This is a genomic window from Cytophagaceae bacterium, from assembly GCA_016722655.1.
Taxonomy (GTDB): domain Bacteria; phylum Bacteroidota; class Bacteroidia; order Cytophagales; family Spirosomataceae; genus Leadbetterella.
The window spans coordinates 807400-865070 of the sequence record JADKIR010000005.1 but is presented as its reverse complement, the minus strand read 5'-3'; the positions used below and the strand labels follow the sequence as shown (position 1 = coordinate 865070).

Sequence of the window (57671 nt, the reverse complement as noted above, 5' to 3'; positions counted from 1 at the left end):
GTATATTGGCAGAAATTTCATACTGAAACCACCATAAAATGCCAATTGCAATTATGGCTACAATCCAAAATATGGTTTTGTCAGATTTTCCCATTTAAAAATTTTCTTGCTATTTCGCAATCCAACTCGATTTGTCCTATCAAATCCTTTATATTTTCAAATTTCTTTTCATCCCTGATAAATTCCAAAATCTCAACTTTCAGATTTTCACCATAAATATCGTCAGAAAAATCAAAAATATGAACTTCCATTGAGGTCCCGGTTCCATCCACAGTCGGTCGATTTCCGATATTCATAATACCTCCATAAGTCTTGTTTCGTAGTTGCACTTTAGTGATATAAACACCATTTTTAGGAACCAGTTTATAGTTTTTTTGAAGAGCTACATTTGCTGTCGGAAATCCTATAGTTCGACCCAATTGCCGCCCTTTAATAATATGCCCTGAAAAGGAATAAGGTCGTCCCAGAAGTTCATTGGCGGCTTTTATCTTTCCTTCCAATACTGCCCGACGAATCTTGGTACTACTTATGGTAATATTTTCTATTTCTTGTCTTGAAATCTCCGTTACTTCAATTTTATATCGGTCAGAATGTTTTTTTAGATAGTCAATGCCACCTTCGCGATTTTTACCAAACCTGTGGTCATAGCCAATAACCATGGCTTTGGTTCCCAAACCTTTGACCAATATTTCATCGATATATTTATCAGAACTCAACTCCGAAAACTCCCTTGTAAATGGTAAAACCACAACATGGTCGATTCCGAGTGAACCCAGGAATTCAATTTTCTCATCGATTGTGGTCAGCAACTTGAGGTTATTGTCATGGGGAGAAATTATAAGTCTTGGATGTGGCCAAAAGGTCAATAAAACGGTTTCTCCGCCCAATTCCCTGGCCTTCTCTATAAGTTTTTTGATAATTAACTGATGTCCCAGATGTACACCATCAAATGTGCCTGTAGTAACTATGCTGTTACCATTGTGTTGAAAATCAGAGAGTTTGTAGTAAATTTTCATTCGAAAGCTTAAGTTTTTTTACCATTTCTTCTACGCTTTCAGCGTTTGAAACATTGAATTCTCCGATTTTTGTTCTTCTCAATTCTGACAGGTAAGCACCAGATTGCAGTGCCAGTCCAAAATCTCTGGCAAGACTTCTTATATAAGTTCCTTTTGAGCATACTACCCTGAATTTTATTAAAGGAAAAGAATCAGAGTTTATTTCAAATTCAGTGATTTCCACTTCTCTGGCCTTTAGTTCTATTTCTTTGCCTAATCTGGCTGATTCATAGGCACGTTTCCCATTTACTTTTATAGCCGAAAAAACAGGAGGTATTTGAGAAATTTTCCCTAAAAATGAGATCCTTGCCTGCTCTATCATTTCTTTTGTTATGTGATCGATGGGGTGGGTATGATCTACTTCTGTTTCAAGGTCAAAAGAAGGTGTAGTTTTTCCAATGGTAAATTCCCCTGTATATTCCTTGACCTGAGCCTGATAAGTTTCAATTTCTTTGGTTTTTTTTCCGGTGCAGAGGATCAAAAGTCCTGTAGCTAATGGATCTAGTGTGCCTGCATGACCAACTTTTTTGAATTTTCCGGCATATCTTATTTTATTAACCACATCAAATGAAGTCCAAGTGAGAGGTTTGTCGATTAATAAAACGCTGTCATTGAAAGGGTTATCCATTAAATCACTTTTAAGTCAACACCTGCAGCCAGTAATCCCAGCAACAAAACTCCTATTACTATTCTATATATTCCGAAAACCTTGAAGCCGTGTTTTTGTAGAAATCCAATGAAAAATTTAATAGCAATTATGGCAACAACAAATCCTACCAAGTTACCAATCAACAATAGTTTTACTTCTTCAGCATTAAAATTCAAAGTGCCTTTCATAAAGCCTTTTCCCAATTTTAGCACTGAGGCACCAAACATAGTGGGCACCGCAAGAAAAAAAGAAAATTCAGCGGCAGATTTTCGGCTTAAACCCTGAAACATACCACCAATGATAGTGGCAGCAGAGCGTGAAACTCCGGGAATCATGGAAATACATTGAAAAAGCCCAATCATGAAGCTATCTTTGAGAGTACTGTCTTCCTTTTGTGGTTTTTTCTCGAAATAACTATCAATAAAAATTAAAATTACGCCACCTACCAACAAACTGATAGCCACAACCCAAACGTTTTCGAGTAAGGAATCAATGAAATCGTCTAATAATAAGCCCAATACCGCAGCAGGAATAAAAGCAACGATTAGTTTTTTATAAAATTCTAAACTCTGAAAAAAACGTTTCCAGTAAAGTGCAATTACAGCCAATATGGCTCCAAATTGTATGTTGACTTCAAATATTTTAGTAAAGGGATGCTCAGCAATTCCAAGAAATGCCGAACCAATAATCATGTGCCCGGTAGAGCTTACAGGCAAATATTCTGTTAAGCCCTCAATGATGGCTAATATAATTGCTTGAAAAATTGTCATAATTATTTTTTAAGAATCGCGTAAAGTTCGACCATAAAACCTGCAAAAGCTACTAATGGTCCAAGCGTGATACCTAAAAATCCAAAGCCAAATTCTGTTTTGTCAAGGGTCATGATTATGAATCCGGCAATAATTAATGCAACACCGGCCAACATGAAAACATAATTTCCTTTTTGAAATGGAAGCGAAGAAGTATCCTGATTTTCGGTGTTTTCTTTTTCTTTATTTGATTTCATAAAAACTTAAATTTAAAATTATTAATAAAGTTTATCCAGATCCAATTTATGGTATCTGATTATTGACTGATAGGTACTTAGGAGCCCAATGATAGGCCCTAAAATCAAAAGTACAAAAAATAAACCAAGCATTGCCCTATCATTTTGAATCAAAGCAAGACCATCTATTTGAGATGTAGCCAGGTTTTTTGTTAAAAATATTAAAATTATACTAATTACTGAGGCTATAACTCCTTGAATTATTCCTTTTATCAAAAACGGTTTCTGTATAAAAAAGTCAGTTGCTCCAACCAATTGCATTGTTCTGATTATAAATCGCTGACTATACAGTGCTAGTTTTATAGTATTATTTATCAATAAGATAGTTGCCACAAAAAATATGAATACTATCAAGGCTAGAATTTTATAAATTTTATTGACATTGGTTATGATGCCTTTCAGAAAGTCTTTTGCATATTCTACTTCAAACACACCAGTAAGTTTTTCAATTTCAGTTTTGATATTTTTGAGTTGTAGCTCACTGATATTCTCCTCTTTAAGTCTGATTGTGAAAGAATCCCGGAACGGATTTTCTCCCAAAACGGCTTTATAGTCTTCTTTGGTGTCTTTGTAAAATATCTCAGCAGCTTTTTCTTTCGAAATAAGCTGAACCTGAGCCTCTCCGTTTTTAATTTCGGCTATGCCCATGGCCTCAATTTTATGTTTTAAAGCTATTATTTGAGTGAAATCCAGGTCTTTTTCGAGATAAGTCTGAACTTCAATATTTTGTTTTACGTACTTAATCAATTCCTTTGAAGACAGGGCAATCCAACCACTGAAACCTATCAGAAAGAGGGCTACGGTGAGACTTATCGTTATAAGAATCCCGGGGTAACTGCCTAGATTTCGGTTAAATACCATTAATTTATATTAAGTTTCACAAAGTTAATTATTAATTTTTGCTAAGGAAGGCTCTGTTGGCAATTTTAAGGAATTTTAAATCTTATTCACCTCTTTTTTGCTTCTTCTTTTAGTGCATTCCACTCTGCCACTAATTCAGGCATGCTTTGCTCTATGATCTCTTCTACAGTTGAAGTTATATATTCGAGGCTATGAGAATCATCAAAATATATAGGTTTTTTAAACTTTACACTTAATTGAGTATTCCGTTTTTTATATTTAAGACCGGTTTTGTTAAAGGCCCTTCTGAAACCATTGATTACCACAGGCACTACGATAGGTTTATTGGCCAAAATAATATGTGCAGTACCTTTTCTGATAGGTGCGTATGGGCTGGTAGTACCTTGTGGAAAACTCACCACCCAGCCATATTTTAGTCCCTGGGATACTGAATCTCCGGCAGATTTATCGACGTCCCGTTTTACATTATGACCGTCGGCACGCCAGCTTCTATCAACCAAAATAGCACCTGCCAGGCTAAAAAGCTTTGGAATAAGGCCTGATTTCATAGTTTCTCTGGCAGCAACATAAAAAATTCTAGCTCGTGGCGAAAACAGGTAAATTGGAATCAGTTTTTTTCCAAAACCCCATTTTACATTACAAAAAATATGATAAAATGTGATTACGTCGGCAAAATAAGTTTGGTGATTTGAGATAAAAAAAACGTTTTGACTTGGCAGATCTTTCAGATATTCTGTGCCTTCAATTTTTAGCTGATTGGCAACTGCTATTCTGTAATAAGTAGGCCAACCGGCAACAAACACCACTATTCTTTTTAAAACCATCCAGTTGCCAAATGGGTCTTTTTGGAATAAACCGAAAATATCCAGATACGACAATGCCCTCAAATATGGGTTGGAGGTTTCCACCGGTACGGGCATAAAGTTTTTTATAATCTTAAACATTTTTGGTTAATTCGTAATCCAGTTTATATTGGTAATGGCTAGTTTATAAAAATCAGTTTCTTTTATCAATCTCGTCTCTGATTTTTGCGGCTCTTTCGTATTCTTCGTTTTTAATAGCCTCATCCAGCATTTTTTTGAGGTCTTCTAAGGAGTTAGAATATAATTCCTTAGATGATTTCACTTTGATGTTTTTGGGTTTGGTTTCCGCAGCATCATTTGAGATTTCATCAGAACTGATTCCCGCTTCCTTCATTACATTTTCATAAGTATATATAGGGGCGTTGAATCGCAGGGCAATTGCAATAGCATCTGATGGCCTGGAATCAATGTTTTTTTGACGAATGCCGTCAGTACAAATAATTTTCGAGAAAAACACACCTTCCGAAATCTCTGATATCTGAATTTCTTCAATCGAAAAATCAAAGGATTTGGAGAAAGATTTAAATAAATCATGGGTTAAAGGTCGTGTAGGCATTATCTTCTCCATTTCAATCGCAATGGCCTGAGCTTCAAACATTCCGATAATTATGGGCAAGCGTCTGTCTCCATTGGCTTCATTGAGTATCAAAGTAAATGACCCCGCCTGCAATTGGCTGGGTGAGAGGTCTAATATTTCAAGTTTTATCTTATCCACGGTGCAAATATAAGGACAAACCTCATTGAGTGTGTAATCGATGGCACACATCAATTTAAAAGTAGGCCGGAATATGGGTTATTTTAATTCGAAATTAATGAAGTTTTTGTCTAAAATCAAGAAATTTGTTCGTGATTACTATAATTGGAGCTTTACCAGGTAAATTATTTAAAAAAATAGTTTTCGATACCCATTCCAAATAATGCAAAATCATATTTTACCGGATCTACAGGATCCAATAATTTCAAATTTTCTGTAATTTCTTCTGCCATATGCCAGTCGGGTTTTGGTCTGTCTGTAAGTCCCAGAATTCTGGCAGTTTTTTCAACATGTACATCACAAGGTATTATTAATTGTGTAGTTTTCAGGTTTTTCCAAATTCCAAAATCAACACCTTTCCTGTCTTTTCTAATCATCCATCTTAGAAACATATTGAGCCTTTTACATGCCGAATGATTGGCTGGAGTAGAAATGTGCTTGGTGGTTCGTTGCGGATAATCAGAGGAAGAGAAGAAATATTCTTTAAATCGCACCAGATTTATTCTGACATTTTTTTTATGAATATTTTCAATCATAAATGCATATTCCAGGCTTTCAAATTTTGAATAGTGGTTTTTGAAAAACTCTATAAAATACAGCAGGTCTGTGAAGTTAAAGGTACGATGAACAAAGTTTTGGAGCTGTTTTAGGTCTGATTCTGAATGGTTTAACACAAAATCATGCGGTGAAAAATCCATTGCCTGCATCAGGTCATTGCATTTATTGATAATGGTTTTCCTTTGTCCCCATGCCAGAGTTGCCGCAAAGAATCCTGCAATTTCGATATCCTGAGTTTTTGAAAATTGGTGGGGAATTGAGATTGGGTCGTTTTCAATAAAATTGGGCTGATTATACTGAAGATATTTTTCATTCAGCAAATCTATGGTTTCCTGAGAAAACATTCCCGTTGTTTTCATTATTTCGAAGAGTAATACTCTATTGAAGCCCTGATTTTTGAATCTTTTGGTCTTAATTTATAATAAGCAAATGGGGAAAGTTTTATCATAATTTCCTGATCAGCACCTACCTTCTTCAGATTACCGATTACCCTGGCAGTAATTGAATTTCCGTTGGCTTCATTGGTGATTGTAATGAGTGTCCCAACTGGTGCTGTACGGTGCATAACAAGATTTTTATTTGTACGGTTTCCTGTACTTATTACCTCAGCCACCCCAACTTCATTATGTTTTTTACCAACCGGTTTTATTACCAAAGCTTCCTTTTTACTTTCTTCTTCCAGTTTTTTACCAATTTTTTCGATTTCGGTTTTATCAATCAAAAGTTTTTGTCCGATTTTTATCAGGTTGTCACTAATATCATTGGCTTCAACAAGGTAACTTATGTCCAGGTCGTATTCTTTTGCCAAGGAGAAAATTGTATCACCGGTTTTTACGACATGATATTTTTGATTTTTGGTTTTTTCTGAGGCTTTTGTAGGTTTTTGAGAATTTTTATAGGCTTCAACACTCACATGTTTTCCGTTTTTTAACATCGGAAAAACCAACTCTTGCCCAACTTTTATTGTAGAATTTGCTTTTAAAGCACTATTTAATTCAAAAACCTCTGCAGTTTTTGCATTGTATTTGTTGATTAACGAATACAAGGTTTCACCTTCAGCTACTTTATGTTTGATGAAAACCAGATTATGTCTAAACTCTGTGGCTGGTAAGCCGGAGTTTTGCGAATATCCTGAAAATGAACAGTTAAAAATACTTGATAAAAGAGTGAATAGGAATATTTTCTTCATGTAAAGCACATTATTTCTTTACAAAAGTAGGATTTATTTTTAATTTGTCTTTAAAAAAACTAAAAAACCTACTTTTAAAACTTTAGCTTAATTTTGTAAAAAATAACAACAAATTGAGAATATTGGGTGTAATACCTGCCAGGTACGCTTCTACCAGATTTCCGGGAAAATTACTTAAAGAAATAGGGGGGAAGTCAATCATCAGGATGGTTTATGAGCAGTGCCTAAAGACCAAAAGTCTTAATCGGGTCGTAGTTGCGACAGACAATGAATTGGTTTTTGACCATGTGCAAAGTTTTGGTGGTGAGGTGATTATGACATTAGAGTCACATCAAAGTGGAACAGACCGCTGTGCCGAGGTGGCCAAAAAACTTCATGGTAATACTGATTTTGATTTTCTGGTAAACATTCAGGGAGATGAGCCCTTGATTGATCCGGAAACTATTGATTCCCTTTGCTCTCAACTTGATATTGACACTCAGATACTTACGGCCTATAAAACCATAAAAACACTTGATGAATTATTAAATCCTAATTTGGTTAAGGTGGTTTTAGGAGAAAAAAATCAGGCATTATATTTCAGTAGGTCACCAATTCCTCATATTAGAGGTGTTGAAATTGATCATTGGCTAGTCAGGAATGACTTTTATCAGCATATTGGATTATATGTTTTCAGTGTGGAAGTTTTGGAAAAAATTGTAAGGTTTCCAGTGTCAAAATTAGAAAATCTGGAAAAATTGGAACAATTGAGATGGCTTAGTAATGGATTCAATATCAAAGCTGTAGAAGTTGAATCTGACAGTATTGGAATCGATACTCCGGAAGATTTCGAGGCACTGAGGCAATTTTTACAAGGTAAATGACGTATCCCATTAATAGGGTATAAAAAATAATTAAGAAAAAGCAATGCAAAGATTCACCATTTTATGGGCCGACGACGAAATAGACTTACTTAAACCATATATAGTTTTTCTCGAAAATAAAGGTTACGATGTTACACCTGTACCTAGTGGTGCAGATGCAATAGATCTGGTCGAAAAAAACAATTATGATCTCATTTTTTTGGATGAAATGATGGCCGGAATGACCGGATTGGATACTTTGGTACAAATCAAAAAAATCAAAGCCCATATACCTGTGGTGATGATTACCAAGTCAGAAGAAGAGCGGATAATGGAAGAGGCAATAGGCTCAAAAATAGCCGATTATCTTATTAAACCCATCAATCCGAATCAGATTCTGCTTTCCATAAAAAAATTGCTCGATAATAAAAGGTTGGTTTCTGAAAAAACCAATTCCAGCTACATGCAGGACTTCAGGCAGATATCGATGCAATACAACGATGACCTGGACTTTAATGAGTGGGTAGAAATATATAAAAAACTTGTTTTCTGGGAGTTGGAAATTGACCGTTCGGTTGATAAATCGATGGAAGAAGTTTTTTTGATGCAAAAATCTGAAGCCAATATCAGATTTTGCGAATTTGTGGAAGATAATTATGAAGGCTGGATGACCGATCCTAAAGTCAAAAAACCTGTTTTTTCATTTAATCTTTTAAAACAAAAGGTTTTCCCTTTGATAAAACCTCAATCACCTCTGTTCTTTATTCTGATTGATAATTTCAGATTGGATCAATGGAAAATCATGGAAGAAATCATCAATGATCTGTTTGTGGTGGAAGAAGAAGATACATACTTTTCGATATTACCAACTGCAACTTCTTATGCCAGAAATGCGATATTCTCAGGTTTGTCGCCTTTGGAAATGTCAAAACAGCATGCCGATCTTTGGGTTAACGATGAAGGCGACAATGAAGATGGCTTAAATAAAAATGAAGAAGAATTTTTGAGGAGACAACTGAAAAGAAATAATCTCAATCATAAATTTTCTTATCATAAAATACTGACTAATAATCAGGCTAAATCTCTCGTGGATGGTTTTAGCAATTTATTAAAAGACGATTTGATTGTGGTGGTGTATAATTTCATAGATATGCTTTCTCATGCCCGCACCGATATGGCCGTGATTAAAGAACTAGCACCTGATGAAGCGGCTTACAGGTCGATTACCCGTTCATGGTTGTTACATTCACCATTACTCGATTTTTTGAAATTAATTGCATCAAAAAATGGACGTGTGGTAATTACTACTGACCATGGAATGGTAAAAGTGAAAAATGCCAAACGTATAGTTGGAGATCGGAATGTAAATACTAATTTAAGGTATAAACAAGGCAAGAACCTTAATCTTGATGATAAACGTGATGGAATTATTGAAGTTAGAAGACCTGAAAACTTCAAATTGCCCAGTCCAAATGTTTCCACATCGTATTTTTTTACAACTAACGATTACTTTTTTGCCTATCCCAATAATTTCAATCATTATGTGAGTCATTATCGGGATACTTTTCAGCATGGTGGAGTATCTTTGGAAGAAATGATAATACCTTTTGCAGTTTTGAAAGCGAAATAGACTTATGAAACTACGGTATTTTGTATTGATTTTTTTTAGCATTTCCGCATTTGGACAGGCGGATCCTGAGGATTTTATTGACAGAGATATACTGGAAATAGGTTTGATTGTAGATGTTCCGACAGGATTGCACCGGGAAAAATTAAAATCAAATTATATTTCAACCAATGCTCCGGGAATGACATTTGCCTACATGGTTAATCCCGGTTTCAAAAAAGACAAGCTTAGTAGTATTTTTCTGGGTGGAGAATTTGGATTTGTGGGTTCAAAACAGTCAGATTTTTCAAATCCACCGCCAGATGGTGATTTTTTTATGAATCATCGTACAGTTTGGCTACAGTTTAAAGGACGTTATTTACCTGTGATTGTTCCACAAAAATATTTCCCTCATATTGATTTTTCGGTAGGTCCGGTCATGTATTTTTCAAATATGGTTGAAAACCTCGGAGAAGACGAACTCGATAAGTTTTACAATTATAAAGACACAGCCATTAATGCCAAAATTGAAGCCGGAATGCAATTTAATTTGAGAAAAGATCGTAAACCCTATACGTTTTTTGGTATTTCGTTAGGTTTTTCAGCATCAAATCCGGTAAAAATGTTAAATAGAAATAAAGTGGGCTTTGATTCTGACTTTAATGTAATTGAAGCAGTTAACTCTCACAATCCGAGAGGATTATATTTAAGGGCTACTTTTTCTAGTTATCGCTGAGATCTTTGATTTGACCACCGTCACAGAATAAAGTTCTTTTTGGAAATCTCTCAATCAGGTCAAGTTCATGTGTAGCCATGAGCACCGCAGTTTTGGAAACCTGATTTATTTTCATGAATAATTTCAAAATTTCCACTGATTTTTCCGGATCAAGATTACCAGTTGGCTCATCTGCAAGAAGAATAGCAGGGTGATTTAATAAAGCCCGTGCAATGGCAATTCTTTGTTGTTCGCCACCTGATAGTTGATGCGGCATTTTATTTAAAACCTCGGGAAGACCTACCATTTCCAAAACTTCAACAATCCTTTCATTGATTTTGGCTTTTTCCTCCCAGCCCATTGCCTCCATGAAAAAACGCAAATTCTGTTGAATATTTCTGTCGGGAAGCAATTGGAAATCCTGAAAAATTATCCCGATTTTTCTCCTTAAAAATGGTATTTCTTTATACTTAATTTTCTCTAGTTCGTAACCGGCAACTACTCCCTGGCCTTTTTCGAGAAACAAGTCGGCATAAAGTGTTTTTAATAATGAACTCTTTCCACTTCCGGTTTTTCCGATTAAAAATACAAACTCACCCTGCTTAATTTCAAAGTTTACATCTGAAAGTATGAGGTTGTCTTTTTGAAAAATGTATGCATTTTTAAGTGAAATTACAGAATCCATTTTTTATGATTTAAAATTTAAAAATAAACCACGAACCCAAAATTAAGAAATTGATTTTGAAATCTTCAATCTTAATATTTTTGAATTCGTGGCCAATCAGAATACCGGGGTATTCTTCGAATTATTTATTAACTTTGGCGTGATCAGCAAGGAATTTTGCCAGGCCAAGGTCTGTCAATGGGTGATTAAGCAATGCCAAAATTGCTGAAAGCGGCCCTGTCATTACATCAGCACCGATTTTAGCACAATTCAAAATGTGCATTGGGTGTCTAATAGATGCCGCCAAAATCTGGGTTTGGTAACCATAATTATCATAGATAGTCCTGATTTCCTCGATCAAAACCAAACCGTCAGTGCTGATATCGTCAAGTCTTCCTAAAAATGGCGATACGTAAGTTGCACCGGCTTTAGCTGCTAAAAGTGCTTGTCCGGCAGAGAATACCAAAGTACAGTTGGTACGGATACCTCTTTCAGAGAAATACTTAATGGCTTTGATACCGTCTTTGATCATCGGGATTTTAACCACAATCTGATCATCGATTTTCACAAGTTCTTCTCCTTCTCTGATCATACCTTCGTAGTCAGTCGAGATTACTTCAGCACTCACATCACCATCTACGATGTCACAGATTGCTTTGTAATGTTTTTTTACGTTTTCTTCACCTCCAATGCCTTCTTTGGCCATTAATGAGGGATTGGTAGTAACACCATCTAAAATACCCAGGTCCTGAGCCTCTTTGATTTCCGAAAGGCTCGCTGTGTCTATAAAAAATTTCATGTTATATATATTGATTGAAAAAAATGAAGCAAAAAAAATGGCAAATTCACCGCTACAACCGCCTACCCTTGCTACCTTCCGGTCCTGGGGGATTCAGCAGGAGCTGGTAATTTGCCGTCACAAAAGTAGCAATTTTATTATTAGAACCCAATATTTGTTGGGAAAAGTTTTTCCCCAAAAAAAAGAAAAGGATGTATGAGCATTGGATATTTAAACATTTAGGACATAATATTTTTAGCATTATTTAAGAGATGAAAGGATAAGACGTAATTTTGGGAACAATTAAATTTTATGAGATACATTTACTATTTGGTTTTTGCACTGTTTGCCTATTTTGTAGTGGTACAATACAATGACCCGGATCCATTGGTTTGGATGGCGGCTTATTCGTTTCCAATTTATTTGGTTTACCAAAATATGAAAGGCAAAATATCTGGAAAAACTCTGGTTTTGGTAGCAATTCCTTATATTTTTTGGGCCATAAATCAGTTCCCTCCAGCATGGGAAGGATTATTGCTTAATGAGATGGGGATGAAAACAATCAATATTGAGCTTGGAAGGGAATCTTTGGGATTAGGAATTACAGCATTGATTTTGTTACTTTTATCTCTTCGGAAAATTGAAAAATAACTACCCTGAGATATTATTAGAAATTGTAAAATCTGCTTTTTTAGAAAAAGAAGAAAGCAGAATTTTGGAATTATTAATAAAAGAAAATAACCCGGATTTACTAAATAAGCAGATAATATTCAATGGCTTAAGGCCGGCGGCTTCGTTCGCATTTAAAAAGGCAAAAGTTTCAGAAAGTGATTTTGAGTATTTAAATAAATATAATGATTTTGCTCAAAGGCAAGCTTTTCTGAACTTGGGATACACGCAATTGATTAAAGGATTATTTAGGGATTTTCAGAATTTAGGTATAAGAGTGATTCCTTATAAGGGAATTTTGTTTTCTAATACCATTTTTGACAATAAGGTCATTAGGGAATCCGGTGATATGGATTTACTGGTTTATCCTGAAGATGCAGGGAAGGCTTTGGAATATTTTTTTTCAAATGATTATGAATTTGATTTGTTTAACGATGAATTTAAATTTAGTGATAAAGATGAAATTATAACAGCAATTCTTGCATCAAAAGGAAAGTATGAACAGGCGTTTAATAAAAATGGTTTACATATAGATTTACACTGGGGGCTCAATTATGGATTTATGCCTTACAAGGTTGATTATCTGAGTTTTTTTGAAAATTTTACTGAAAAGTCAAATCAGGTTTTATCGGTAATTCCTTCTGTAGAAACCATTTTTTGGATGATTATTCTGCACCATGGAGGCAAAGAAATCTGGGTTAAACAGAAACATTTGATAGACCTCATGGCGTTTTTGAGGAAATATTCTGAAGAGCTGGACTGGGAAAAACAAATCAATCTTGCCAAAGAATATAAACTCTACAAAATCTTAATCACGGGATTTTACCTGATAAAAAAATTATATGATTTTCCTGTACCTGAAATTATTGAAAAGCATTTCCATATAATTAATCTAAACCAAATCGACCGGATTTTGGATTATCATTGTTATTCAAAAAATTGGAATACGCTTTTCGCCCGATTGAGGTATGAAAAAGTATTGATTAATAATCAGGATGAAGGATTTAGTATTAGAAAATATGTTTTTGAAATATATAAAGAATATTCAATTCCCAATCCACTGGAGCATGGAAGATTTATTTCTTTTCCTAAAAAATACAGATTTTTGAATTTTATAAGCAAAATTATTACTTACGGAATAAAAAAAATGTTCTGATTTATGGCTGAAATTACCTTTGATTATAAAAGTCAGATACCGCTTTTGCCCAACGAGCCGGGCATCTATAAGTATTTTGATGAAGAAAATCAAATAATTTATGTTGGGAAAGCCAAAAACCTGAAAAACAGGATCAGTAGCTATTTTTATAATTTCGATAGAACGGACAGAAAAACCCGTCGTCTGGTACTTACCATCAGAAAACTTGAATATACCGTTGTTCCAACCGAATGGGATGCTCTGTTACTAGAAAACACCCTGATCAAAGAGCATCAGCCCAAGTTCAACATTTTACTTCGTGACGATAAAACTTACCCTTATGTATGTGTCACCAATGAGCGGTTTCCGAGAGTCATTAAGACCAGAAGGATCGAAGACCGAAGTCTGGGTAAAATGTACGGTCCTTATGTCAATGCCAAGGCAATGTATGCCTTGCTCGATATGTTTACTAATCTATACACCATACGTACCTGCAAGTATAGTTTAAGTCAGGAAAACGTTGATAATAAGAAATATAAGGTTTGTCTTGAGTACCATATCGGCAATTGTAAAGGCCCCTGTGATGGCCTGCAGTCTGAGGAAGACTACATGAAGGAAATTGAACTGGTGCACAATATTCTGAAAGGAAATGTAAGCCCGGCGAAAAAGTATTTTCATGAAAAAATGTTGGAATCGGCTGAAAAAATGGCTTTTGAAGATGCCCATAAATTCAAATTAAAACTTGAATTCCTGGAAGATTATCAATCCAAAAGCACTGTGGTTAGTCCAAATATTCACGATGCTGATGTGTTTTCGATACAATCTGACGACAAAGCAGCCTATATCAACTATCTGAAAGTTGTTAACGGAACGATTATCAGAACTCAAACGCTGGAAGTTAAAAAGCCAATAGAAGAGTCGGAATCTGATATTTTGGCACTTGTGATTTTTGATTTAAGAAAAAAATACGAATCTGAAGCCAAAGAAATCATTACAAATATTGACCTGGAAGTTGACCTGAAAGTTCAGGTTACGATTCCTCAGATTGGTGATAAGAAAAAATTGATGGAGATGTCCTTGCGAAATGTGATGTATTATCGTCATGAAAAAGCTGAGCGTGAGGCAATTGAAGCAAGTGGTGCTACCAATAAAAGAGATAGAGTTTTGATAAAACTAAAACAAGACCTTAATCTGAAAACTCTGCCACGAAGGATAGAATGCTTTGATAATTCAAATATTCAGGGTACAAATCCCGTATCGGCTATGGTATGTTTTATCAACGGGCAACCTTCCACACGCGACTATCGTCATTTTATTCCGAAAACCGTAGTAGGTCCCGATGACTTTGCGACCATGAATGAGGTGGTGGGCCGCAGATATGCCAGATTATTGGAAGAAAAAGCTGAGATGCCCGATCTCATTGTAATCGATGGTGGAAAAGGTCAGCTTTCTGCCGCTTGTGATGCATTAAAATCATTGGGACTCTATGGACAGATTCCTATTATCGGAATTGCAAAAAGACTGGAAGAAATCTATTTTCCAGAGGATACTTTGCCAGTTTACATTGATAAAAAGTCGGAGTCCCTTAAATTGATTCAACGAGCCCGTGACGAGGCCCACCGATTTGGAATAACACATCATCGCAACCGAAGGAGTAAAAATTTCCTGATTAGTAGTTTGGAGTCAGCACAGGGCATAGGAAAAACCACTGCCACCAAAGTACTTAACCATTTTAAAAGTATTGGCAATATCAAAAAAGCTACTGACGAGGAATTAATTGAGGTTTTGGGTAAAGACAAAGCCCGCAGAATCAAAGAATTTCTCGAAAAAGAAAGCTGATTAACCGGCAATGGAGACTCCGATGAGTTTTCCAATTCCAAATGTGATGGCAGCCGCTGCCAATCCAAAGGCTACTTGCCTGAGTCCTGACCTCCAAAAACTTTTTCCTGTAAAAAGAGTAATCACCCCACCAATCAGAAATAAACCAATGGCACTTAATATTGAGCTGAAAATGATAGCGTCTCTTCCTCCAAGCCAAAAATAGGGGATGACCGGTAAAATAGCCCCCACGGCAAACATCAAAAAAGATGAAACCGCTGCTTCCATTGCTGAGCCTTCTAATTCTTCTGTATTGAGCCCCAACTCTTCTTTTACTAAAATTTTATGGGCTTTGTCTTTATCCTGCATGGCCTCAAAAGCCATTTTTGATGCTTCTTCTTCAGAAAAACCTTTTGCAAGATAGATTAACTCAAGTTCTTTTTGCTCTCCTTTGGGGTTATGTTCCAGTTCAGCCATTTCCAGCTCCATTTGGTTTTCATACAGTTCCTGCGAGCTCTTTACCGAAATCCATTCTCCCAAAGCCATAGATAAAGCTCCGGCCAATAAACCGGCAAGTCCAGTCAAAAGAACCTCACTTTGCCCATTAGTGGCACCGGCAATCCCCATCACAAGACTAAAATTTGAAACAAGGCCATCATTTCCGCCTAATACTGCCGCTCTCAAAGCATTTCCTCCAATGGATCGGTGTTGTTTTTCATATTTTGAAAATTCCGATGCCGACACATCAGCTTTTTTCTCCAAAATATTATTGAGGATATTTACATGAGAGGTGTCAGAAATTGAATTGGGTAAATTCAGGTCTTTCCGAGCTTTTAAGATTGTCTTTGTAAGCCTTTTTTCTGTATCTAAAAGAATACCCAGTATAAAATCTTTACCGGCAAATTTACTGATATTAACAATTGTTTTTGCCCTGAACGAGGGTTTTGGCATTTTGCTTAAATCCAGATCGTTGGATTTTAAAAATGCCACCGCATGACTATTTTCAATCTCGCTCATTTGCGAGAAAATTTTTGCAACAGCAGGATTTTCTTCCAGTTTTGACAAAACAGAATAAAGAAAACTGGCATCTACTTCGGTCTGGATATTATCTAATTTTACCATTTTGCTTTTAAATATTCTTCAAATGTATTTTGAAATGTTTATTAATTCAATGTTTGAAATCAATTTGAGTCTTATTAGTTTTTAGACTTTTTAAAAAAAAGAAAATCAGCATTTAGAATATTTGGAAAAATTCATACTTTAGTAAATAATTAAAATATACTACTTAATTTGAAAATTTAAGATGTCTTCCGGGCGGATACTCTTCATTTCTCTGTGTTTTTTTCAGATTTCTGTATTTTCTCAGGAAAACAGAAACTTGTATGTTCTTGATAGCCTGAGAGATGTATATGGTATTTCGAAAGTTGATAGTTCGGTAAATGACACGGTAAATGCACTTGATTTTGCATTAAAATATGAGTTTGGAAATGAACCGAAATGTTTGACTTTTCAAGCCATTTCTCCCCAAATTGATAGCAGCAATGCTAAGTCATGGGTTTCAAGTTTTTTGGCTGGTTATACTAATTTATCTACACTGGAGCCTCAAAATGATTTTTACAAAAATTCATTCAAATATCCGTTTTGTGAAAAAGAATTGGCAGAATTCCGGAATTTTTTCAAATGGATAAAAAAATATAATAAAGGTGATTTTGTTTGGGTAAATATTCCTTCTCAGGAATTATATGTTTTTCAGGATTCAAAATTCAAATTTAAAATGAATGTGATTGTGGGGACTTATAAAAATCAGACACCCATTTTTGCCGATTATATTGACAATTTCTCCTTATTTCCCTATTGGTACCCCACTCAAAATATAGTTTTTGACGAAATTATCCCAAAAACTATTGCTGATATTGGTTTTTTGGAACGAAATTTTTATGAGGTTTTGGATAAAAAAGGTAAGGTGGTAGATCCTTTTACCCTGGAATGGGATACCTTCAAAAGAGATAAATTTCCCTATAGAATCAGGCAGGCAACCGGATGTTTTAATTCTCTTGGCCTGATAAAATTTAACTTGAAGAATCCTTTCAGTGTTTACATGCATGATACCCAACACACCCAAACCAGCCGAGGACTTTTTAAGAAATCTAAAAGATATTATTCGCATGGTTGTATCAGAATGGAAAAACCCAGGGAGTTTCTTAATTACTTGTCGCCTGCCAAACCTGTTGACCCCAACTTTATGATTGATTGCCCTACAGACAAGAAACCGATTACAATTCCTTTGAAAGAAAAAATGCCGGTTTTTGTGATGTATTTTACTGATTATATCAATGAAAAAGGGCAATTAATTTCGAAGCCTGATTTTTATAAACTGCTGCATTAAAGGATTTTGGAAAAAATATTAAAATTATTTTGGAGCTTTACGTAAAGAATAATATTTTTGTACGTATAAAATATTGAACAAGAAATGGATACTAAAATCACATTAAGTTTTGACCAGAATATTATAGAAAAGGCCAAAGATTTTGCCGCATCTCAAGGCATGAGTCTGAGCAGGCTTACTGAGTTTTTATACGAGAAAATCACTTCAGCACCCAAGTCATATGCCTCGCTGGAAGATATTCCAATAGCCGATTTTATCAGTTTGGTCGCTGAAGAGCAGGCTACTTATAAAACCGCAGCCAAAAGCTCAAAGTCTCTGAAAAAAGAATATTACGAATCCAGAAAATGAGATTATTTTTGGATGCCAACATATTGGTTTCGGTTCTAAACCATGAGATGCCGGTTTTTAGTTATAGTTCAAGGGTATTGAGTTTACCTTCTTTCAGATCTAATTATCAGCTTTTACTTCGCCAATTTGTCTGGCTATTGCTTATTATTTCGCAGAAAAAAAATGTGGAAACAAGCGGGCAATTGAGAAAATGCAGATTTTGTCAGGTCATTTAGGAATAACCAATATCGGTCAAAAAGAAGTAATTGCAGTTAATACAAACATAAAAGTTAAAGATTATGAAGACGGCCTGCAATATTATGCCGCTTTGCACGCCGGATGTGAGGCGATAATTACCGAAAATATCAACGACTTTTACTTTTCTGATTTACCAGTTTATACTTCTAAGGAGTTTATTTTGAATATTTTATGATTAAAATAAACTATGTCAAAAACTTACTTTTTCCATAATTTGTAAGGTTTGTCAATGTCAGTTTTAAAAGGTAAAAATACTTTTTTACCTGATCCGGCAGATTCATATGCAGCCATTATCACTTCCAATACAGCCTTTCCATCATGACCTGTTACGAGCGGTTCTTTATCATTTTTTACACAATCCACAAAATGTTCAAACTCCTGCGGGAATCCATAATTCCAGATTTCCTCGTACATGGTATAACTCCAGCCAACGGTATTTCCTGCTTTTTCAACGGCATAGCCTACACCTTTTGTACTGTAAGTCTGAATGGAATTACCCTGAAGCACATCGGCGTAAGCAACGCCTTCCGAGCCATGGATTTCTGCCCGATCGTCCATGCCACCAAGTTTTGTCCAGCTTTCTTCGGCCATAGCCGTAACGCCGTTTTCAAACTCTAAAATCAAAATTGAGTTATCGTCACCGATGGTTTTGTCAGTATGTACACTGGTGCTCATCTGAGCGTAAACTGATTTAATAGGATTGTTTTTATTGAGCCATCTGAAAAATTGGATTGCATGACAGCCCATGTCCATCATTACGCCACCACCAGACCTTTCCACATCCCAAAAATGGTCAGCATGAGGCCCATCATGCTTTTCTGATTGCTTTAATAGGACAGGTTTGCCCAATGCACCTTCGTCTAAAAGCTGTTTCATTCGCACATATTTTGGAGTAAAGCATAGCTCCTCGGCATACATAAGTTTAACATTTGCGTTTTCACAGGCAGCAATCATCCTGTCGGCTTCTTCCAGATTCAGGCAAAAGGGTTTTTCCACCACAATGTGTTTTCCGGCCAATGCTATTTTTTCTGTGATTTCACAATGCAAATAATTCGGAGCACCTATCACCACCAAATCTATTTCTGGCATGGCCAGCATTTTATCCAAATCGGTGAAATAGTTAGGAATTTTATGATTTTCGGCGAAAGTTTTAACATGTTCAAGTGTGGGCGACATCACAGCCACGATTTCTGCATCTGCTACTTTATTTATCGCCTCGGCATGAATAGTTGAGATAAATTGCGAGCCAATTAATCCAATTTTTACTTTTCCTTCAATCATTTTTCAGAATTATTTTGAGCTTGAATTTAGTAAATAAATTTTATTAAATATTGAAAAAGCCACATTTTAAATATAGGTATTTATTGAAATAGCTGTAAATCAATTGTTTGAATTTGTGTCTGAAAAAGAGGATAAGCTTCAATAATTTTCAGGCAAAATATTTATTCAAATCAAATTTTTAAAAGAAAAAAACACTTTATCTACCTGCGAGTTAAAGTAAAGCCCGTCCCCAAAAACCAGTAATTGTACAGATTTCGGAATTGGCCATAAGGAAACTGTCCATAATACCCATGAATCATAAAAGCAACCCGATAATTTGACAATGGCGATGGGTAATAACTCCATCCCAACTGCATATTTATTGAAGGCACGTATCGCTGATGCGGAAGATCTAAATGTTGGTAATAATGCTCTGATTCATAGTTTGCCCATGCTGGTCGGGGAAGCAAGCTGCCATTTTCCTGGTATTTGTATAAAAAATTGGTTCTTTCTACATAGGAATTCAATGGCCGGAAACGCAAATCAGCTGAAATTACAAGTGGAATTCGGGTTGATGACACTGGACTATCAAACAATCGCATTTCGTATTGAAGGTAGGGCTCAAAAAGGCTCCATTTTGCTCTGGAATCAATAATTTTGATATCCGGCAACGTGCCATAAAGGGTATTATTTGCACTGCTTGCATAAACTGGTGGGCTATCTTGTCCATCTACTTCCGTTCCTTTGATTCCCGGGGCAAGATTCCCGGCGGTATTCCAGAATCCATGACCGATATCCCAGTTGGTGGGGAACAAAACCATCGTCCCTAATTTAAATGAATGATTGTTTTCTTGTCTATTGGCAATGTCGTTGATTACAATGCCGATTTCGCTGTATTCATAGCTGCTGTGCATGCGGGCAATGGGAGATTCGGTTTTGTTGAAATAGTCCACATATTCGCCTCCTACATGGGTGCATTCATGCATGAAAGGCTTGAAGTCAATCAGGAAATTTTTCAAAAATCCTTTTTTGACGTTTTTGATGGTATTAAACGAAAAACCGAAATTATAATCAAAGTTAACGATAGGGAAAGTAAACCCTTCAGAAAAACTGAGTGTGGTAACCATACTGGCGGGAATGTAAAACGACCATCCCCATTTTTTTTGGTTTTTAATCCATTTCGAATAAATAGGTGCCATCGAGCCTAATTTCAACTCCAATAAGACTTTTGGACTGGCAGATAGTTCTTTGTAAGGATTGATAGGTGTTTCATTTTCATTCATTATTGAGTAAGCCAAGCGGTTGGGAACCATGCCGATGTCAATGGTACCATCGTCATAATGATGCATGTCGGTTAAAAATGGCTTACCGTAATAAGTTGGGATAAATAAGCCCGATTCTTTTCCTTCCACCACCGGTCGGGTAAGTGTTTTCAGTGAATCCTGAGCCGTGACTGTGAAATAAGAAAATAGGCTTGTAAGGGAAGCAATAGCAAGGTTAAAGAAGGTTTTCATTTTTAGGATAAATAAAAAAATAACAAACTATTTTAGACTGAAAATCAGAAAAATGCAGATGATTTTTAGTTGTTAGTTTACCCAAAATGAGGCAAATATTTAGGAGATTTCATTGCTTGTATTTTTCTTCTAATTTAGAAAGAAATGTGGTAGAGAGAAAAGAATTGTGAGCTTTTTTAATTTATTAAAGGAATACTTTAGAGTAAAGCATAATCAATTAGGATTTTATTTGCTAAATTATCTGTGTTATAAATTATTTTGAAGATAGTAACTTGCTTCTTTATTTCGGAATAATCACACTAGTGAGTAATAAACTAAGGTAATTGAAGGAATTGATATTGTTTAATAATATACTTTTTTCATTTATTTATAATTAACGTCCCTAATTTTAGCTTCTCCTATATCTTGGAGCAACTTCTAAGAGTTTTTTTGGAGTTCTTTAAGGAAGATAGGGTTAATTTTTTTTTAAAAAAAATAGTTAGTTGTCTTTTAATTGCTTGAATTGAATTTCTAACTTAAAGAGATATGGAATTCTTAGTGAATGAAATGAAAGTCTTCATTTATATTGAGGAGGACTTGCTAGATTTAATTTTGTTGTAAATTATAATAATCCTTAAAGTTTTTTATTATATTTTATTAAGAGTGGTATAAATATTAATCCTAAAAGAAAAAACGTTGAAATAAACATATTTAAATATAAAATTGTACTGTTTGAAATTTCAATATTTGACAAATAGTTAATATTAACTATTGCTAAGTATGGTCTTAGGAAATAATTTTGATTATTATATGAAATTCCTTCCATGAGAATTGGATTCTCAGACATCGGTTCTGTAATTTGATTTCCACTATATCTAGAAGAATGAAGTACAATTGCAGTACGTTCTGACGAACTATTTCTATTATTTGAGTCATAATAAACTCCATTATCTTCATTGTATTTTTTTATTCTATCTTCATTAGATAAATGTTCTTGCCATGAATCAACAGATATTTTTGAGGTAATTATTGAAATAATCAAAGTTAGAAGTATCCAATAATTGAATATTTTTTAACATTCATTTTTCAGGATTTTTATTGAAAGAATAAAATGCAAAAATAAGAGTCAAAATGAATGCAATCGAAATAATTTCATTATTATTTCTTGCAAAATCAATAAACTCTGAACCAATTACTTTAATAATATTTAACAATATTACCAGAAGGAAAAACACTATTATTATTCCAATTATTGAAAAGTTTCCTTTATTGTTTGCCATAATTATTTACATTTTTACGTCTTAACAAATTATTTAAATTTTTAGATTTAATTGGTTAGCGAATTCAATAAATTCATTTTTTTAGGACTTAACAAGCCCAAAATATAACTTTCCTACTTGCAATATAATGATATTCAGAGCCGACGGCTGTGATCTAGACAATAATTTTCTAGCAAATTAATATTCAACAAAGTTTGGTTTTGAAGGAGATTTAGATTCAACTATTACTTCTAATTCTACCAATTATCCATCAACTGAATAATCTAAAAAAAACTTATCTTTTCCATAACTGATTCATCAACCGGCAGATCATTGGATTTGATATTCAGGATATCTGTTTATGTATCATTCATAATTTTCACTTATTATTTTGAAATTTTTATAATTGATAAATATTGATGTATTATTAATTTGAAGTAAGATGATTTCGTCTTTAAATTTTATCTTATTGAGATTTTAGATATTTAGCATTTCTTCACCTAAATTTTCATAATCATCAAATTTGTAAATCATTTTGGATTCAATTAATAATTGATTTATATCACTAATTATTAAATTTGTTTTCAAGATTTCGCCTCCAATCCCAACTTGGTCTTCTATTCTTTTTTGATGATCTTCTTCCTTTTGACTAATCATAAGTTGAACAAAACCATTATCTATATTTTCTTGAGTTAAAAAAAATGTCTCAATATTTTCTACCTCTGGTTTGATAAGTAGTCCTTCTTGGATTTCATTCCAAACAAAAATACCATCTATGTTTATTTCAAGTTTGAAACCTTTAATAATCTTTTCTTTAACACTAAATCCTATTAAATAGATTTTTCCAAAAAGTTTTAGGTTGTAATTTTCTTTCAAAAAAGTTTTAAAATATTTTAATTCTATATTTTTTATTGAGTCAACATCCATTCCAATAAATGATTCTGATAAGAATTTGAAATAAGCTAAACCCAATTGAAGACTTCCAGTTACAGCAAAAACAGATTTAAATTGAGGAAGGACAAATACCTTATTGGTGTAAAGTTTTGGTTTAAGTTTCTTATCTCCTTTTTTTAACGGATTTGTTGCTAAGGTATCTGAATAAACTATAGCATTCTTTTTTGTTAAAAAAATATTTATTGCTGTCATCTAGAATTCAATTAATATTTTCGAATTTATTAAAAAAAAATCAAAAAGAGAATTCCAATAACTAATAAACTTTCGAATCCCAAAAAAAAATCCCCGGCCTCTCAGCCAGGGATTCTCCACAAAACATAAGCAAGAAATCTTATTTTCCGGCTTGCTCTGCAATGATATTCAGTGCCGCACCGGCTTTGAACCAGCCGATTTGGGCATCATTGTAAGTATGATTAACGGTGATTTCGTCTTTGCTGCCATCGGTATGGTTGGCCACAACAGTCAACGGTTTGCCCGGAGCAAATGAAGTCAAACCTACGATATCAAAGCTGTCATCTTCTTTGATTTTATCATAATCTGCCGGATTGGCAAATGTCAAAGCCAACATACCTTGTTTTTTGAGGTTGGTTTCGTGAATACGAGCAAACGATTTTACCAATATAGCTCTCACACCCAAATGACGTGGCTCCATGGCTGCATGCTCTCTTGATGAGCCTTCACCGTAGTTTTCGTCACCGATTACGATAGAGCCAATGCCAGCGGCTTTATATGCACGTTGTACAGCTGGTACTTCACCGTATTCGCCGGTCAACTGGTTTTTAACTTTGTTGGTAGCTTCGTTGGCGAAGTTTACGGCACCTATCAATAGGTTATTGGAGATGTTGTCAAGGTGACCGCGGTATTTTAACCATGGACCGGCCATAGAGATATGGTCAGTGGTACATTTTCCTTTGGCTTTAATCAGAAGCTTCAGGCCTTTAAGGTCGCTACCTTCCCATTTGGCAAACGGTGCCAATAGTTGCAGTCTGTCAGACTTTACGCTCACTTTAACCTTAACATTTTTACCGCTACGTGCAGGTTTTTGATATCCTGCATCCAATACATCGAAGCCCATTGGTGGCAATTCGATTCCCAATGGAGGATCCAATCTTACCTGCTCGCCTTTTTCGTTGGTCAGGGTATCTTTGGCAGGATTGAATGTCAAATCTCCGGCAATAGCAAATGCAGTCACGATTTCAGGTGAAGCCACAAACGCATGGGTATTGGGGTTACCGTCGGCTCTTTTGGCGAAATTACGGTTAAACGACGTGATGATTGAGTTTCTTTCGCCTTTCTCTGCACCATGACGAGCCCACTGGCCTATACAAGGACCACAAGCGTTAGCCAATACTACACCGCCAATTTTTCCAAAAGTAGCTAAAAGACCGTCTCTCTCAGCTGTAAATCTTACCAATTCAGAACCCGGAGTAATGGTATATTCAGCTTTGGCTTTGATATTTTTCTCTGCTGCCTGATTGGCAACAGAAGCTGCCCTGGTCATATCCTCGTAAGAAGAGTTGGTACAAGAGCCTATCAAGCCTACATCCAGTTTCGCCGGCCAGTTGTTTTTCTTAACAGCAGCAGCAAATTTTGAAAGTGGCCATGCCAAATCCGGAGTAAAAGGACCATTGATTCTTGGCTCCAGTTTAGAAAGGTTGATTTCGATTACCTGATCGTAGTATTTTTCAGGATTATCGATACAATCCTGGTCAGGACGAAGATATTCTTTGATTCTTCCTGCAGCTATCGCAACATTTCTTCTTCCGGTAGCAATCAGGTATTTTCCTATTTTTTTATCAAATCCAAAAACTGAAGTGGTAGCTCCAATCTCAGCACCCATGTTACAGATGGTACCTTTTCCGGTGGCCGAAAGTTTGTCGGCACCTGTTCCGAAGTATTCTACAATAGCACCAGTTCCACCTTTTACTGTAAGGCGACCGGCCACTTCAAGAATAACGTCTTTGGCAGAAGCCCATCCTTTCAATGATCCAGTAAGTTTTACACCTATTAGCTTTGGCATTTTTAGCTCCCAAGGTAAGCCGGCCATTACGTCGCAAGCATCAGCTCCACCAACCCCGATAGCGATCATACCCAATCCACCTGCATTAGGCGTGTGAGAGTCGGTACCGATCATCATTCCACCCGGAAATGAATAGTTTTCCAGAACAACCTGGTGAATGATACCAGCACCGGGTTTCCAGAAACCGATACCATATTTATTAGATACTGACGAAAGGAAGTCGTAAACTTCTTTATTGGTCTCATTGGCAATCTTCAAATCCTCAGTAGCACCCACTTTGGCCTGAATCAGGTGATCGCAGTGAACGGTTGAGGGTACAGCAACTTTTTCACGCTGAGCCTGCATAAACTGCAAAAGGGCCATCTGAGCGGTGGCGTCCTGCATGGCTACACGGTCCGGAGCAAAGTCAACGTAGTCTTTACCCCGTTCATAAGGCTTGGTAGGAAGGTTGTCCCAAAGGTGAACATATAAAATCTTTTCAGCCAAAGTCATTGGTCTTCCTAAAAGCTTCTTAGCGGCTTCCACTCTTTCAGGAAACTTGGCGTAAGTCGCTTTTATCATGTCCAAATCAAATACTTTCATCAGTTTAATATTTTATTTTTTTAATTCTATTTTCCAAAAGTACGAATTGATTTTATATTTCAAAATAGGATTATTTTTATTTTTTTTAATTATCATGAAATTTTAATGATTCAAATTTATTAAAGTATTGAATAATAAGTTTTTATATATTATTTCAAGTTAAATTTTTTATAAAAATATTTTTTTAAAAATAGGAAAAACTTCGAGTTTGGTATGTTTTTTTTCAAATTAGATTTTTGAAATCCTTAATATAATATAAATATTTCAAGAAATGGTGTTTTGTTGTGTTTGCTTATTTATATCTATATTTTGATTTTTTGATAGAAAAAACCCTTAAATACATGGCTAAAAAAAGCATTTTTGAGTCTTATGTTTAAAAAAAGTTTCGGTTTAAAATTATAATATACTTATTTTGCCCCAAATTTCACATTTAGGTTTCTGTACATTTATATATTAAGTATGTCAAAAAATCTGGTAATAGTAGAGTCTCCAGCCAAAGCAAAAACAATTGAAGGGTATTTAGGAAGCGATTTTATCGTAAAGTCGAGCTTTGGTCATATCAGAGATCTTCCGGAAAAAGAGTTGGGGGTTGATGTCGAAAATCAGTTTGCACCCAATTATCAGATTTCTTCTGACAAGGTAAAAGTGGTTAATGAACTCAAGAATCTTGCAAAAGGTAAGGAAGTTTGGCTCGCGACTGATGATGACCGCGAAGGAGAGGCCATCTCCTGGCACCTGAAAGAAGCTCTGAATCTTGGCGATGATACCAAAAGGATAGTTTTCAGAGAAATTACCAAAAATGCAATAAATAAGGCTATTGAGACTCCTCGCCATATTGATATTGACCTGGTTAACGCACAGCAGGCACGCCGTATTCTGGATCGTTTGGTGGGTTTTCAGCTTTCGCCGGTACTTTGGAAAAAAATCAAAGCCGGTGACAGAAAAAACCTTTCAGCGGGTCGTGTTCAGTCAGTTACAGTGAGGATTGTGGTAGAAAGGGAAAGAGAAATTGAGAGTTTTCAATCCAAATCATCTTTTAAGGTTGTAGCACAGTTTTTAGTAGAAAAAAATAAAGTCCTTACCGCTGAATTAGGCAAAAATTTTGAAACTGAAGGTGAAGCTCAGAAGTTTTTGCAGGATTGTGTGCCGGCTATTTACAAAATCAATGGATTGGAAGTTAAGCCTACCACTAAAAGTCCGGCACCGCCATTTACAACTTCAACTTTGCAGCAGGAGGCTTCAAGAAAACTTGGTTTTTCGGTATTGCAAACCATGACTTTGGCACAGAAACTATACGAATCGGGTAAAATCTCCTACATGCGTACTGACTCTACCAATCTGTCGCAGGAAGCCATCGATAATGCCAAATCTCAGATTATTAATGCTTATGGTGAGAAATTCTCTAAGCCCAGAGTTTTCAAAACCAAAGATAAATCGGCTCAGGAAGCTCACGAGGCCATCAGACCTACTGATTTTTCAGTATCTGAAACCGGGAATGACCGCAATGAAAAAAGGCTTTATGATTTGATATGGAAAAGGGCGATTGCCTCCCAGATGTCCGAAGCCCTGATTGAAAGGACAATCGCCAAAATCGGGATTTCTACCAGACCAGAGGAACTTACCGCAACAGGTGAAGTCATTAAATTTGAAGGATTCCTTAAAGTGTATTTGGAATCGACTGATGACGAAGATGAAGAAAACAAAGATATGTTGCCGCCATTGTCAGTAGGGCAGGAGCTGGCACTGAAACAGTTGAAAGCCACAGAACGGTTTTCCCGTCCACCGGCAAGATATACCGAAGCTTCACTGGTGAAGAAACTTGAAGAATTGGGTATTGGTCGTCCTTCCACTTATGCTCCTACTATTTCTACGGTAATAAAAAGAGAGTATATCATTAAAGAAGATCGACCAGGTTTCCAAAGGGAATTTAAAGATTACTTATTGAAAGACGGTGAGATTTCAAGCACTGTGGGCACTGAAAACTTTGGTGCTGAAAAAGCTAAATTATTTCCTACTAACCTGGGAATAATAGTAAATGATTATCTGGTCGAAAACTTCGAAGATGTACTCAACTATAAATTTACTGCCAAAGTAGAGAATGAATTTGACGACGTAGCCGAAGGGAAAGTTTCCTGGCAAAAGATGATCGAGAATTTTTATAAAGAATTCCATCATAAAATAGAAGAAGCTACCGGTGAAAATGGAGCCAAAGCTGCCGGATCTTTTGAACTAGGCGTTGACCCGGATTCCGGAAAGAAAATATTTGCAAAAATCGGAAGATTTGGTCCATATATTCAGGTCGGTGAGGCCACAGATGAAGACAAACCGACTTTTGTTTCTATCAAAAAAGGAACGCTGATTTCCAATATCACTTTCGAAGAGGCTCTGGCGATTTTACAAGGGCCAAAATTACCTTTGGAATTAGGTTTACATGAGGGAAATGCGATTGTGGTGAATGAAGGCCGCTATGGTCCTTACGTGTTGTACAATGGCAAATATATCAATCTGGAGAAAGGAGAAGATCCTTTGACTGTAACCAAAGAAAGAGCAATAGAGATTATTACGGCTCGTCAAAACGGAACGGACAACTCTCTTCCCCGCGATATGGCTGATTATGACGGTCAGCCGGTGGTAATCAACAAGGGAAGGTTTGGACCATATATCAAACATGGCCCAACCTATTACAACATAGGTAAGACTGATGATCCTCTTACGATTGATGACAAGCGAGTAGCTGAGATTATCGCCGAACAAAAGGAGGCCGCTGCCAAGAAAATCATAAAAGAATTTCCCGAAAATGATAAAGTGAAGGTATTGAACGGGCGTTACGGGCCTTATATTCAGGTGGGTAAACGGAATGTAAAGATTCCAAAAGGTACCGAGCCTGCCAGTCTTACACTTGAAGAATGTTTGAAACTGGCAGAAAGTTAAAATTAAACGGCACCTCAAAAGGGTGCTTTTTTTTATGAAAAAGAAATTAGTTGTACTTACAGGTGCAGGTATCAGTGCCGAAAGTGGCCTGAAAACCTTCCGTGATATGGGTGGTTTATGGGAAAACTATGCCATTGAAGAAGTCGCCACCCCCGAAGGCTGGAAAAAGAATCCGCAATTGGTGCTCGATTTTTATAATGAAAGAAGAAAACAGGCATATTTGGCAGAGCCAAATCATGCTCATCTCGTTCTTGCTGATCTGGAAAAGGATTTTGATGTTATTATTATCACGCAAAATGTTGATAATCTGCATGAAAAGGCTGGTTCAAAAAATGTGGTGCATCTGCATGGAGAGCTTTCAAAAGTCAGAAGTGTGAAAAATCCTGATCTGATTTATGAAGTTGAAAATAAGGCAATTAATCTGGGGGATTTGGCAGAAGATGGCGGTCAGTTGAGACCACATATTGTGTGGTTTGGTGAAATGGTCCCAATGATAGACCCGGCGGCAGATATTTGTCTTAATGCTGATATTTTCGTGGTCATTGGCACAAGTTTGCAGGTATATCCAGCTGCCGGATTGGTGGGTTATGTAGGAATTGAAGTGCCAAAATATGTCATAGACCCTTCTTTGCCAGGTTATTCTTTTAGCACCAAAAATGTAGAATTTATTCAGAAAACTGCGGTGGAGGGAATCGATATTTTATTGGAAAGAATAAAAAAAATAATCTCATAATTCCTTCATTTTTAATAATTTGCATAAAAAAAGAGCCCCGTTTTGGAGCTCTTTTTGCATAAAATAAGAAAATCTTATTAAGCGTTCAATGTACCTCTCAATGCACGAGGGATTGCCACGTTTGCTACCGGATTTGCTTCAGGATCCAAAATAGTAAGTCCCGGAAGCTCCAGAGATTTAACTTTGATAGATTTTCCTAAATCAAGATCAGTAACATCAAGGTTTACCAAATCAGGAATATCCTTAGCTGGTCCTTTTACTTTAATAGTCGGCAAAGTCTGTACCAATTTACCCCCTTTTTTTGCACCTATTGCTGTACCGGTCAATCTGATCGGAATAGAAATAGTGATAATCTTTTCAGGAGTGATTTCAAGTAAATCAACGTGTACCAGAAGGTCGTTAACAGGGTGAAACTGCTTGTCTTGAAGAATGGCAGTGTACTCTTTTCCTTCGATAGTCAATTTGATTTCAAACGCATCAGGCGTAAAGATAAGTGGTCTGAACAAATAAGCCGGTGCATAAAATGACACTTGCTCTGCTCCGCCATACAGAATACCCGGAACCATGCCTTGTGCACGCAACTCCTGAGCAGCCTGACGACCGAGATTCGCTCTTTTAAACCCTACAATCTCAGTTACTTTCATAATTAAAATGTAATTTGATGTTGATAATTTATAAATAATGAACTAATAGATCCATTGTCTCTGATTCTTCCGATGGCATGAGCAAAAAGCTCAGCTACCGAAATAACTTTTATTTTCGGATTATCCATTTTTAAAGGAATAGAATCCGATACTATCACCTCTGTAAAAACCGAATTGGTGATATTTTCATGTGCTTTGTGCGACATCACCGCATGAGTCGCTACTGCTCTAACCGATTTCGCACCTTTTTCCATAATCAGTTCGGCGGCTTTACAAATAGTACCACCGGTATCGATCATGTCGTCAACCAAAACCACATTGGCATCTTTTACGTCACCAATAAGCTGCATTCCAGCAATCTCGTTTGCTTTTTTTCTTTGCTTATCACAAATCACAATATCAGCTTCGAAAAAACTTGCAAACTTTCTAACTCTTGACACACCACCCACATCAGGGGAAGCAAAAATCAGGTTTTCAATATTTTTAGTCTTCAGGTATGGCACAAATACCGACGTTCCTTCAAGGTGATCAACCGGAATGTCAAAAAATCCCTGAATCTGACCTGCATGCAAATCAAGCGTCATGATTCTGTCTGCCCCGGCTGCCCGCAACATATTGGCTACCAATTTTGCACCAATTGCAACTCTTGGACGATCTTTTCTGTCTTGCCTGGCATAACCATAATAAGGAATAACCGCAACCACATAGTGAGCTGAGGCTCTTCTTGCTGCGTCTATCATCAGGAGTAATTCCATCAGATTGTCGGCATTAGGAAATGTGGCCTGACATAGAAATAAATCACAACCCCTGACCGATTCGTCAAAATTGACCGAGCTTTCGCTGTCTGCAAATCGCGTACAAAAAAATATACTTTTCACCTATTTTTTTTCAAATATTGGATTTAAATTGCGTCAGAATCTATAAAAATTACTAAAATGCAATTGTCTTTAGTGGACGAAGTTCCAGAATTCTCTAAAAAATATTTCCTAGATGTGTATGCCGAGGCTTTATATGATTTGAAGTCTGACAAAATGAAATTAAAGACTATCAACGGCCAACAAGTACCCGAAAACCTCAAAGTAAGTATCCCAAGCCGATTTATTAAGAATTTTCCCGAAGGAACAATTTACAAAGTGGATACTAAGTTAGTCAATAAAAGGGGCAAAAAGCCTTATTTTATTGCGGTAAAAGGAAAGGAAGTTGAAAGGGCGATTGAATATTTTGATTATAATCTAAAAGTTCAGTACGGTTTCGACTATACTTTCAGGAAATAATTTTTACAAAAAAAGACTTAAATGCCTTTGTTCGGGCATTTCTTCAAAATACTGGGAAAATCGGTTTCCAGAGGGTAGTTTTCCTATTTCTATATTATCAATTTCAGATTTTATTTTTTTGTAAACATGCGAAAAGGGCGTTATTTCGCCATATAAATAGGTCTTTTGGTTACCGTGCCTTAATAATTCGATATACTTTCTTTTGATTTCATTACTTAAAAACGGCATTTTTTTTATCGAAAAATTTCCATCAGAAATTATTATTAAATCAAACCATTTGTCATTTAATATCAATAAATTACTATTTGAGAGAAAGCCTTTTTTTGTAAGAGTTTCTGCCAAATGGGCCAATTTGGGCTTAATATTTATAGTTTTATTTTGATAGGTTTCAGAAAGGAATGTGAAAATATTCTCGGAAATCCCGAATACAAAATGGCTATCGCCAATTTCAATGGCTTCCGCCCTGATTTCAGATTCGATAATTTGCGGAAAAACTGCTTTTAAATAATCGATAGCGGGAATATGGGAATCAAAAAAGATATTTTCAATTTTCACAAAAAGAGGTGTGTCGATTAAAAAGGTAATTGAATTCCAGAAATTGGCCTTCAAAAATTGATGAGAATTGAAAATTTTACTTATATCGATTATTGAGTTATCAAAAGTTGAATAATTTCCAAGGAAGTAATCTTCAAACCAAAAGAATATTCCGTTTTTTTTGTTTTTTAGTGCAATTTTCAAGCGGCTATCCTGCCATTCAACAACCAAATCGTACTGGTCAATCAGTTCTGAATCAAAGCGGTCATCGGTTATTTTGAAAATTGGCTCCATTTAACAAATTTAGGAAAGAAATATGGCTTGCGAAATCATTGAATGAATTATATCCCTCAAAAATATTAATTCTGTGGGAATGTTTTATTTGCCGGTAGTCTTCAATGCTTTTCCAGTCAATTCCGGTTAAAATATTGAGTTCCGGGTCATGTCCGAGGGTGGGTTCCTGTTCTTCACTAAATACTTGAAAGTAAAATTCAATAGCGTGTAAGGCTCCAATTTTGGCTTCATTAATATATAGAATATTTCCTATATTAATTTTAAGATTTACTTCTTCTCTGAATTCCCTTATTAAAGCTTCTTTTATATCTTCATTTTCATCAACACCACCACCAGGCAGGCTCCAGAAAATATTTTCTTCATTCAGGCCCGAATGGTTTATCATAAGTATCTGGTCATTTTTTAATAATATTCCGCAGACCCTGATTCTGTTTTTTTTTCCATAAATCTTTTCAACAATTTCCGAAGCCATAAATCTTGCTGCTTAACTTGGTTTTATTTCCTTTTTATAGGCTTTCCCGTATTTTTTTGCTTTTCTTTTTCTATGTTACGTTTTTTGTTTACTTTTTTGTTTTTCTCAGATTTTTCATGAAATGCCACCCCGTCTATTTTTTGAGTTTTGGTTTTTATAAATTTGACGGGCTGGTACTCTTTTTCAAAATCAAATAATTGATCTGAGATTTCAAGAAATTTTGGCAATTCAACTTTTGAAATCTTATAATTCAGGAGCTCTTCAATTTTTTCAAGCGTGGTATTTTCTTTTTCTGTTAATAGACTAATTGCTTTTCCGTTTTGACTGGCCCGGCCAGTGCGTCCAATCCTATGGATGTAATCTTCGGGTTGGTCGGTAAGGTCCATATTTACTACATGGCTTATCATCGGGATATCCAGGCCACGTGAACCTATGTCAGTAGCAATAAGTGTACGGGTTTCGCCTTCAGAAAATTTGGAAATGGCATTAAATCTATAGTTTTGAGATTTATTGGAATGAATTATATCCACGCTTTCGATTCCTCTGATTTGCAGCTCAGCTAAAAGTATGTCGGCTTTGCCTTTTTCCGAAACGAAAATCAGATTTTTGGTCATTTCAGGGTCATTGCTCAACAAAACCTCCAGCAGATTAATCTTTGATTCGAAATTAGGTAAAATATAAGCTCTCTGATTGATATTTTGGTGCGGAGTCGAAAGAGAGTCATCTTCAATGATTGCCGGACTCTTAAAATAATCTTCCAATAGTGCCTCAATATCCTCGGTAACTGTGGCAGAAAACAAGAGATTTTGACGTTTTTCAGGCACTTTGTCAAATATTTGTTCCAGCTGAGGTCTGAAACCCAGATCCAGCATAGTATCAAATTCATCCAAAACGAGTCTTTTGATATTTTTTACTTTCAATACTCCGGCTGCTGCCAGGTCAATAAATCTTCCGGGAGTCGCAACCAGTAAATCACAGCCATTTTGTAATTCTATAATCTGTGTCTTTATGTTTACCCCGCCATAAACACCTACCGTGTCAAAAGAAATATAAGATGTGAGTTTTTTGGCAACTTCCTGTACTTGTACAACCAACTCGCGTGTAGGCACCAAAATTACAATTTGAGGTAATTTTTCTTTTGAGAAATTCCACATTCTTATGAGTGGAAGTAAATAAGCAATGGTTTTTCCTGTACCTGTCTTCGCAATTCCTGCCAAATCTTTTCCTGACATGACCTCTGAAAATACTTTGGTTTGGATAGAGGTTGGCGTTTCTAAACTCATGTCTTCCAGAGCGTTGAGGAGGGATCTGTTGATATTTAAATCGTTAAACTTCATAATTGAATTTTAAATTCTAAAGCAAAAGTAATTTTTTGATTTCGAATGTATTGGTTACTTTTAAACTATTCTAAACAAATAATATATGAAAATAAATTCAATTCTATGGGTTCTTTTGTTTTTGCCTCAAATTCAATTGCCCAAAAAAGCCTGTTTAATGGTAAAAATCTGGATGGCTGGCAGATTTATGGTACAGAAAAGTGGTATGTTAAAGGCAAAAATCTGGTTTGTGAAAGCGGACCCGACAAAGGTTATGGCTATCTGGCAACAGAAAAAAAGTTTAAAGATTTTGAGCTTACGCTAATGTTTAAACCTGAAGCCAACGGAAACAGCGGAGTATTTTTCCATTCTGATATTGAAGGAACTAAAGTAGCCGGATGGCAGGCAGAAGTTGCTCCTCCGGGACATTTTTCGGGTGGAATCTATGAATCTTACAAAAGAGGTTGGTTGATAAAACCCGACCCCAAAATTGATAATGTGAAGATGAATAAATGGAATACGATGAAAATATTAGTTCAAAATGACGAAGTTACCACATGGGTCAATGGAGTGCAGATGATATTTTTGAAGGACAAGGCTATAGGTGAAATAGATGGAAAAATTGCACTACAAATCCATGATGGAGGAGGAATCAAAGTGGCCTGGAAGAAAATTCTCATTAAAGAACTGTGATTTTATAGTTTGTAAGTATTTGAAAATTAAATAAATATAAATAATGCTAAAAAATATAGCAGGACATTACTAAAAATATTATATAGATTTGTAGCACAAAATTAATCATTAGAAAATGGCAAACGATAACAACGCAGACAAACTTAAAATTTTACAGTCAACACTCGACAAACTTGATAAAGCTTATGGTAAAGGTACCGTAATGCGGTTGAGTGATACCAAAGTTATGGACGTGCCGGTAATTTCAACCGGTTCTTTGGGATTAGACCTTGCATTGGGTGTAAGTGGCTTTCCTAAAGGAAGAGTAATAGAAATTTATGGTCCGGAATCTTCAGGTAAAACTACACTCGCAATGCACGCCATTGCCGAAGCTCAAAAAGCAGGTGGAATTGCAGCTTTTATTGATGCTGAACATGCATTTGACAGAGTTTATGCTGAAAAGCTCGGAATTGATACCAAAAACCTTTTAATCTCTCAACCTGACTATGGTGAGCAGGCATTGGAAATTGCCGAACATCTGATTTCTTCAGGGGCAATTGACATATGTGTAATCGACTCAGTGGCTGCATTGGTTCCAAAAGCCGAACTGGAAGGTGAAATGGGTGACAGCAAGATGGGACTTCAGGCCAGACTAATGTCTCAGGCACTTAGAAAACTGACCGGTACTATTAATAAAACAGGTTGTTGCTGTATTTTTATTAATCAGTTGAGAGATAAGATCGGGGTGATGTTCGGTAGTCCGGAAACCACCACCGGAGGTAATGCCTTGAAATTTTATGCTTCAGTAAGGATTGACATCAGGAGAATCGGGCAGATAAAAGACAATGATTCAAATATAATTGGTAACCGCACCAAGGTAAAAGTGGTAAAGAACAAGGTTGCTCCTCCATTTAAAGTGATTGAATTCGACATCATGTATGGCGAAGGGATTTCTAAATCGGGTGAAGTGTTGGATTTGGCGGTAGATCTTGATATTGTAAAAAAATCAGGCTCATGGTTTTCTTATACCGACAATAAACTCGGTCAGGGAAGAGATGGCGTGAAAGCTTTAATCAAAGACAATCCGGAATTGATGGCCGAACTGGAGGAGAAAATCAAAAGTACGGTGTCAGGTAATGCTGATGCCCTTATGGACAAGAATCTTGATGATGCATCAATAGATTAATAGATTCTAATGATAGAAATTAGAAAGAGTGCTTCTGTTTGGAGGCACTTTTTTTTTGTTAATTACTATATTATACTCCTTCTGGTTTTATTTTTGTAAAAGGAAAAGTAATAATAACCGACAGTTGGAGTTTTATTTTGAGTTTTGAACAGATAACAACATTTGTTTATTCCTGTGATTGAAAATATTTCTATGCGTTATTTTTTAATTATAATTTCTTTGGCATTGTTTGGATTCGGACTTCAAGGCGACTACCGTTTTGTGGAAAATAATTCATTCGTAGCCGGAGAATCCTATTTTTATAAAATCAAATATGGTTTTTTTACCATAGGTGAAGCCAATGTGGATGTTGATGAAAAGATTTTTAACGTTAACCAAAGACCATGCTATAAGATAAATGTGGTAGGCCGTACAGCCGGAATGACAAATATTTTTAAAGTAAGGAATACTTACCGTACATATTTGGATACACTCGCCTTTGTCCCGCAACGATTTATCTACAGTGCCCGTGAAAATAACTTTAAAAGAGATCAGGTGATGACTTTTAATCACCAAAAAAATGAAGTTTTAAAAACTGAAAAAGATGAAACAAAATCATTTTCAGTACCAAACAACATCCAGGACGTAATCTCAGCTTATTATTTAATCAGAACATTCGACTTCAGCGGTCAACCAGTAGGAAAGACATATTCAGCACCTGTATTTTTTGATGAGGAATTGTATCCAATGAAAATAAAATACACAGGAAAAGGTACTGTAAATACTCGTTTTGGTAAAATTAAAGTTTTAAAATTAAATCCTATACTACCTCGTAATGACCTTTTTAAAGGTGAAAATGCCATCAGAATCTGGGTGTCGGATGATAACAACAGAGTGCCGATACAGGTAGAAATTGATTTTTCCATAGGTACCGTAATTATGGAAATAAAAAAGTATCAGGGGCAAAAATTTCCATTTAACTGGAAATAGGCTTGATTTTTGTATAAATTAATTTGGAACTTAAGTTCCGGGATTGAAATAACCATTCGATCTCAGCTCTCTCATAATAAATAATCATAAAATTTCCTTTAGGGATTGTTCCCTGTACCAATATCATTTTGTAAAAAATGTGATTCTTTGTTTTTGCATTTTTTGAAAAGAATTTTGGTGTCTGAATTTGAAAAAAGTAACATTGATATGTTAAAATGTAGGGGTTCCTATGTACTTTGATAAATAAAGTTACTGTTTTTGATAGTTTATGTAAAAAAAATAGGATATGTATATGAAAAATAAAATTAGTTAATATAGCTTTGTAGAGTAATTCACTTTTAAAAATTAAAAAAAATGAAAATAGCCGTAGTTGGTACCGGATACGTAGGTTTAGTTACTGGTACTTGTTTTGCAGAAACAGGAAATTATGTAACCTGTATTGATATTGATAAAGAAAAGGTTGAAAGCCTGAAAAAAGGAAAAATGACCATTTATGAGCCAGGTCTTGAGATTTTGTTTGACAGAAATCGTAAAGAAAACAGATTACTATTTACAACTGACTTAAAGGAAGGCATAAAAGGTGCCGAAGTGATATTTTTAGCCTTACCTACCCCTCCGGGTGAAGATGGCTCTGCAGATTTGAAATATATACTAGGTGTAGCCGATCAGTTGGGTCATACGATGGAAGATTATGCTGTGATTGTAGATAAAAGTACTGTTCCGGTTGGGACTGCCGAAAAGGTAAGTGCAGCGGTTCAGAAAAATGCCAAAGTACCTTTTGATGTAGTTTCTAATCCTGAATTTTTGCGTGAAGGTGTTGCGGTTGAAGATTTTATGAAGCCTGACCGTGTGGTAATTGGTACCAAATCTACAAGAGCCAAAGAGATAATGGAAAGATTATACGCTCCTTTGGTTAGACAAGGGAATCCGGTAATTTTTATGGATGAAAGATCTGCCGAAATGACAAAATATGCTGCAAATTCATTCCTCGCAATGAAAATCACATTTATGAATGAGATTGCCAATCTTTGTGAAATCGCCGGTGCTGACGTAGATAATGTAAGGAAAGGCATAGGTACTGATAGCCGCATTGGAAAAAGATTCCTTTTCCCGGGAATTGGTTATGGAGGTAGCTGCTTTCCTAAAGATGTACAGGCATTGGGACAAACCGCCAAAGAATATGGATACGATTTCAAGATCCTAAAATCGGTGATGCTTGTAAACGAAAGACAAAAAACCAAATTGGTTCCAAGGTTAAAGAGTACTTTGGTGGTAGTATTAAAGGCAAAACTATAGCACTTTGGGGACTTGCCTTCAAACCTCATACCGATGACATCAGAGAAGCTCCGGCACTGTACAATATTAAAGCATTGAAAAGAGCAGGTGCGAAAGTGGTAGTTTTTGACCCTGAAGCTGTAGCCAATGTGAAAAAAGAGATTGGCAAAAAAGTTAAATATGCCAAAAATCCTTACGAAGCAGCTGAAGGTGCTGATGCCCTGATGATTATGACCGAATGGCCGGAATTCAGAACACCTGATTTTGAGAAACTTTCGGCAGCATTGAAAACAAAAGTTATCTTTGATGGAAGAAACTTGTACGAACTTAAAGACATGGAAGCTATGGGCTATGATTATTTCTCGATTGGCCGCGAAACCATATCTGCAAAAATTTAATTTATGAAAAGAATATTAATTACCGGTGGTGCCGGATTTCTGGGCTCCCACCTTTGTGATAGATTTGTAAAAGAAGGTTATCATGTGATTGCAATGGACAACCTGATCACCGGTGACTTACGTAACATTGAGCATTTATTCAAACTGCCCAATTTTGAATTTTATCATCACGATGTAAGCAAATTTATTCATGTGCCCGGCGAGCTGGATTATATTCTGCATTTTGCATCACCGGCTAGCCCGATTGATTATTTGAAAATACCCATTCAAACCTTGAAAGTGGGTTCTTTGGGAATTCATAATTGTCTGGGATTGGCAAGAGTAAAAAACGCCCGTGTATTAATAGCTTCTACTTCAGAGGTTTACGGTGATCCATTGGTCCATCCTCAAAACGAAGATTATTGGGGACATGTAAATCCGGTTGGCCCAAGAGGGGTTTACGATGAAGCCAAAAGGTTTCAGGAAGCCATGACAATGGCCTATCATACCTATCATGGTGTTGAGACACGTATCATCAGAATTTTTAATACTTATGGGCCTAGAATGAGGCTAAATGATGGCCGTGTTTTACCTGCTTTTATTGGCCAGGCTTTGAGAGGTGAAGATCTGACAATATTTGGCGATGGTAGTCAGACACGCTCATTCTGTTATGTTGACGATTTGGTGGAAGGTATTTACAGACTACTTCATTCAGATTATGCTTATCCGGTTAATATTGGTAACCCTTCTGAAATCACCATTAAAGATTTCGCTGAAGAAATCATTAAGTTGACCAACACTACGCAAAAAATAGTTTACAAAGAGTTACCTAAAGATGATCCCAAACAAAGACAGCCAGATATCACAAGGGCAAGGGAGATTTTGGGTTGGGAGCCGAAAGTTAGCCGGCAGGAAGGTTTGAAAATAACGTACGATTATTTTAGATCACTACCCAAAGAGCGACTATTTGATGAAGCTAAGCACAGAGAGTTTTAAAAACAAAAAAGTCCTGAACCGCGTTCAGGACTTTTTTTATTAACATTTTTCTTACCAACCATCATCCACAGCCGGTTTTTTAGGCTTTGGTGCGGGTTTAGCTGCTGAACCTGCCGGTGTTTTACCTTTGGCTTTCGGATCTGCAGATGCAACAGGATTAGATGAGGTGACTTCTTCTGTTTTTTCTATACGTGAATATACCCGGCTGATTATTTTCCATTGATTATTTACTTTCAGTAAGTTAAGTAAATCAATTATCTTATTGCTGGCATATTCTGATTCTGTCACAGCTGTAGCGGCAGTACCGGCGTAACTCCAGGAAATAATTCTGGTGGTACGTTCCATTTTTTGGTTCGGTTTGATTTTGGAAGCGAGTGACTCAACGGACATTCCCGTCACACCCGTTTTACCAACAGCTTTCTGTATGGCATCACTAAAAAATGCTCCTTTAAATCGTTCAACTTCGCCATTGGTGCCACCTTCAAGAAAATCGTTGAGCGTTTGAGTGATAAGTTCAGCATCCGATTGAGCTTTGGCTGATAAACTCAGAAAAAGAATTGCTATCGCTATTATTTTTTTCATGTTGATTTGAAATTATATTGCAATTTAAACGTAAAAATTTATTCATTATTTTTTGTGACATTTTTTTTTAATTTCTGTCAAAGAATTCGTAAAATCAGTTAGATTTGCTTGATAAATTTAAACAATTAAAACAATTACAAAAATGGGATTAATGTCTTTTTTTAAAGGAGTTGGAGAAAAACTTTTCGGCAAAAATGAGCAGGAAGCTGCCGAAAAAACTCCGGAGCTAAAAGCCTCAGCTCTTTTGGCTCATGTTCAAGGTCTTGGTATTCCTTTTAATTCACTAACTGTTAAGGTAAATGGCGACACGGTTACTGTTTCAGGCGAAACAGATAGTCAGGAAGATGCCGAAAAATAGCCCTTGCTGTTGGTAATGTAGAAGGCGTTGTAGCGGTGGATAATCAGATCGTGGTTGCTACTCCTGCACCTGAAGCCAGATATTATACTGTTGTAAAAGGTGATAGCTTGTCAAAAATTGCAAAAGAAATGTATGGCAATGCCATGAAATATCCAGTGATTTTTGAAGCTAATAAACCAATGCTTAAAGATCCTGATTTGATTTATCCAGGTCAGGTATTGAGAATTCCTGAGCTTTGAGAAAATATCACTTAAATGAAAAAAGTCGCTTATTGCGGCTTTTTTCATTTTCAGGCTATCTGATTTAAGTTATTTTTAAAATGCTCAAATTCTTGTTCCAAAATTTTAATATTCTTCTCAAAGTTAGTTAAATCACCTTTTTTTGATGGAACTTCTATGATTTTCGTGATTTCATGAATTCTCATTAGGCCAATAGTGCCAGAATTTCCCTTTAAAGTATGAAGTTCTTTTTGAATACTCACAACATCATTGTTTGTATAAGCATTTTTTGTATTGGCAATTTGTTCTTCAGCCTCAATTCTAAAATCCTCAAATACAGAAAGTAGCATTTCATTGCCAACCATTTCACGCAAACCATTGATTACTTCCATGTCAAATGCAGGTATTTGCTGATCTATGGTGTCTTCAGTTTCAGTAGGTTTTTCTAAGTTTTGCTTTACCGGAGTAAGTTTTTTTCTGTTCGGATTGATGAGTTCCTCTACTTTCTTTATCAGCGTATTGGCTCTGATGGGTTTCGAAATGTAGTCATCCATTCCTCTTGCAAGAAAATTCTCCTTATCATTTTGCATGGAATATGCCGTCATTGCCACCACTTTTGGCAATCGCCCGGCAAATTCACTTTTTAATCTCTGGGTAGTTTCAATGCCATCCATGCCGGGCATTTGAATGTCCATCAAGATAAGGTCAAAATCCTGATTTTTCTCAAAAATTTGAATTGCCTTTAGACCTGATTCCGCATCAGTTACTTCGCAATTGGCTTTTTTAAGGATTTCGGTTGCTACTTTTCGGTTTACGCTATTGTCATCAACCAAAAGTATTTTTGGAGAATATTCAGAGAAATAATTGGTTAGGGTAATTTCTTCATGAGATTTTTCCAGGTTAATAATAGCCGATCCATCGGTTTTTTTGGCAGTTATTGAAAACCAAAAATTACTCCCCTTTCCTTCTTCAGAAACCAGCCCGATTTCCCCACCCATTTTTTTACACAATTCTTTCGATATCACCAGGCCTAAACCGGTACCGCCCACAGCTTTTTTGGTCGAAATGTCCAGCTGTTGGAACGAATGGAAAAGTTTAATCTGGTTTTCTTTCGAAATACCTGTTCCAGTGTCTGTTACTTCAAATCTTATTATATATTGTTCATTGTCAATTGGTTGGTTGCTTATTTTTATAAGAATTTGTCCATTTTTTGTAAATTTTATGGCGTTAGAAGTAAGATTAGAAAGAATTTGCAAAAGCCTGACCTGATCGCCTTCAATGTATTGTGGTGTTTCATCAGAAATACTATAGCCAAGTGTGTTGTTTTTTTCTCTTGCTTTTTGAGTAAACAAAGCCACCAAATTGTCCAGGGTATCTTTCAAGTCCAACGGTTTATATACCAAATCCATTTTTCCGGCCTCTATTTTTGATAAATCCAGAATGTCATTCAAAATGGTAAGCAGGGTTTCTGAAGACTTTCTTATGGTTTTTACATAATCTTTCTGGTCTTTTTCGAGAGGTGTATCGTTTAGAACATCAATCATACCAATAATTCCATTCATTGGCGTCCTGATTTCATGACTCATATTGGCCAAAAACTGTTCTTTTATTTTTAGCGAATGCTCAGCATCGTCTTTAGCTTTTTGTAGCTCCTGTGCACCTTTTTTTAGTTCGGTAATATCCCTGGCTACCCCTTCAACTTCTATAGGTAAGCCTTTTGCATCTTTTATCATCCTGATATTTAGCATAAACTGCCTTAAAGTCTGGTCTTTTCTTTTGACCAAAACTTCAAAATTTGTAATGCTACCTGTTTTTAACAATGCTTTGATATCTTGTGAAGAGTCCAACGCATTTTCAAAAAACTTATCTACCTTTTGCCTGATAACTTCCTCAACCGTATATCCGGTGTGTTTTAAAACTGATGGCGATATCATTATTACGTTTCCAGCAAGGTCAGTACGATAATAAATATCAATAAAAGACTCAATAATATTCCTGAATTTCTCTTCACTTTTTTGAAGATTTATCAGTGCATTTTTTTTCTCAGTAATATTCCGGGCAATACCTGACACCTCTTCTATCTGACCGTCTTCGGTTGACAAAATCGGATTCAAATAAAATTCAAACCAATTGCTGCCTCCATTTTTTTCTCCCCAATGCATCTCAAAATATTGGGGATGACCCTGAAAAGCAAGGTTATATTTTTCTCTGAGAACAGGTTTGTCATCAGGTGAGATCAGCTTCCAGCCCATTTTTTCGATGCTGGTGCCAGCAGCTGGCGGTGCTCCAAGTTGCTGATATAGAAGATTATAGTAGTTTTTGTTAAACGAACTCAGATAATGTTTTTGATTTACTGTCCATATATAGTGAGTGCTGCTGTCAAAAATGGCATTTAATCGGGCAGTTTGAATCATGAGTTCACCTTCAGCCTTTTTTCGCTCCATGGCGAGGGCTATTTGCCCCGATACAAACTCAAGCAGTTCAAGATCACGACTTGAAAACTTGGTCTCGTCGGAATATGACTTTATGCCGATAACACCTATGGTTTTTTCATTCAATATAAGCGGAACCAATATTTGGATGGCCGGAAGTATGGATTCGTAAATAAAAAGTTTTTCTTTTTCAATGATCACAGTTAGCTCTTCTTTGTTGAATATCAATGGTTTATTTTGTACCATCGTATATTCAATCAGACCATTTCCCAGGTTTCGTTTTTTATAATCATGACCTGTTTCAAAATATTCATCCACATGGTAAGGGAAATAGATGCTGTTGTTTTCAGGTTCAAAAACGGCCACAAAGAAATTATTGGCATAAATATTTTTCTGTAGATTCTGATGAACCTGCGTCAGGAAATCTTCAAGGTTTTTTGAGCTAAGATTACTTTGGGCTATTGAATAATATAAGTTTTGGGCTGCCTCGGCTCTTCTCCTGAGTGTAATGTCATGCAAAATGCAGCGGAAAGAAACAGGCTGCCCATGCAAAAATCTACAACTTACGTCACCCGACAAATACACTCTTTTCTTTTCTTTATTTCTTATTACCAAAAGAAATTCACCCAGGTTTTCTCCATTTTTGATTTTTTCAAAGCCTTCTTCAGTTTTTTCTTTTGAAAGTGGATGAAGTAAGTCACTTATTTTTAGTCCTTTAAGTTCGGTTCCGCTGTAGCCTGTTACGTTATGAAATGCGATATTAGAAAATATGAATTCGCCTGAAAGTGATAACATCAGAATCACTTCTGCGGTATTATCAACAAAGTCTTGCAGTAAATCAAATTTTTCGCTGGAGCCTAAGGCTACAGATTTTTGAGCTTTGGTTTTCATCTTTAATTCAGATGTATAATTATGCCTAAAACTAACTAATTTATGCGTATTTTTGAGCAAATAAGTTAAAAAAACAGGTATATAAAATTGGAAAAAGTAAGAGCGAAAAAGCATCTGGGGCAGCATTTTCTTAAAGATCAGGGAATTGCGATGGATATTGTTGAAAGCTATAAAGATGTTTTTTCAAACAGGAAGTTGCTCGAGGTAGGGCCGGGGATGGGAGTCCTTACCCAGTATTTGATTAAAAGGCCTGAACTCAATTTATCATTAGTTGAAATTGATAATGAGTCAGTTGCTTATTTGAAAAATGTTTTGAATTTTCCCGGCGAAAAGATTTTTGGGGAAGATTTCCTGAAGATGAATTTTGACGAAAACAATGGACTGGATGGTAATTTCGGAATAATTGGAAATTTTCCATATAATATTTCATCCCAAATATTTTTTAAAGTTTTAGACTATAAAGATAGGGTAGGTGAGGTAGTGGGAATGGTGCAAAAGGAAGTTGGGAAAAGGATTGCATCCGGACCGGGAAATAAAGATTATGGAATATTGAGTGTGCTTTTACAGGCTTATTATGATATTGAATATCTGTTTTCAGTGCCTCCTGGAGCGTTTGATCCGCCACCAAAGGTAGATTCTGGGGTAATCAGACTGGTCAGGAATTATGAAAAAACGCCGGAGTTTGATTTTGTCAAATTTAAATTAGTAGTAAAAACCGCTTTTAATCAAAGGAGGAAAATGCTTGGTAATGCCTTGAGACCTATCACAACAAAAGAAAATCTGCCCTATATGACTAAAAGGGCAGAGCAACTTGATTATAAGCAATTTATAGAATTGACTGAATTAATTTTTTAAGTGTTTCAGCTTTTCAAAATTTAGCACTCTGATTTTTCCTGTCGAAATCTCAATAAGTTTTTCGTCTTTAAAATCAGAAAGAGTCCTTATGGCGGTCTCGATAGAGGTACCTGCCATATTTGATAAATCTTCTCTGCTAATTTTTATTCCGGTCTTGTTGTTTCGGTCATCTGATTGCTCAAAAAACTTGAGCAAACATTCACTTACACGTTTTCTAACAGAATTATAGGCAAGTTTCAGAAGTTGATCTTCATTCTCTTTGATATTATCAGAGAGCATTTTTATGAATTTCTGCGAAACCTGGCGATTTTGATGGATCAATTTGAAAAATTCTGATTTTGGAATTAGAATAAGTTCAGAATCTTCGAGAGCAGAAGCTGATTCCATGTAGCTGTCTTCCCGCATAAGGTTAACGTATCCGAAGAAGTCACCTTCATTGTGTAGATTGATTATCAGTTCTTTACCGTCTTCGTTGGTTTTGTAAGTTTTAACTTTTCCTTTCTCAATATAAAATAAATAAAGCGGAAAATCACCTTCTCTAAATATTTCTGATTTCTTCTTGTATTTTCTTTTTTCACGATTCTGGGTCAGATTTCTGAGCTCTTCCTCACCGCCAACATCTCTCACCAGATTATTTAGTCCTTCAATATTTCTCGAATATTTCTTCTGCATTTGTTCGATTTTCTTGAAGCGGCTCTCGAGGGCATTGAGCAAATCTACATCATCAAAAGGCTTGGTGATGTAGTCGTCAGCACCCATTTCCATACCTTTTCTAAAATCGCTGCGGTCGGCTTTTGCGGTAAGAAATATAAAAGGGATATTTTCTGTTTCAGGGTTTTTTGAAAGTAAATGAAGTACCGAATAGCCATCCAAAACAGGCATCATGATATCACAAATCACCAAATCCGGTTTCAGACTGGTAGCCATTTCTACTCCTAGTTTTCCGTTTTCAGCAGTAAAAACCTCATAACCATCAAGTTCCAAAATCTCGGCGGTGTTTTCTCTGATATCGGGGTTATCTTCAATTAATAATATTCTTTTCATCTGTTTTTAATAGAATGGTTATTCAACAATCGAGGGTTTTACTTTTCTTGGTAAATTTACATTAAAAATACTTCCTTTTCCAACTTCACTAGAAAATTTAATGCTTCCTTCGAGATAGTTTACATATTGCTGTACTATACTAAGCCCAAGCCCTGTACCCTGAATGTTTTCGACATTGCTTGAGCGGAAGAACCGGGTAAATAATTTTTTATGGTCTTTGGTCGGAATCCCAATTCCCTGGTCTATAATTCGTATAAATATTTCAGATTTTTGAGAGGTTACCGTAATAGTAATTGTAGTATTTTCGGCAGAAAATTTGATAGCGTTTGTAAGCAAATTTATCAATATATGACGCAAAAGTTTTGGGTCTAAAACTACATTTGGATCTTCGTTTGGTTTTTTCTCAAATATAATCTGCTGACCGGGCTTTCGTAATCCGGTGAGATCTGATATCAAATCATGAACAAAATTGTATAAATCGAACTTTTCCGGATTTACACTTACTTTTCCTTCTTCAATTTTGTTTACAGAAAGGATATCATTCAGGATTTCAGTAAGGTTTCTGATAGATTTTTTGATTCGCTCAATGTGTTTTTCTCTTTTTTCAGAATCTTTGAGTTCTGAGTATTTTTCTACAAGAGAAAGAGATGAAAGTACTGTGGAAAGGGGAGTGCGGAATTCATGGGAGGCTATGGAAATAAACTTGGTTTTCATGGAGTTGAGCTCCTGCTCTCTTTTCAATGACTGATCCAGTTCACTTTTGGTTTTTTCCAGTTTTTGAATGGCTTCTTTCAGAATTAAAGTCCGCTCCTCAACTTCTCTTTCAAGTTCCTTACGGTAGTTTATTTCGTTTTCCTCGGCTTTTTTTCGGTTGGTAATATCTATTATAAAACATATTACAAATTTGCCTGTGCTATTGCTGAAAGGGCTTAAGCTCACTTCAACAGGAAACTCATCTTTGTTCTTTTTTAGCCCGAATAAATCAACTTTCTGGCCCATAGACCGAGCCTTAGGATGCTCATTGTAGCTTTCCCGATGGCCTACATGTGCATGCCTGTATCTTGCAGGTAAAAGAATCTCAATTTTCTGATTTAAAACTTCAGATTCTTTTTCGTAACCAAAGGTTTTAAGGCCTGAAGGGTTAATTTTCAAAATTTTGCTTTCAGAGTCTGTAATTATGATTCCTTCGTTCGCATATTTGAAAATGGCCTCAAACTGGTTTAAAATATCAATCTCCACAAAGTATTTTAAGAATAATTCCGAATTATTGTCTTCCATTCGCAAAATATGGCTATTTGAACTGTAAAATTATGACAAAAGTCATGAAATTCAATTCGACATCAGTTATTAATCTAATCTATTTTTTTTTACCGAATGATTAGTGTCATAATATGTGATAAATAATTTCCTCAATTTTGAATACAATTTAGATGTAGAGTAAACCTGATTAATGAGAGGAGGAATTAAAATAGATGGTGAAACAAGAATTTCTAATTTATTAAAGAAATTCAATAATAATTTTCCGTTTTTGAAAATCGAAATTTCAAGAAAAGGCGAAGATTATAGCCGTGATCACCGTGATTTTAAGTTATTTGAGCTCGCCACCAACAAAAAGCCACAAGAATTCTGGATTTACGAAGATCTTAAAGTAAGTGACGTGGAAGAGTTATTCAGAAGCAATCTGGGTTTAAAGATTTCGATATATCGTAAAATGGGAAAAAGCCTTGTGGAGACTACTTTCACAAGTCAATGGACATTGAGTCATCAAAACGACAAAGGCCAGGAAATTTTTTCTACTATTTAATCAGACTAATGATTGTACGGCCAAAGTGCTCGCCTTTTAACATTATTTCTATCGAATTTTCCAGTTGATTTAATCCGATTTCGTGTACCAGCCATTCGGGGAAATCTAATTTCCATTCATTGCCCAGTTTACTCCAGAGATGCTCCCGCCATTGTTGTGTGGCTTCTGCCGAATCAATTCCAAGCAAATTTATTCCTCTCAAAATAAATGGAAAAACGGTAGTGTTTAATATGGGTGATGCTGCCATTCCACATACTGCCACACTGCCATTGGGTTTTGTTAATTTTAACAATTGACCCAAAATATCACCTCCAACCGTGTCAACTGCAGCCTCAAATGCAGGTTTTGCCAAGGGTTTTTGATTTATTTCAAAATCAAATATTTTCTCATTAACAGATAACTTATCAAAATTATCGGCAAAATCAATTTTTCTGGAAATTGCGACTGTCTCATAATTAAGATGTTTTGACAGAAGAAGTGCCCATAATCCAACACCGCCTGTGGCTCCGGTTACTGCAATTTTCCCATTAAAAACACCATTGGTTTGAATTTTATCCAAAGCCATGGCAGCGGTTAACCCGGCGGTGCCAGTAATCATACTTTCCCTAAGGGTAATATTCGACGGCTTTTTTATTGCCCAGGCTGAAGGCACTGAGATGTATTCAGAAAAACCACCCGGAGTATTCATCCCCAGGTCATAACTCGTAACTATTACTTCATCTCCGGTTATAAATCTTTCAGAATTAGAATTTACAACTATACCTGCCGCATCAATTCCCGGGGTATGGGGGTAGTTTTTGGTTACTCCCCGGTTTCCGGAGGCTGACAGAGCATCTTTATAATTTAGAGAAGAATACGAAACTTTTACAAGGAGATCATTCTGAGGTAATTCAGAAATTGGGGAAGTTTTGATATTTCTACTAAACCTTCCATTCTGATTTTCTGTTACCTCAAAATGCTTGTAATCAGCCATTTTTAGAATTTTTATAATCCAAAGCAGCCTTTACAAAACTCACAAACAATGGATGTGGTTGTAAAACGGTGCTTTTTAATTCAGGATGATATTGAACGCCAATAAAAAATCTGTTTTTAGGGATTTCGATGATTTCCACCAAATCGTTTTCAGGATTTGTCCCACCAATAATTAATCCCGCTTTTTCAAAATCAGCCCTATATTTGTTGTTAAACTCCCAGCGGTGACGGTGTCTTTCAGATATTTTGGACTTTCCGTAAATCTTTTTCGCCAGAGACTTATCGGTAAGTTTACAATTATACGCCCCTAAACGCATGGTACCGCCTTTATTTTCGATATTTAATTGGTCTGCCATGAGGTCAATAACCGGGTATTCCGTGGTTTTTTCCATTTCGGTAGAATGGGCATTCTCCCATCCCAATACATTTCTGGCATATTCGATAACGGCCATTTGCATACCTAAACATATACCCAAAAATGGGATATTGTTTTCTCTTACATATTTAACAGCTGCAATTTTTCCTTCAATTCCTCTTTCTCCAAATCCGGGTGCCACCAAAACGCCATCCAGATCTTTAAGTTTTTCTTCCACTGCCTCAGCCACCATGCTTTCGGAGTGAATCCATTCAATTTTTACCTTGGTTTTGTTTACAGCACCACCATGTATAAATGCCTCAGCGATAGATTTATAGGCATCTCTCAGCTCTACATATTTTCCTATTAGGCCGATTTTGACTTCTGATTCCGGATGTTTAAACTTATACAGGAATTCTTCCCATTTTTTCATGTCGGAATCTTTGTCGTTGTAGATGTCCATCATGTACAATGCCCGCTGATCGAGTTTTTCTTTCATCATCAATAGCGGCACTTCATAGATAGTCTTGGCATCCATGGCCTCGATAACCGACTGTACTTCTACATTGCAGAATAGTGCGATTTTTTTACGAATATCATTGGGCAGAGGATGCTCAGTACGACAAACGATAATATCGGGCTGAATACCTGACATTTGTAATTGTTTTACCGAATGCTGCGTAGGTTTGGTTTTAAGTTCACCGGCAGACTTCAGATATGGCACCAATGTAAGGTGAACCGTCAGCATGTTTTTTTCTCCCAGTTCCCATTTGAGCTGACGCACGGCTTCCAAAAACGGAAGAGATTCAATATCACCTACGCAACCACCGATTTCTGTAATAACAATATCAAATTTTCCGGTTTTTCCGAGTTGAAGAATATTTTTCTTGATTTCATCAGTAATATGCGGAATCACCTGAACGGTTTTCCCCAGAAAATCACCTTTTCTTTCCTTGCTCAGTACATTATAATAGATACGGCCTGTGGTCACATTGTTGGCCTGTGAGGTGGGTACATTTAGAAAACGCTCATAATGTCCCAGATCGAGGTCGGTCTCGGCACCATCGTCAGTTACGTAGCATTCACCATGCTCGTAGGGGTTCAGTGTGCCCGGGTCAACATTAAGATAAGGGTCAAGTTTTTGAATGGTTACACTCAATCCTCTGGACTGGAGTAATTTGGCAAGAGATGAAGCTACTATTCCTTTTCCGAGAGAGGAAGTTACCCCGCCGGTAACGAAAATGTACTTTGTTTTTGAATGTTTCCCGTTCAATGGCATTTCTGTAAATGATTGATTACGGGATACAAAGTTAGGGATTTTTATTCAGACCATTTTAAGAATTTTTATAAAAAAAGCACTCAATTGCTTAAGTGCTTTAATGCCATTTAGTTATTTGGCAATATATTTTTTTGTATTACTGTGCATCACAATCATAAGTGAATTTTTCGGCTGCCGGAGCCGGACGATTGTTGACAGTTTTGGTATAATTTACTTCAGAAGGATAGCCCTGACTGTTGTATTTATAATCATAGCTGTAATATATTTTCTCGTTTCCTTTCTTCACTGTGGCCTCCAATACATTGTTGGCATTGATATAATGCGTAAAATTATATCCGGGACCCAAAAGTGAGTAAACCATATAATAACTGAGTATTTGTCCTAATTGCTGATTTTTATAGGGCGAAATTTTATCATCAAATTTGGTATTTTCCAATATCGTTTGCCATTCGCCATCCAGATAAGCACTGATGTATTTTACATTTCCGGCAGCATCATAGGAGAATTTTGTTTCGACTTTTCCTGCGAACGTAGGCCAACTCAAAATCAGCCTGTCAATTTTATTGATGTTGTTGTGAGTGATGGTGGTAGGGTATGAGAAAAATTTCCCCTGACTGTCTTTTCCTTCAAATGTAATGGATTTAAGCAGGTTTTTGGAATCAAAATTAAATAAGATAGAAGCGTTTTTGTTTTTTGAATTGAAAGCTTTAGTGATTTTTCCGTTGGTATATTCAAAAGTATCGAAATCATTGAAGCCCAGTATGTTTTGTAATTTGTTATTGGTAAAAACAAACTGATAAGATTGACCGTCAGAACGGGTATTGGCCAATATTTTACATCCGTTGTTGTTATTAGTAATGTCTTCGATACCAAGGTTAATATCTTTCTTGGAGTCACATCCGGCAAACGTGGCTAGTATTAATAAAAGTATAAAGATTCTTCTCGGCATTATGGAAAAATGGTTTCAAGAGAATAAAGCAAAAATCATGCTAAAAAAGAAGAAGGTCAACGGGTTGTGTAGCCTTTTAATAAAATTCTAATAACAGAGGAGATTAATAAAAAAGAAGAAAATACGATATATATGTCTCAAAATTGTCTCCAGATATGATTTTGGTGTGTTGCAGTTTGCTGGTTTTAAGTAATTGTGAATTAGCAGTTTTATTATTTAAGGATTTTTTTAGAAATAAGCCAATTGATATTTGAATTGCTTGAATTTCTTAGCTTTTGGCATAATGGGCTCTTATAAATGTTTTGCCTGAGCAATTCCTAGCAAGAATAAAAAGTATTTTGAGACATGAAAACAGAAAGAGACATCGCATTTCCGTTTTGAGGATTAAATATCCTCCAAACCTGGCTTCGACATTGCGAAAATGTAGAAGAGTTCATTCGGCTCCCTTTAAGATGGCTAATTATTGGGATTTAATCCGTTAAAAGCATTAAACGCATTACTTTTATATCTTGAATATAGAATTCCCTTTAATTATGCCCATTGATTTTGAGAATACACATTGATATTGCATAAAAATATGCAAATCAAAAATGCAAAAACTTAATGTTTCCTTAACTTCTTAATTTTCAAAGTATTCATAAGAAAACTTGATATCCTTAACGCCCACAATTACTCATATTTTTGGTAAATTTCCCCTTGGTTTAACTTTGAATATCAGGTGTAACGATTAAATTTTACATTCCAAAACTGATATTGAAATAATCTAAACATCTAATATCAAGCCATGGATGTTAGGAAAAACCTAGATTATTAAAGTGTAGTGTGTCATGTTTTTCTAAGCGATTGATATATAATAAATTGCATTTTGATTTTAAGTAAGATTTTATATAGGGCTCCAAAAATAGTTATATAAAGTTTGTCCCGAATAATTTTCAATACCCAACCAGATGGGCAAAAGCAGCTCTGGAGATTTTTGGTGGAGTTATATGTTGTTAATTTTTATCTTTTAATAATTTTTTTATATTCAAAACTATTATTAGAATAAGTAAAACGTAAATTGTAATTGCCTGTGGGTAACTTTGCCAGCAAAACATTTAGATTGAATTCAAAACTTTCATTGTTTAGGTGTTGGAATGAATATTCATTAGCTATTTGGTTATTGCTTATTTCTCCATAGATTTTCCCAATATTGTCAAGTATTTGGATGTTATTTATTTGTCCATTGGTTTCTATTTTAAGATATAATCCGAATGGATTCGGGCTGACTATTGAGATGATTGGTGGGTTATCTTCATTAATATTTAGAAATTGTTTTTTGGAAGTTTCTTTTTTATTTAATAATTCAGAAAAGTTAATGAATGAGAATAGTTCATCTGATTTTTCATTAAAATGCCCTATCATATAAATTTTATTATTATCAATCTGAATGGTTGTAATATTGGGTTGAAAGTCCGAAGATGTTTTTAAGAAAATAGGCTGGGAATTGTTGAAATTGGTAATATAATTATCTACCCCATCGGTACAAAGAAAGTAATCCTTGAATTCAGAGAAAATCCTTAATGCATATTCTTTAAGCAAAAAAGTTTCAATATCAAGTACTTTGGTTTTGTAATTCTCATAATAAAAGACCATAACTAAGTTTTTATTGTATATCAACCTAGTATAATTTCCCAATTCTTTAGCTGGGATTTCGATATAATTATTATTGGAAAAATTTAGCAAATACAGGCTTTTTTTATTTGAATAATAATCTGTATATGCATAAATACCCATTTTTTTCCAACTGTGAACAAAATTAAATCCAGAAGAAACCGAAAATGGGAAGCCGGTAATTATTCCGGTGTTACAGTCAATGATATTGTTTTCGACGCCATTTATTTTTCCCAAAAAACTCAGGTATTTTCCTGAAAGCTTCAATCCATTTTCTTGAATAATTTCAACATCAATTTTTCTGTCCTTAAATGTACTTTGCTTAATAGTCAAAATATGGATTAAATACTTATTTCCCTTGCAAACTATGTAAATCTGATGATTTTCGGAATCATAATCAATGCAGGTGATTTGACCATAATCATTCAGATTGAAATTGTTTTGAATTTGATCCTGATTTATCCGGAGATCATATCCTTGAATTACTGCGATAACATTTTCATCAAAAAAGTATATCGTTGAAGGCGATTTGTTGGAGCCGTTTTCCTGATAAATATTAGTCTCCAGTTGGTTTTTTTGATTGATAAATTTTAACTGGTTTCCAATTTTTCCAGCGAAAACATATTCGTTGAGACCCAGAAAACGGTTTTCAGTTATTGAATACTCCTTATCTGATTTTATTTCTCTGGCCTGTTTTCCATCAAAATAAGTTCCCTTGGTTGAATAGTTTGAGCTAATCACATTGAAATCCAGGCTGTCGGTGTATTTAGTTTTATTAATCAATACCAAGGAATTTTGATAGGTTAATAAAAACTTATCGTTTACAGGGTAAAGTTTAGCTTGGTCATAATAGTTTATGATATTATTTTGGTAAAAATATTTGATTTCATATACGGTATTCTCAAGAGTAGTTTTGAAAGTAAAATTGTCAATATTAAAAACACCAAAGTTTTGATTATTATCCATCACAAGGTATTCAGTTGGATTAAGCTTTTTGATTATACTGAGACATTCTAATTCAGGAAGCTCTGTAGTTTTATCAATTATCAGAAACTCTGACTTTTGGCTTGAGGCAAGGTCAGTTAATTGGTAGAGAAATTGGTTATTGATTGTGTTAATTTTTTTAATATAATTGAATTTTTGAAATAAATTCAATTTTAAGTTAGCATACTGCATTGTATTAAAATTGTAGGAAATATTAAAATAAGTTGAGTCTGATCTGTCAATTATGTAAGTCAAAGGCCAATTTCCTACTCCTGTAAATGGGGAATAACCTATTTTAAAACCAAAATTTTCATCCTGATAATTATTCTGATACGCCCAGTATTGATAGTCATGCTTTATCTCAAGGATTGTGGTGTCTTGAATATCAAAAATTTGACTTGAAAAGCCTGATATCAGGCTATTTGATTCAAAGAAATTAATAGTTTTTCCATATGGTAAAGTTATTTTTTGCAATTTTACCTGTTTATCCTCAAATTGAACTTTGAATAGGTTACTGGTATTATTTTCGGTATAAGTTGCATATAAATTATGGTGGTATTCTTTGCAATTTGACCGGTTTAAAACCATTTTTTCCTCAGGCAATACCTTATATGAAATATTATTTACAATTGCTGAGTCACTGAAAAGTAAATAATATTTTTCATTTCCAGATACTAATAATGGAAAAGAATTCCGCCAGCTCTCAGAATTATATTCATGGCTGTTATAAAAAATTGTTTTAATCTCTTTAAAGTTCTGATCGAAAATAGTTGAATGGCCGGAATAAAAATGGATAAACCCATCTTTGAATTGATAAATATTGAGTGGCTCATCTGAGTTTATTATTTGACTTTGTTCTAAAATCCTTTTCTTAGTACTGTATTCAGGTGTAATGTTTGAATAAGTGTTATTTTTTTGATTCAATGTCGAAATTATAAACCTCAAAATGTCAACCTCTCTGCCTTTGAAAGCTTTTATTGTAGTGTTGTCGTCAAATTCTTCAATTTCTGAATCAATTCCATCCGAAAAATTATAGTGACGAAGACTATATTTATTACCTCCAATTGTTGAGGTATATTTAATGTAAATAAGGTCATTATTTGTAGTGTCATTATAAACAATCGAAATGTTATACTGCCTAAGGCCTGTAAAAATATGCCTGAGCTTGGTAATTTGTTCCTGAGAAAACGAAACAAATCCATTTAGGATAATTGTGAAAATAAGAAGTCCTTTTTTCATTTTTTGGGATTTAAAATACTTTTTTTTAAACTTAAAATTAAATTAAAATTTTGACATTTTTTGAGGTATTTTTTTGTAAAATTATTTTACGGTAAAATTTTATGAATCATGAATTCGATATTTATTACTATTCCAATAATATTTTGCAAAAATCAAATTCTCAAAATTATCTTTAAAAAAAATCAACCTCAACGAAATAAAAATATCCTTTTAGGTTAGGATAAATCTCCGTATTTTTGTCGGGTTAAAAATAACACTAACATAATTAATGAAGAAGATCGCAGTTTTTACTTCCGGTGGAGACGCTCCAGGCATGAACGCCTGTATCAGAGCCGTGGTTAGAGGAGCAATTTATCACGGTTTGGAAGTATATGGTATCAGAAGAGGTTATAACGGCATGATCGCCGGTGATATATTCGAAATGGGCTCTAAGTCTGTATCAAACATAGTACAACGTGGTGGAACCATACTTAAGTCGGCACGTAGTAAAGATTTTATGACTCCGGAAGGTAGAAAAAAAGCCTACGAAAACCTGATGTCCCATGGCATTGAAGGTTTGGTAGCTATTGGCGGAAATGGTACTTTTACAGGAGCTGAGGTGTTTTATAATGAATATCAGATACCCACAGTGGGATGTCCGGGTACGATTGACAACGACCTTTATGGTACCGATTACACGATTGGATTTGACACTGCCGTAAATACCTCCCTCGAAGCCATCGACAAAATCAGAGACACGGCCGATTCGCATGACCGTGTGTTTTTTATCGAGGTGATGGGTCGCGACTCAGGTTATATCGCAATTCAGTCTGGAATAGGTGGTGGAGCCGAAATCGTGATGGTGCCGGAAACTCATACTCCTTTGAAAAAAGTGGTTTCAACCTTGAAAGACGGCTGGAATCGCCAGAAATCTTCTTCCATTATTGTTGTAGCAGAAGGTGACGAAGAAGGTCATGCTACCCAGATCGCCGATAAAATCAAAGAACAAGTTGGTGACAAACTGGATATCAGAGTTTCAACACTTGGGCACATGCAAAGAGGCGGCTCACCTACTGCTTATGACAGAATTCTGGCTTCCCGTATGGGACTGGCTGCTGTTGAAGGCCTTATAAACGGACAGAAAAACGTAATGGCTGGAATTGTAAACAATGAACTGGTTTATACACCATTTATTGACACTATCAAAAAACAAAAACCTATTCACGACGATTTGTTACGGATGGTTCACATTTTAAGCATTTAAAAAATCAAGTCCGGCCAATTGGTCGGACTTTTTTTAAATATATCCTGCCAATTTGTAGGCCAATAAGCCTATCCATTCGGTAAAAATCATGTCGGTTTGGCGAAAAGCCAGAGAGGAAGGCAAAAATGCTGAGATACTAAGGGAATGGTTTTCTGCAATTTCAGAATTTACAGGGAACATCGTGAAGTCAATTCCTTGTTTTCGAAAACATAAACTGGCTCTTTTGCAATGGAATGAGGTTGTAATCACTAAAACTTTTTCTTCAATATTCAATAGTTTTTTTGTTTCTAAGGCATTTTCAAAAGTATTTTTCGAGGTTTTTTCCTGAAAAATTAAGGAGTCTGGAACGCCATTTTTTAATAAAAAAAGTCGGGCATAATCGTTTTCAATCAAAGGTTGTTTTTGATAATTTTTTCGCCATTCACCACCCGAAATAATGATTCTTTTGATTTTTTTCTCTCTATATAACTCAAGAGCCTGCCATATTCGGTCTGATTGATTTCCCAGGCCAAGATGATTCTCTCCATATTTTGAGTCATTTATAATGCCACCTGTCAAAACCACCCCCGCATCATATTGTCCGAGGTTTTCGATATGTAAAGCCTTGGGTTCGTAAAGCCTGTTTATTGTATTGATTATTGCCGGACAAGAAAATATATACAGCAATACAAGAATTGTTATGGTAAGGCGTTTCTGTTTGGTACGATTTTTAGTCAATAATAAAAGGAATCCTAAAATAAAGAGGATTCCAAGTGGTTTTAAGATAAAAGAAAGCGTTTTGGATAGAATAAAAAACATAATGATAAGTTAAAATTTTCATCCGAAATCAATATTAGTTTAAATTTGCAAAAAAAAATCTGAACATGAAGAGAACATTAATTTTTCTTTTTTTTCTCGCTTACAACATTTCAATTTCCAGTGCTCAAGACAAACCAGCTTACAATTTTACAGTTAAACTGCCGGGCCTGGAAGAAGGTAGAAAGGTGCATTTAGCACACTATTTTGGTTATTCCCAATATTTTAAAGTTGATTCGGCTTTGGTTGAAAACGGTATTTTGACATTTAAAGGTACTGAGCCTCTGAAAGGCGGGATATATCTTATCGTGCTCAATCAAGCCAAATATTATGATTTTATTGTAAGTGGTGATGAAAAAGATATTACCATTGAAGCCGATACTTTAGATTTTGTAAAAAGTGTGAAATTTACCGGCTCAAAAGAAAACGACATACTGTTTGGATACAGGAAGTTTTTGATGGAAAAAAGCTCAGAGGCAATGGCCTTACAAAAACTCATGCAACAACAAAAAGACCCGGCATCAATGGAAGTTAACCGTGGTAAAATGAAAAAACTTCAGGAAGATGTAAATCTTTACATGAAAAATGTAGTTGCCGACAATAAAAAA

52 protein-coding genes, 1 other RNA gene and 3 pseudogenes (2 of these 56 only partly in view) are annotated in these 57671 nt (G+C 35.5%); 22 read left to right on the top strand and 34 right to left on the bottom strand.

What is annotated here, in order from left to right:
- From IPP61_19615 to IPP61_19570, 10 genes are all read right to left on the bottom strand, one after another.
- Nucleotides 1-94 carry the 5' portion of a hypothetical protein gene (locus IPP61_19615; protein MBL0327335.1) on the bottom strand. The gene continues 1568 nt to the left of window position 1, outside the view, so only the first 94 of its 1662 coding nucleotides appear in the window; it begins with the start codon at nucleotides 92-94; its stop codon lies off the left edge, out of view.
- The gene (locus IPP61_19610; protein ID MBL0327334.1) at nucleotides 81-1016 is read right to left on the bottom strand and encodes a bifunctional riboflavin kinase/FAD synthetase; all 936 of its coding nucleotides are present in this window, start codon (nucleotides 1014-1016) and stop codon (nucleotides 81-83) included. The genes IPP61_19615 and IPP61_19610 overlap by 14 nt, the downstream gene beginning before the upstream one ends.
- Nucleotides 991-1683, bottom strand: a complete 693-nt coding sequence (gene truB, locus IPP61_19605) for a tRNA pseudouridine(55) synthase TruB (protein ID MBL0327333.1) — start codon at nucleotides 1681-1683, stop codon at nucleotides 991-993. The genes IPP61_19610 and truB overlap by 26 nt, the downstream gene beginning before the upstream one ends.
- A complete protein-coding gene (locus IPP61_19600; protein MBL0327332.1) occupies nucleotides 1683-2474 on the bottom strand; it encodes an undecaprenyl-diphosphate phosphatase in 792 nt (263 codons plus the stop codon). The genes truB and IPP61_19600 overlap by 1 nt, the downstream gene beginning before the upstream one ends.
- Nucleotides 2475-2476: 2 nt before the next feature.
- Nucleotides 2477-2710 carry a DUF3098 domain-containing protein gene (locus IPP61_19595; protein ID MBL0327331.1) on the bottom strand — a complete coding sequence of 78 codons (234 nt, stop codon included), beginning with the start codon at nucleotides 2708-2710 and terminating at the stop codon, nucleotides 2477-2479.
- Between the two features lie 21 nt (nucleotides 2711-2731).
- Entirely contained in the window at nucleotides 2732-3610 is an 879-nt protein-coding gene (locus tag IPP61_19590) for an ABC transporter permease (GenBank protein ID MBL0327330.1), read from the bottom strand.
- An 86-nt stretch (nucleotides 3611-3696) separates the two neighbouring features.
- Complete coding sequence (locus IPP61_19585) at nucleotides 3697-4554, bottom strand: 1-acyl-sn-glycerol-3-phosphate acyltransferase (GenBank protein ID MBL0327329.1); 858 nt, start codon at nucleotides 4552-4554, stop codon at nucleotides 3697-3699.
- A gap of 52 nt (nucleotides 4555-4606) precedes the next feature.
- Nucleotides 4607-5188, bottom strand: coding sequence for a bifunctional nuclease family protein (locus IPP61_19580; GenBank protein ID MBL0327328.1), 582 nt, complete (start codon nucleotides 5186-5188; stop codon nucleotides 4607-4609).
- 164 nt (nucleotides 5189-5352) lie between these two features.
- Nucleotides 5353-6129: a TIGR02757 family protein gene (locus IPP61_19575; GenBank protein MBL0327327.1), complete on the bottom strand. Its 777-nt coding sequence runs from the start codon at nucleotides 6127-6129 to the stop codon at nucleotides 5353-5355.
- Between the two features lie 14 nt (nucleotides 6130-6143).
- A complete protein-coding gene (locus tag IPP61_19570) occupies nucleotides 6144-6974 on the bottom strand; it encodes a LysM peptidoglycan-binding domain-containing protein (protein MBL0327326.1) in 831 nt (276 codons plus the stop codon).
- 113 nt (nucleotides 6975-7087) lie between these two features.
- On the opposite strand from IPP61_19570, the gene kdsB reads away from it, so the two are divergent.
- The 3 genes from kdsB to IPP61_19555 are packed head-to-tail and all read left to right on the top strand — an operon-like array spanning nucleotide 7088 to nucleotide 10158.
- Nucleotides 7088-7837 (top strand): 3-deoxy-manno-octulosonate cytidylyltransferase, encoded by a 750-nt coding sequence (gene kdsB / locus IPP61_19565; protein ID MBL0327325.1) that lies wholly within the window; start codon nucleotides 7088-7090, stop codon nucleotides 7835-7837.
- Between the two features lie 43 nt (nucleotides 7838-7880).
- On the top strand, nucleotides 7881-9446 hold the full coding sequence (locus IPP61_19560) for a bifunctional response regulator/alkaline phosphatase family protein (protein MBL0327324.1): 1566 nt from the start codon (nucleotides 7881-7883) through the stop codon (nucleotides 9444-9446).
- A 4-nt stretch (nucleotides 9447-9450) separates the two neighbouring features.
- Complete coding sequence (locus IPP61_19555; GenBank protein MBL0327323.1) at nucleotides 9451-10158, top strand: hypothetical protein; 708 nt, start codon at nucleotides 9451-9453, stop codon at nucleotides 10156-10158.
- Here IPP61_19555 and IPP61_19550 read toward each other — a convergent pair.
- The 3 genes from IPP61_19550 to ffs form a co-directional block, all read right to left on the bottom strand.
- Nucleotides 10145-10822 carry an ATP-binding cassette domain-containing protein gene (locus tag IPP61_19550; protein MBL0327322.1) on the bottom strand — a complete coding sequence of 226 codons (678 nt, stop codon included), beginning with the start codon at nucleotides 10820-10822 and terminating at the stop codon, nucleotides 10145-10147. The two genes, IPP61_19555 and IPP61_19550, sit on opposite strands and share 14 nt — an antisense overlap.
- Nucleotides 10823-10943: 121 nt before the next feature.
- On the bottom strand, nucleotides 10944-11600 hold the full coding sequence (fsa, locus tag IPP61_19545) for a fructose-6-phosphate aldolase (GenBank protein ID MBL0327321.1): 657 nt from the start codon (nucleotides 11598-11600) through the stop codon (nucleotides 10944-10946).
- 33 nt (nucleotides 11601-11633) lie between these two features.
- An RNA gene (gene ffs / locus IPP61_19540) (signal recognition particle sRNA small type) lies at nucleotides 11634-11719 on the bottom strand.
- A gap of 172 nt (nucleotides 11720-11891) precedes the next feature.
- On the opposite strand from ffs, the gene IPP61_19535 reads away from it, so the two are divergent.
- Genes IPP61_19535 through IPP61_19525 form a run of 3 tightly spaced genes read left to right on the top strand, consistent with a single transcriptional unit; the run spans nucleotide 11892 to nucleotide 15222 of the window.
- The gene (locus IPP61_19535; GenBank protein MBL0327320.1) at nucleotides 11892-12230 is read left to right on the top strand and encodes a transmembrane 220 family protein; all 339 of its coding nucleotides are present in this window, start codon (nucleotides 11892-11894) and stop codon (nucleotides 12228-12230) included.
- Nucleotides 12220-13404, top strand: coding sequence for a nucleotidyltransferase family protein (locus IPP61_19530; protein ID MBL0327319.1), 1185 nt, complete (start codon nucleotides 12220-12222; stop codon nucleotides 13402-13404). The genes IPP61_19535 and IPP61_19530 overlap by 11 nt, the downstream gene beginning before the upstream one ends.
- Before the next feature lie 3 nt (nucleotides 13405-13407).
- A complete protein-coding gene (locus tag IPP61_19525; GenBank protein ID MBL0327318.1) occupies nucleotides 13408-15222 on the top strand; it encodes an excinuclease ABC subunit C in 1815 nt (604 codons plus the stop codon).
- Here IPP61_19525 and IPP61_19520 read toward each other — a convergent pair whose 3' ends face one another.
- Nucleotides 15223-16323, bottom strand: a complete 1101-nt coding sequence (locus tag IPP61_19520; GenBank protein ID MBL0327317.1) for a VIT1/CCC1 transporter family protein — start codon at nucleotides 16321-16323, stop codon at nucleotides 15223-15225.
- 256 nt (nucleotides 16324-16579) lie between these two features.
- On the opposite strand from IPP61_19520, the gene IPP61_19515 reads away from it, so the two are divergent.
- The 3 genes and pseudogenes from IPP61_19515 (at nucleotide 16580) to IPP61_19505 (ending at nucleotide 18347) form a co-directional block, all read left to right on the top strand.
- A complete protein-coding gene (locus IPP61_19515) occupies nucleotides 16580-17587 on the top strand; it encodes a L,D-transpeptidase family protein (protein MBL0327316.1) in 1008 nt (335 codons plus the stop codon).
- An 84-nt stretch (nucleotides 17588-17671) separates the two neighbouring features.
- Complete coding sequence (locus IPP61_19510) at nucleotides 17672-17935, top strand: hypothetical protein (GenBank protein MBL0327315.1); 264 nt, start codon at nucleotides 17672-17674, stop codon at nucleotides 17933-17935.
- A pseudogene (locus tag IPP61_19505) lies at nucleotides 17932-18347 on the top strand (twitching motility protein PilT). The gene IPP61_19510 and the pseudogene IPP61_19505 overlap by 4 nt, the downstream one beginning before the upstream one ends.
- 23 nt (nucleotides 18348-18370) lie before the next feature.
- Here IPP61_19505 and IPP61_19500 read toward each other — a convergent pair.
- The 6 genes from IPP61_19500 to IPP61_19475 all read right to left on the bottom strand — a co-directional run bounded on the left by IPP61_19500 (nucleotide 18371) and on the right by IPP61_19475 (nucleotide 25740).
- Nucleotides 18371-19453: a Gfo/Idh/MocA family oxidoreductase gene (locus IPP61_19500; protein MBL0327314.1), complete on the bottom strand. Its 1083-nt coding sequence runs from the start codon at nucleotides 19451-19453 to the stop codon at nucleotides 18371-18373.
- A 200-nt stretch (nucleotides 19454-19653) separates the two neighbouring features.
- Nucleotides 19654-20946 (bottom strand): hypothetical protein, encoded by a 1293-nt coding sequence (locus IPP61_19495; protein MBL0327313.1) that lies wholly within the window; start codon nucleotides 20944-20946, stop codon nucleotides 19654-19656.
- Nucleotides 20947-21559: 613 nt separating this feature from the next.
- Nucleotides 21560-21967 carry a hypothetical protein gene (locus IPP61_19490; protein ID MBL0327312.1) on the bottom strand — a complete coding sequence of 136 codons (408 nt, stop codon included), beginning with the start codon at nucleotides 21965-21967 and terminating at the stop codon, nucleotides 21560-21562.
- Between the two features lie 37 nt (nucleotides 21968-22004).
- Nucleotides 22005-22205, bottom strand: a complete 201-nt coding sequence (locus tag IPP61_19485; protein ID MBL0327311.1) for a hypothetical protein — start codon at nucleotides 22203-22205, stop codon at nucleotides 22005-22007.
- Between the two features lie 456 nt (nucleotides 22206-22661).
- Nucleotides 22662-23330: a hypothetical protein gene (locus IPP61_19480; GenBank protein MBL0327310.1), complete on the bottom strand. Its 669-nt coding sequence runs from the start codon at nucleotides 23328-23330 to the stop codon at nucleotides 22662-22664.
- A gap of 139 nt (nucleotides 23331-23469) precedes the next feature.
- Nucleotides 23470-25740 carry an aconitate hydratase gene (locus IPP61_19475; GenBank protein MBL0327309.1) on the bottom strand — a complete coding sequence of 757 codons (2271 nt, stop codon included), beginning with the start codon at nucleotides 25738-25740 and terminating at the stop codon, nucleotides 23470-23472.
- Nucleotides 25741-26199: 459 nt separating this feature from the next.
- On the opposite strand from IPP61_19475, the gene topA reads away from it, so the two are divergent.
- Nucleotides 26200-28671, top strand: coding sequence for a type I DNA topoisomerase (gene topA / locus IPP61_19470; GenBank protein ID MBL0327308.1), 2472 nt, complete (start codon nucleotides 26200-26202; stop codon nucleotides 28669-28671).
- 34 nt (nucleotides 28672-28705) lie between these two features.
- Complete coding sequence (locus IPP61_19465; protein ID MBL0327307.1) at nucleotides 28706-29404, top strand: NAD-dependent deacylase; 699 nt, start codon at nucleotides 28706-28708, stop codon at nucleotides 29402-29404.
- Between the two features lie 77 nt (nucleotides 29405-29481).
- Here the strand turns inward: IPP61_19465 and IPP61_19460 are convergent, their stop codons facing one another.
- Both IPP61_19460 and IPP61_19455 read right to left on the bottom strand, forming a co-directional pair.
- A complete protein-coding gene (locus IPP61_19460) occupies nucleotides 29482-30048 on the bottom strand; it encodes a 50S ribosomal protein L25 (protein MBL0327306.1) in 567 nt (188 codons plus the stop codon).
- Nucleotides 30049-30050: 2 nt separating this feature from the next.
- Nucleotides 30051-30926 carry a ribose-phosphate pyrophosphokinase gene (locus IPP61_19455; GenBank protein ID MBL0327305.1) on the bottom strand — a complete coding sequence of 292 codons (876 nt, stop codon included), beginning with the start codon at nucleotides 30924-30926 and terminating at the stop codon, nucleotides 30051-30053.
- A 57-nt stretch (nucleotides 30927-30983) separates the two neighbouring features.
- On the opposite strand from IPP61_19455, the gene IPP61_19450 reads away from it, so the two are divergent.
- On the top strand, nucleotides 30984-31322 hold the full coding sequence (locus tag IPP61_19450) for a hypothetical protein (protein ID MBL0327304.1): 339 nt from the start codon (nucleotides 30984-30986) through the stop codon (nucleotides 31320-31322).
- A gap of 3 nt (nucleotides 31323-31325) precedes the next feature.
- Here IPP61_19450 and IPP61_19445 read toward each other — a convergent pair whose 3' ends face one another.
- From IPP61_19445 to IPP61_19435, 3 genes are read right to left on the bottom strand one after another with little or no spacing between them, the layout of a single operon-like run.
- A complete protein-coding gene (locus tag IPP61_19445; GenBank protein MBL0327303.1) occupies nucleotides 31326-32150 on the bottom strand; it encodes a DUF3822 family protein in 825 nt (274 codons plus the stop codon).
- Complete coding sequence (locus IPP61_19440) at nucleotides 32122-32622, bottom strand: NUDIX hydrolase (GenBank protein ID MBL0327302.1); 501 nt, start codon at nucleotides 32620-32622, stop codon at nucleotides 32122-32124. Before IPP61_19440 ends, IPP61_19445 begins: the two co-directional genes overlap by 29 nt.
- A 23-nt stretch (nucleotides 32623-32645) precedes the next feature.
- Nucleotides 32646-33959, bottom strand: coding sequence for a DEAD/DEAH box helicase (locus tag IPP61_19435; protein ID MBL0327301.1), 1314 nt, complete (start codon nucleotides 33957-33959; stop codon nucleotides 32646-32648).
- 105 nt (nucleotides 33960-34064) lie between these two features.
- Here IPP61_19435 and IPP61_19430 point away from each other — a divergent pair, with 105 nt between their 5' ends.
- From IPP61_19430 to IPP61_19410, 5 genes and pseudogenes are all read left to right on the top strand, one after another.
- A complete protein-coding gene (locus tag IPP61_19430) occupies nucleotides 34065-34631 on the top strand; it encodes a DUF1080 domain-containing protein (GenBank protein ID MBL0327300.1) in 567 nt (188 codons plus the stop codon).
- Between the two features lie 115 nt (nucleotides 34632-34746).
- Nucleotides 34747-35796 (top strand): recombinase RecA, encoded by a 1050-nt coding sequence (gene recA, locus IPP61_19425; protein MBL0327299.1) that lies wholly within the window; start codon nucleotides 34747-34749, stop codon nucleotides 35794-35796.
- Between the two features lie 192 nt (nucleotides 35797-35988).
- Entirely contained in the window at nucleotides 35989-36765 is a 777-nt protein-coding gene (locus IPP61_19420) for a DUF3108 domain-containing protein (protein MBL0327298.1), read from the top strand.
- A 354-nt stretch (nucleotides 36766-37119) separates the two neighbouring features.
- A pseudogene (locus IPP61_19415) lies at nucleotides 37120-38438 on the top strand (UDP-glucose/GDP-mannose dehydrogenase family protein).
- 3 nt (nucleotides 38439-38441) lie between these two features.
- The gene (locus IPP61_19410) at nucleotides 38442-39413 is read left to right on the top strand and encodes an SDR family oxidoreductase (GenBank protein ID MBL0327297.1); all 972 of its coding nucleotides are present in this window, start codon (nucleotides 38442-38444) and stop codon (nucleotides 39411-39413) included.
- A 51-nt stretch (nucleotides 39414-39464) separates the two neighbouring features.
- On the opposite strand, the gene IPP61_19405 is transcribed toward IPP61_19410, so the two are convergent.
- Nucleotides 39465-39995, bottom strand: coding sequence for a nuclear transport factor 2 family protein (locus IPP61_19405; GenBank protein ID MBL0327296.1), 531 nt, complete (start codon nucleotides 39993-39995; stop codon nucleotides 39465-39467).
- Nucleotides 39996-40137: 142 nt separating this feature from the next.
- Here IPP61_19405 and lysM point away from each other — a divergent pair.
- Nucleotides 40138-40592 (top strand): annotated as a pseudogene (lysM, locus tag IPP61_19400) (peptidoglycan-binding protein LysM).
- Between the two features lie 50 nt (nucleotides 40593-40642).
- Here the strand turns inward: lysM and IPP61_19395 are convergent.
- The gene (locus IPP61_19395; GenBank protein MBL0327295.1) at nucleotides 40643-43894 is read right to left on the bottom strand and encodes a PAS domain S-box protein; all 3252 of its coding nucleotides are present in this window, start codon (nucleotides 43892-43894) and stop codon (nucleotides 40643-40645) included.
- Between the two features lie 87 nt (nucleotides 43895-43981).
- Between IPP61_19395 and rsmA the strand changes: the two genes are divergently transcribed.
- Nucleotides 43982-44749 (top strand): ribosomal RNA small subunit methyltransferase A, encoded by a 768-nt coding sequence (gene rsmA / locus IPP61_19390; protein MBL0327294.1) that lies wholly within the window; start codon nucleotides 43982-43984, stop codon nucleotides 44747-44749.
- On the opposite strand, the gene IPP61_19385 is transcribed toward rsmA, so the two are convergent.
- The gene (locus IPP61_19385; protein MBL0327293.1) at nucleotides 44738-45793 is read right to left on the bottom strand and encodes a response regulator; all 1056 of its coding nucleotides are present in this window, start codon (nucleotides 45791-45793) and stop codon (nucleotides 44738-44740) included. The two genes, rsmA and IPP61_19385, sit on opposite strands and share 12 nt — an antisense overlap.
- An 18-nt stretch (nucleotides 45794-45811) precedes the next feature.
- The gene (locus tag IPP61_19380) at nucleotides 45812-47071 is read right to left on the bottom strand and encodes a PAS domain S-box protein (GenBank protein MBL0327292.1); all 1260 of its coding nucleotides are present in this window, start codon (nucleotides 47069-47071) and stop codon (nucleotides 45812-45814) included.
- A gap of 172 nt (nucleotides 47072-47243) precedes the next feature.
- Between IPP61_19380 and IPP61_19375 the strand changes: the two genes are divergently transcribed.
- Nucleotides 47244-47597: a hypothetical protein gene (locus IPP61_19375; protein ID MBL0327291.1), complete on the top strand. Its 354-nt coding sequence runs from the start codon at nucleotides 47244-47246 to the stop codon at nucleotides 47595-47597.
- On the opposite strand, the gene IPP61_19370 is transcribed toward IPP61_19375, so the two are convergent.
- The 4 genes from IPP61_19370 to IPP61_19355 all read right to left on the bottom strand — a co-directional run bounded on the left by IPP61_19370 (nucleotide 47590) and on the right by IPP61_19355 (nucleotide 55025).
- A complete protein-coding gene (locus IPP61_19370) occupies nucleotides 47590-48570 on the bottom strand; it encodes a YhdH/YhfP family quinone oxidoreductase (protein ID MBL0327290.1) in 981 nt (326 codons plus the stop codon). The genes IPP61_19375 and IPP61_19370 overlap by 8 nt on opposite strands.
- Nucleotides 48563-50203, bottom strand: coding sequence for a CTP synthase (locus tag IPP61_19365; GenBank protein ID MBL0327289.1), 1641 nt, complete (start codon nucleotides 50201-50203; stop codon nucleotides 48563-48565). The genes IPP61_19370 and IPP61_19365 overlap by 8 nt, the downstream gene beginning before the upstream one ends.
- 136 nt (nucleotides 50204-50339) lie before the next feature.
- Entirely contained in the window at nucleotides 50340-51152 is an 813-nt protein-coding gene (locus IPP61_19360; GenBank protein ID MBL0327288.1) for a hypothetical protein, read from the bottom strand.
- A 999-nt stretch (nucleotides 51153-52151) separates the two neighbouring features.
- Entirely contained in the window at nucleotides 52152-55025 is a 2874-nt protein-coding gene (locus IPP61_19355) for a hypothetical protein (protein MBL0327287.1), read from the bottom strand.
- A 268-nt stretch (nucleotides 55026-55293) separates the two neighbouring features.
- Between IPP61_19355 and pfkA the strand changes: the two genes are divergently transcribed.
- Nucleotides 55294-56268, top strand: coding sequence for a 6-phosphofructokinase (gene pfkA / locus IPP61_19350; GenBank protein MBL0327286.1), 975 nt, complete (start codon nucleotides 55294-55296; stop codon nucleotides 56266-56268).
- 33 nt (nucleotides 56269-56301) lie between these two features.
- On the opposite strand, the gene IPP61_19345 is transcribed toward pfkA, so the two are convergent.
- Nucleotides 56302-57066, bottom strand: coding sequence for a YdcF family protein (locus IPP61_19345; GenBank protein ID MBL0327285.1), 765 nt, complete (start codon nucleotides 57064-57066; stop codon nucleotides 56302-56304).
- Between the two features lie 65 nt (nucleotides 57067-57131).
- Between IPP61_19345 and IPP61_19340 the strand changes: the two genes are divergently transcribed.
- Nucleotides 57132-57671, top strand: the start of a protein-coding gene (locus tag IPP61_19340; protein ID MBL0327284.1) for an AhpC/TSA family protein. The gene runs 921 nt beyond the window's last position; the window shows 540 of its 1461 coding nt (coding positions 1-540); the start codon lies at nucleotides 57132-57134; its stop codon lies off the right edge, out of view.

What these genes read in the sequence shown, in the direction of transcription:
- IPP61_19610 (MBL0327334.1), bottom strand. Translation starts at nt 1,016, where the DNA reads ATGAAAATTTACTACAAACTCTCTGATTTTCAACACAATGGTAACAGC.
- truB (MBL0327333.1), bottom strand. Translation starts at nt 1,683, where the DNA reads ATGGATAACCCTTTCAATGACAGCGTTTTATTAATCGACAAACCTCTC.
- IPP61_19600 (MBL0327332.1), bottom strand. Translation starts at nt 2,474, where the DNA reads ATGACAATTTTTCAAGCAATTATATTAGCCATCATTGAGGGCTTAACA.
- IPP61_19595 (MBL0327331.1), bottom strand. Translation starts at nt 2,710, where the DNA reads ATGAAATCAAATAAAGAAAAAGAAAACACCGAAAATCAGGATACTTCT.
- IPP61_19590 (MBL0327330.1), bottom strand. Translation starts at nt 3,610, where the DNA reads ATGGTATTTAACCGAAATCTAGGCAGTTACCCCGGGATTCTTATAACG.
- IPP61_19585 (MBL0327329.1), bottom strand. Translation starts at nt 4,554, where the DNA reads ATGTTTAAGATTATAAAAAACTTTATGCCCGTACCGGTGGAAACCTCC.
- IPP61_19575 (MBL0327327.1), bottom strand. Translation starts at nt 6,129, where the DNA reads ATGTTTTCTCAGGAAACCATAGATTTGCTGAATGAAAAATATCTTCAG.
- IPP61_19570 (MBL0327326.1), bottom strand. Translation starts at nt 6,974, where the DNA reads ATGAAGAAAATATTCCTATTCACTCTTTTATCAAGTATTTTTAACTGT.
- IPP61_19560 (MBL0327324.1), top strand. Translation starts at nt 7,881, where the DNA reads ATGCAAAGATTCACCATTTTATGGGCCGACGACGAAATAGACTTACTT.
- IPP61_19555 (MBL0327323.1), top strand. Translation starts at nt 9,451, where the DNA reads ATGAAACTACGGTATTTTGTATTGATTTTTTTTAGCATTTCCGCATTT.
- IPP61_19550 (MBL0327322.1), bottom strand. Translation starts at nt 10,822, where the DNA reads ATGGATTCTGTAATTTCACTTAAAAATGCATACATTTTTCAAAAAGAC.
- fsa (MBL0327321.1), bottom strand. Translation starts at nt 11,600, where the DNA reads ATGAAATTTTTTATAGACACAGCGAGCCTTTCGGAAATCAAAGAGGCT.
- IPP61_19535 (MBL0327320.1), top strand. Translation starts at nt 11,892, where the DNA reads ATGAGATACATTTACTATTTGGTTTTTGCACTGTTTGCCTATTTTGTA.
- IPP61_19525 (MBL0327318.1), top strand. Translation starts at nt 13,408, where the DNA reads ATGGCTGAAATTACCTTTGATTATAAAAGTCAGATACCGCTTTTGCCC.
- IPP61_19520 (MBL0327317.1), bottom strand. Translation starts at nt 16,323, where the DNA reads ATGGTAAAATTAGATAATATCCAGACCGAAGTAGATGCCAGTTTTCTT.
- IPP61_19510 (MBL0327315.1), top strand. Translation starts at nt 17,672, where the DNA reads ATGGATACTAAAATCACATTAAGTTTTGACCAGAATATTATAGAAAAG.
- IPP61_19500 (MBL0327314.1), bottom strand. Translation starts at nt 19,453, where the DNA reads ATGATTGAAGGAAAAGTAAAAATTGGATTAATTGGCTCGCAATTTATC.
- IPP61_19495 (MBL0327313.1), bottom strand. Translation starts at nt 20,946, where the DNA reads ATGAAAACCTTCTTTAACCTTGCTATTGCTTCCCTTACAAGCCTATTT.
- IPP61_19485 (MBL0327311.1), bottom strand. Translation starts at nt 22,205, where the DNA reads ATGGCAAACAATAAAGGAAACTTTTCAATAATTGGAATAATAATAGTG.
- IPP61_19480 (MBL0327310.1), bottom strand. Translation starts at nt 23,330, where the DNA reads ATGACAGCAATAAATATTTTTTTAACAAAAAAGAATGCTATAGTTTAT.
- IPP61_19475 (MBL0327309.1), bottom strand. Translation starts at nt 25,740, where the DNA reads ATGAAAGTATTTGATTTGGACATGATAAAAGCGACTTACGCCAAGTTT.
- topA (MBL0327308.1), top strand. Translation starts at nt 26,200, where the DNA reads ATGTCAAAAAATCTGGTAATAGTAGAGTCTCCAGCCAAAGCAAAAACA.
- IPP61_19465 (MBL0327307.1), top strand. Translation starts at nt 28,706, where the DNA reads ATGAAAAAGAAATTAGTTGTACTTACAGGTGCAGGTATCAGTGCCGAA.
- IPP61_19460 (MBL0327306.1), bottom strand. Translation starts at nt 30,048, where the DNA reads ATGAAAGTAACTGAGATTGTAGGGTTTAAAAGAGCGAATCTCGGTCGT.
- IPP61_19450 (MBL0327304.1), top strand. Translation starts at nt 30,984, where the DNA reads ATGCAATTGTCTTTAGTGGACGAAGTTCCAGAATTCTCTAAAAAATAT.
- IPP61_19445 (MBL0327303.1), bottom strand. Translation starts at nt 32,150, where the DNA reads ATGGAGCCAATTTTCAAAATAACCGATGACCGCTTTGATTCAGAACTG.
- IPP61_19440 (MBL0327302.1), bottom strand. Translation starts at nt 32,622, where the DNA reads ATGGCTTCGGAAATTGTTGAAAAGATTTATGGAAAAAAAAACAGAATC.
- IPP61_19435 (MBL0327301.1), bottom strand. Translation starts at nt 33,959, where the DNA reads ATGAAGTTTAACGATTTAAATATCAACAGATCCCTCCTCAACGCTCTG.
- IPP61_19430 (MBL0327300.1), top strand. Translation starts at nt 34,065, where the DNA reads ATGGGTTCTTTTGTTTTTGCCTCAAATTCAATTGCCCAAAAAAGCCTG.
- recA (MBL0327299.1), top strand. Translation starts at nt 34,747, where the DNA reads ATGGCAAACGATAACAACGCAGACAAACTTAAAATTTTACAGTCAACA.
- IPP61_19420 (MBL0327298.1), top strand. Translation starts at nt 35,989, where the DNA reads ATGCGTTATTTTTTAATTATAATTTCTTTGGCATTGTTTGGATTCGGA.
- IPP61_19410 (MBL0327297.1), top strand. Translation starts at nt 38,442, where the DNA reads ATGAAAAGAATATTAATTACCGGTGGTGCCGGATTTCTGGGCTCCCAC.
- IPP61_19405 (MBL0327296.1), bottom strand. Translation starts at nt 39,995, where the DNA reads ATGAAAAAAATAATAGCGATAGCAATTCTTTTTCTGAGTTTATCAGCC.
- IPP61_19395 (MBL0327295.1), bottom strand. Translation starts at nt 43,894, where the DNA reads ATGAAAACCAAAGCTCAAAAATCTGTAGCCTTAGGCTCCAGCGAAAAA.
- IPP61_19385 (MBL0327293.1), bottom strand. Translation starts at nt 45,793, where the DNA reads ATGAAAAGAATATTATTAATTGAAGATAACCCCGATATCAGAGAAAAC.
- IPP61_19380 (MBL0327292.1), bottom strand. Translation starts at nt 47,071, where the DNA reads ATGGAAGACAATAATTCGGAATTATTCTTAAAATACTTTGTGGAGATT.
- IPP61_19375 (MBL0327291.1), top strand. Translation starts at nt 47,244, where the DNA reads ATGAGAGGAGGAATTAAAATAGATGGTGAAACAAGAATTTCTAATTTA.
- IPP61_19370 (MBL0327290.1), bottom strand. Translation starts at nt 48,570, where the DNA reads ATGGCTGATTACAAGCATTTTGAGGTAACAGAAAATCAGAATGGAAGG.
- IPP61_19365 (MBL0327289.1), bottom strand. Translation starts at nt 50,203, where the DNA reads ATGCCATTGAACGGGAAACATTCAAAAACAAAGTACATTTTCGTTACC.
- IPP61_19360 (MBL0327288.1), bottom strand. Translation starts at nt 51,152, where the DNA reads ATGCCGAGAAGAATCTTTATACTTTTATTAATACTAGCCACGTTTGCC.
- IPP61_19355 (MBL0327287.1), bottom strand. Translation starts at nt 55,025, where the DNA reads ATGAAAAAAGGACTTCTTATTTTCACAATTATCCTAAATGGATTTGTT.
- pfkA (MBL0327286.1), top strand. Translation starts at nt 55,294, where the DNA reads ATGAAGAAGATCGCAGTTTTTACTTCCGGTGGAGACGCTCCAGGCATG.
- IPP61_19345 (MBL0327285.1), bottom strand. Translation starts at nt 57,066, where the DNA reads ATGTTTTTTATTCTATCCAAAACGCTTTCTTTTATCTTAAAACCACTT.